The organism is Bradyrhizobium jicamae, from assembly GCF_018130215.1.
GTDB classification, from domain to species: Bacteria; Pseudomonadota; Alphaproteobacteria; order Rhizobiales; family Xanthobacteraceae; genus Bradyrhizobium; species Bradyrhizobium jicamae_A.
Genome location: NZ_JAFCKQ010000020.1, coordinates 54,760 through 109,393, shown reverse-complemented (window position 1 = coordinate 109,393; position 54,634 = coordinate 54,760). Strand labels below are relative to the sequence as shown.

At 64.4% G+C, this 54,634-nt stretch carries 61 protein-coding genes, 1 pseudogene and 1 riboswitch (2 of these 63 running past the window's edge); of the genes and pseudogenes, 39 read left to right on the top strand and 23 right to left on the bottom strand.

The features are described from left to right. Positions 1-1,163, top strand: partial view of an ABC transporter permease gene (locus JQ586_RS21910; protein WP_212396683.1) — the 3' portion only. The gene continues 25 nt to the left of window position 1, outside the view; only the last 1,163 of its 1,188 coding nucleotides appear in the window; its start codon lies beyond the left edge, outside the window; its stop codon occupies positions 1,161-1,163. A gap of 3 nt (positions 1,164-1,166) precedes the next feature. Then, complete coding sequence (locus JQ586_RS21905; protein ID WP_212396682.1) at positions 1,167-2,792, top strand: ABC transporter ATP-binding protein; 1,626 nt, start codon at positions 1,167-1,169, stop codon at positions 2,790-2,792. Between the two features lie 49 nt (positions 2,793-2,841). Here JQ586_RS21905 and JQ586_RS21900 read toward each other — a convergent pair whose 3' ends face one another. Both JQ586_RS21900 and JQ586_RS21895 read right to left on the bottom strand, forming a co-directional pair. Then, on the bottom strand, positions 2,842-3,684 hold the full coding sequence (locus JQ586_RS21900; protein WP_212396681.1) for an NlpC/P60 family protein: 843 nt from the start codon (positions 3,682-3,684) through the stop codon (positions 2,842-2,844). Further along, positions 3,677-5,056, bottom strand: coding sequence for a M17 family metallopeptidase (locus JQ586_RS21895; protein ID WP_212396680.1), 1,380 nt, complete (start codon positions 5,054-5,056; stop codon positions 3,677-3,679). Before JQ586_RS21895 ends, JQ586_RS21900 begins: the two co-directional genes overlap by 8 nt. A gap of 197 nt (positions 5,057-5,253) precedes the next feature. On the opposite strand from JQ586_RS21895, the gene JQ586_RS21890 reads away from it, so the two are divergent. Beyond that, positions 5,254-6,063 carry a tetratricopeptide repeat protein gene (locus JQ586_RS21890; protein WP_212396679.1) on the top strand — a complete coding sequence of 270 codons (810 nt, stop codon included), beginning with the start codon at positions 5,254-5,256 and terminating at the stop codon, positions 6,061-6,063. Between the two features lie 96 nt (positions 6,064-6,159). On the opposite strand, the gene JQ586_RS21885 is transcribed toward JQ586_RS21890, so the two are convergent. The 10 genes from JQ586_RS21885 to JQ586_RS21840 all read right to left on the bottom strand — a co-directional run bounded on the left by JQ586_RS21885 (position 6,160) and on the right by JQ586_RS21840 (position 15,380). Further along, positions 6,160-7,134, bottom strand: coding sequence for a type II secretion system F family protein (locus tag JQ586_RS21885; protein WP_212396678.1), 975 nt, complete (start codon positions 7,132-7,134; stop codon positions 6,160-6,162). Between the two features lie 9 nt (positions 7,135-7,143). Further along, positions 7,144-8,121: a type II secretion system F family protein gene (locus tag JQ586_RS21880; protein ID WP_212396677.1), complete on the bottom strand. Its 978-nt coding sequence runs from the start codon at positions 8,119-8,121 to the stop codon at positions 7,144-7,146. Positions 8,122-8,133: 12 nt separating this feature from the next. After that, the gene (locus JQ586_RS21875) at positions 8,134-9,597 is read right to left on the bottom strand and encodes a CpaF family protein (RefSeq protein ID WP_212396676.1); all 1,464 of its coding nucleotides are present in this window, start codon (positions 9,595-9,597) and stop codon (positions 8,134-8,136) included. 24 nt (positions 9,598-9,621) lie between these two features. Beyond that, entirely contained in the window at positions 9,622-10,890 is a 1,269-nt protein-coding gene (locus tag JQ586_RS21870) for an AAA family ATPase (protein ID WP_212396675.1), read from the bottom strand. After that, complete coding sequence (locus tag JQ586_RS21865) at positions 10,887-11,636, bottom strand: CpaD family pilus assembly protein (protein WP_212396674.1); 750 nt, start codon at positions 11,634-11,636, stop codon at positions 10,887-10,889. Before JQ586_RS21865 ends, JQ586_RS21870 begins: the two co-directional genes overlap by 4 nt. Before the next feature lie 10 nt (positions 11,637-11,646). Further along, a complete protein-coding gene (locus JQ586_RS21860) occupies positions 11,647-13,119 on the bottom strand; it encodes a type II and III secretion system protein family protein (protein ID WP_212396673.1) in 1,473 nt (490 codons plus the stop codon). 17 nt (positions 13,120-13,136) lie between these two features. Beyond that, positions 13,137-13,931 carry a Flp pilus assembly protein CpaB gene (gene cpaB / locus JQ586_RS21855; RefSeq protein ID WP_212396672.1) on the bottom strand — a complete coding sequence of 265 codons (795 nt, stop codon included), beginning with the start codon at positions 13,929-13,931 and terminating at the stop codon, positions 13,137-13,139. 142 nt (positions 13,932-14,073) lie between these two features. Then, positions 14,074-14,598 carry a prepilin peptidase gene (locus JQ586_RS21850; protein WP_212396671.1) on the bottom strand — a complete coding sequence of 175 codons (525 nt, stop codon included), beginning with the start codon at positions 14,596-14,598 and terminating at the stop codon, positions 14,074-14,076. A 169-nt stretch (positions 14,599-14,767) separates the two neighbouring features. Beyond that, positions 14,768-15,040, bottom strand: a complete 273-nt coding sequence (locus JQ586_RS40570) for a Flp family type IVb pilin (RefSeq protein WP_249147887.1) — start codon at positions 15,038-15,040, stop codon at positions 14,768-14,770. A gap of 175 nt (positions 15,041-15,215) precedes the next feature. Beyond that, on the bottom strand, positions 15,216-15,380 hold the full coding sequence (locus tag JQ586_RS21840) for a Flp family type IVb pilin (protein ID WP_212396670.1): 165 nt from the start codon (positions 15,378-15,380) through the stop codon (positions 15,216-15,218). 284 nt (positions 15,381-15,664) lie between these two features. On the opposite strand from JQ586_RS21840, the gene JQ586_RS21835 reads away from it, so the two are divergent. From JQ586_RS21835 to JQ586_RS21825, 3 genes are read left to right on the top strand one after another with little or no spacing between them, the layout of a single operon-like run. Continuing rightward, complete coding sequence (locus tag JQ586_RS21835; protein WP_212396669.1) at positions 15,665-16,492, top strand: sterol desaturase family protein; 828 nt, start codon at positions 15,665-15,667, stop codon at positions 16,490-16,492. A 24-nt stretch (positions 16,493-16,516) separates the two neighbouring features. After that, complete coding sequence (locus JQ586_RS21830) at positions 16,517-17,965, top strand: hypothetical protein (protein WP_212396668.1); 1,449 nt, start codon at positions 16,517-16,519, stop codon at positions 17,963-17,965. A gap of 10 nt (positions 17,966-17,975) precedes the next feature. Then, positions 17,976-19,202, top strand: a complete 1,227-nt coding sequence (locus tag JQ586_RS21825) for a glycosyltransferase family 87 protein (RefSeq protein WP_212396667.1) — start codon at positions 17,976-17,978, stop codon at positions 19,200-19,202. A gap of 6 nt (positions 19,203-19,208) precedes the next feature. Here JQ586_RS21825 and JQ586_RS21820 read toward each other — a convergent pair whose 3' ends face one another. Then, a complete protein-coding gene (locus JQ586_RS21820) occupies positions 19,209-20,270 on the bottom strand; it encodes a phosphatase PAP2 family protein (protein ID WP_212396666.1) in 1,062 nt (353 codons plus the stop codon). A gap of 168 nt (positions 20,271-20,438) precedes the next feature. On the opposite strand from JQ586_RS21820, the gene JQ586_RS21815 reads away from it, so the two are divergent. The 4 genes from JQ586_RS21815 to JQ586_RS21800 all read left to right on the top strand — a co-directional run bounded on the left by JQ586_RS21815 (position 20,439) and on the right by JQ586_RS21800 (position 23,189). After that, entirely contained in the window at positions 20,439-21,239 is an 801-nt protein-coding gene (locus JQ586_RS21815) for a sterol desaturase family protein (RefSeq protein ID WP_249147902.1), read from the top strand. Positions 21,240-21,362: 123 nt separating this feature from the next. Continuing rightward, positions 21,363-21,875 (top strand): pilus assembly protein N-terminal domain-containing protein, encoded by a 513-nt coding sequence (locus JQ586_RS21810; protein ID WP_212396664.1) that lies wholly within the window; start codon positions 21,363-21,365, stop codon positions 21,873-21,875. Between the two features lie 160 nt (positions 21,876-22,035). Continuing rightward, on the top strand, positions 22,036-22,596 hold the full coding sequence (locus tag JQ586_RS21805) for a TadE/TadG family type IV pilus assembly protein (protein WP_212396663.1): 561 nt from the start codon (positions 22,036-22,038) through the stop codon (positions 22,594-22,596). Then, entirely contained in the window at positions 22,596-23,189 is a 594-nt protein-coding gene (locus JQ586_RS21800; protein WP_212396662.1) for a TadE/TadG family type IV pilus assembly protein, read from the top strand. Before JQ586_RS21805 ends, JQ586_RS21800 begins: the two co-directional genes overlap by 1 nt. Positions 23,190-23,434: 245 nt before the next feature. Here the strand turns inward: JQ586_RS21800 and JQ586_RS21795 are convergent, their stop codons facing one another. The 3 genes from JQ586_RS21795 to JQ586_RS21785 form a co-directional block, all read right to left on the bottom strand. Then, positions 23,435-23,647, bottom strand: a complete 213-nt coding sequence (locus tag JQ586_RS21795) for a cold-shock protein (RefSeq protein WP_016842648.1) — start codon at positions 23,645-23,647, stop codon at positions 23,435-23,437. A 269-nt stretch (positions 23,648-23,916) separates the two neighbouring features. Beyond that, a complete protein-coding gene (infA, locus tag JQ586_RS21790) occupies positions 23,917-24,207 on the bottom strand; it encodes a translation initiation factor IF-1 (protein WP_066515688.1) in 291 nt (96 codons plus the stop codon). A 24-nt stretch (positions 24,208-24,231) separates the two neighbouring features. Then, the gene (locus JQ586_RS21785; protein WP_212396661.1) at positions 24,232-25,650 is read right to left on the bottom strand and encodes a DEAD/DEAH box helicase; all 1,419 of its coding nucleotides are present in this window, start codon (positions 25,648-25,650) and stop codon (positions 24,232-24,234) included. A 527-nt stretch (positions 25,651-26,177) separates the two neighbouring features. Between JQ586_RS21785 and urtA the strand changes: the two genes are divergently transcribed. The 18 genes from urtA (at position 26,178) to JQ586_RS21695 (ending at position 42,416) form a co-directional block, all read left to right on the top strand. After that, the gene (urtA, locus tag JQ586_RS21780; RefSeq protein WP_212396660.1) at positions 26,178-27,506 is read left to right on the top strand and encodes an urea ABC transporter substrate-binding protein; all 1,329 of its coding nucleotides are present in this window, start codon (positions 26,178-26,180) and stop codon (positions 27,504-27,506) included. 133 nt (positions 27,507-27,639) lie between these two features. Further along, the gene (gene urtB / locus JQ586_RS21775; RefSeq protein WP_249147900.1) at positions 27,640-29,220 is read left to right on the top strand and encodes an urea ABC transporter permease subunit UrtB; all 1,581 of its coding nucleotides are present in this window, start codon (positions 27,640-27,642) and stop codon (positions 29,218-29,220) included. Continuing rightward, entirely contained in the window at positions 29,217-30,386 is a 1,170-nt protein-coding gene (urtC, locus tag JQ586_RS21770) for an urea ABC transporter permease subunit UrtC (protein ID WP_212396658.1), read from the top strand. Before urtB ends, urtC begins: the two co-directional genes overlap by 4 nt. 4 nt (positions 30,387-30,390) lie before the next feature. Then, a complete protein-coding gene (gene urtD / locus JQ586_RS21765; protein WP_212396657.1) occupies positions 30,391-31,152 on the top strand; it encodes an urea ABC transporter ATP-binding protein UrtD in 762 nt (253 codons plus the stop codon). 4 nt (positions 31,153-31,156) lie between these two features. Further along, positions 31,157-31,852, top strand: a complete 696-nt coding sequence (urtE, locus tag JQ586_RS21760; RefSeq protein WP_212396656.1) for an urea ABC transporter ATP-binding subunit UrtE — start codon at positions 31,157-31,159, stop codon at positions 31,850-31,852. Positions 31,853-31,903: 51 nt separating this feature from the next. Beyond that, positions 31,904-32,839 carry an urease accessory protein UreD gene (locus JQ586_RS21755; protein WP_212396655.1) on the top strand — a complete coding sequence of 312 codons (936 nt, stop codon included), beginning with the start codon at positions 31,904-31,906 and terminating at the stop codon, positions 32,837-32,839. A gap of 46 nt (positions 32,840-32,885) precedes the next feature. Beyond that, the gene (locus JQ586_RS21750; RefSeq protein WP_212396654.1) at positions 32,886-33,188 is read left to right on the top strand and encodes an urease subunit gamma; all 303 of its coding nucleotides are present in this window, start codon (positions 32,886-32,888) and stop codon (positions 33,186-33,188) included. Continuing rightward, positions 33,188-33,757, top strand: a complete 570-nt coding sequence (locus JQ586_RS21745) for an HD domain-containing protein (protein ID WP_212396699.1) — start codon at positions 33,188-33,190, stop codon at positions 33,755-33,757. Before JQ586_RS21750 ends, JQ586_RS21745 begins: the two co-directional genes overlap by 1 nt. Next, complete coding sequence (locus tag JQ586_RS21740) at positions 33,754-34,059, top strand: urease subunit beta (RefSeq protein ID WP_212396653.1); 306 nt, start codon at positions 33,754-33,756, stop codon at positions 34,057-34,059. Before JQ586_RS21745 ends, JQ586_RS21740 begins: the two co-directional genes overlap by 4 nt. 4 nt (positions 34,060-34,063) lie before the next feature. After that, a complete protein-coding gene (locus JQ586_RS21735) occupies positions 34,064-34,618 on the top strand; it encodes an HD domain-containing protein (RefSeq protein WP_212396652.1) in 555 nt (184 codons plus the stop codon). Position 34,619: 1 nt separating this feature from the next. Continuing rightward, on the top strand, positions 34,620-36,335 hold the full coding sequence (ureC, locus tag JQ586_RS21730; RefSeq protein WP_212396651.1) for an urease subunit alpha: 1,716 nt from the start codon (positions 34,620-34,622) through the stop codon (positions 36,333-36,335). Between the two features lie 49 nt (positions 36,336-36,384). Next, positions 36,385-36,684 carry a putative quinol monooxygenase gene (locus tag JQ586_RS21725; protein ID WP_212396650.1) on the top strand — a complete coding sequence of 100 codons (300 nt, stop codon included), beginning with the start codon at positions 36,385-36,387 and terminating at the stop codon, positions 36,682-36,684. Between the two features lie 21 nt (positions 36,685-36,705). Beyond that, positions 36,706-37,005: a putative quinol monooxygenase gene (locus JQ586_RS21720; protein ID WP_212396649.1), complete on the top strand. Its 300-nt coding sequence runs from the start codon at positions 36,706-36,708 to the stop codon at positions 37,003-37,005. Positions 37,006-37,023: 18 nt separating this feature from the next. After that, positions 37,024-37,665 (top strand): urease accessory protein UreE, encoded by a 642-nt coding sequence (locus JQ586_RS21715; RefSeq protein WP_212396648.1) that lies wholly within the window; start codon positions 37,024-37,026, stop codon positions 37,663-37,665. Next, positions 37,646-38,383 carry an urease accessory protein UreF gene (locus tag JQ586_RS21710; RefSeq protein ID WP_212396698.1) on the top strand — a complete coding sequence of 246 codons (738 nt, stop codon included), beginning with the start codon at positions 37,646-37,648 and terminating at the stop codon, positions 38,381-38,383. Before JQ586_RS21715 ends, JQ586_RS21710 begins: the two co-directional genes overlap by 20 nt. A 162-nt stretch (positions 38,384-38,545) precedes the next feature. After that, positions 38,546-39,193, top strand: a complete 648-nt coding sequence (gene ureG / locus JQ586_RS21705; RefSeq protein WP_212396647.1) for an urease accessory protein UreG — start codon at positions 38,546-38,548, stop codon at positions 39,191-39,193. A gap of 299 nt (positions 39,194-39,492) precedes the next feature. Continuing rightward, positions 39,493-41,154, top strand: a complete 1,662-nt coding sequence (locus JQ586_RS21700) for an HWE histidine kinase domain-containing protein (protein WP_212396646.1) — start codon at positions 39,493-39,495, stop codon at positions 41,152-41,154. A 236-nt stretch (positions 41,155-41,390) separates the two neighbouring features. Then, a complete protein-coding gene (locus tag JQ586_RS21695; protein WP_212396697.1) occupies positions 41,391-42,416 on the top strand; it encodes a cytochrome-c peroxidase in 1,026 nt (341 codons plus the stop codon). Positions 42,417-42,452: 36 nt separating this feature from the next. On the opposite strand, the gene JQ586_RS21690 is transcribed toward JQ586_RS21695, so the two are convergent. Further along, on the bottom strand, positions 42,453-42,614 hold the full coding sequence (locus JQ586_RS21690) for a hypothetical protein (protein ID WP_212396645.1): 162 nt from the start codon (positions 42,612-42,614) through the stop codon (positions 42,453-42,455). A gap of 304 nt (positions 42,615-42,918) precedes the next feature. Between JQ586_RS21690 and JQ586_RS21685 the strand changes: the two genes are divergently transcribed. After that, the gene (locus JQ586_RS21685) at positions 42,919-43,902 is read left to right on the top strand and encodes a hypothetical protein (RefSeq protein WP_249147898.1); all 984 of its coding nucleotides are present in this window, start codon (positions 42,919-42,921) and stop codon (positions 43,900-43,902) included. A 43-nt stretch (positions 43,903-43,945) separates the two neighbouring features. On the opposite strand, the gene JQ586_RS21680 is transcribed toward JQ586_RS21685, so the two are convergent. Next, the gene (locus JQ586_RS21680; protein WP_212396643.1) at positions 43,946-44,311 is read right to left on the bottom strand and encodes a methylamine utilization protein; all 366 of its coding nucleotides are present in this window, start codon (positions 44,309-44,311) and stop codon (positions 43,946-43,948) included. A gap of 207 nt (positions 44,312-44,518) precedes the next feature. Between JQ586_RS21680 and JQ586_RS21675 the strand changes: the two genes are divergently transcribed. Then, entirely contained in the window at positions 44,519-47,434 is a 2,916-nt protein-coding gene (locus JQ586_RS21675; protein WP_212396642.1) for an EAL domain-containing protein, read from the top strand. Between the two features lie 78 nt (positions 47,435-47,512). Here the strand turns inward: JQ586_RS21675 and JQ586_RS21670 are convergent, their stop codons facing one another. Then, positions 47,513-48,061: a sigma-70 family RNA polymerase sigma factor gene (locus JQ586_RS21670; RefSeq protein WP_212396641.1), complete on the bottom strand. Its 549-nt coding sequence runs from the start codon at positions 48,059-48,061 to the stop codon at positions 47,513-47,515. Beyond that, positions 48,061-48,264: a NepR family anti-sigma factor gene (locus tag JQ586_RS21665; protein WP_212396640.1), complete on the bottom strand. Its 204-nt coding sequence runs from the start codon at positions 48,262-48,264 to the stop codon at positions 48,061-48,063. Before JQ586_RS21665 ends, JQ586_RS21670 begins: the two co-directional genes overlap by 1 nt. Positions 48,265-48,534: 270 nt before the next feature. Here JQ586_RS21665 and JQ586_RS21660 point away from each other — a divergent pair, with 270 nt between their 5' ends. Then, entirely contained in the window at positions 48,535-49,344 is an 810-nt protein-coding gene (locus JQ586_RS21660) for a response regulator (protein WP_212396639.1), read from the top strand. A 141-nt stretch (positions 49,345-49,485) separates the two neighbouring features. Here the strand turns inward: JQ586_RS21660 and JQ586_RS21655 are convergent. Further along, positions 49,486-50,684: pseudogene (locus tag JQ586_RS21655) on the bottom strand (cytochrome P450). A 120-nt stretch (positions 50,685-50,804) separates the two neighbouring features. Between JQ586_RS21655 and JQ586_RS21650 the strand changes: the two are divergent. Together JQ586_RS21650 and JQ586_RS21645 are read left to right on the top strand one after the other, a co-directional pair. Next, on the top strand, positions 50,805-51,530 hold the full coding sequence (locus JQ586_RS21650; protein WP_212396638.1) for a TetR/AcrR family transcriptional regulator: 726 nt from the start codon (positions 50,805-50,807) through the stop codon (positions 51,528-51,530). Positions 51,531-51,613: 83 nt separating this feature from the next. Then, entirely contained in the window at positions 51,614-51,751 is a 138-nt protein-coding gene (locus JQ586_RS21645; RefSeq protein WP_212396637.1) for a hypothetical protein, read from the top strand. Between the two features lie 42 nt (positions 51,752-51,793). On the opposite strand, the gene JQ586_RS21640 is transcribed toward JQ586_RS21645, so the two are convergent. Next, a complete protein-coding gene (locus JQ586_RS21640; RefSeq protein ID WP_212396636.1) occupies positions 51,794-52,054 on the bottom strand; it encodes a hypothetical protein in 261 nt (86 codons plus the stop codon). Between the two features lie 168 nt (positions 52,055-52,222). Between JQ586_RS21640 and JQ586_RS21635 the strand changes: the two genes are divergently transcribed. The 4 genes from JQ586_RS21635 to crcB all read left to right on the top strand — a co-directional run bounded on the left by JQ586_RS21635 (position 52,223) and on the right by crcB (position 53,319). Further along, the gene (locus JQ586_RS21635; RefSeq protein ID WP_212396635.1) at positions 52,223-52,399 is read left to right on the top strand and encodes a hypothetical protein; all 177 of its coding nucleotides are present in this window, start codon (positions 52,223-52,225) and stop codon (positions 52,397-52,399) included. Between the two features lie 37 nt (positions 52,400-52,436). Next, positions 52,437-52,559, top strand: a complete 123-nt coding sequence (locus JQ586_RS41155) for a hypothetical protein (protein WP_283815468.1) — start codon at positions 52,437-52,439, stop codon at positions 52,557-52,559. Positions 52,560-52,632: 73 nt separating this feature from the next. After that, positions 52,633-52,693, top strand: a riboswitch (Fluoride riboswitch). 69 nt (positions 52,694-52,762) lie between these two features. Beyond that, positions 52,763-52,936: a hypothetical protein gene (locus JQ586_RS21625; RefSeq protein WP_212396703.1), complete on the top strand. Its 174-nt coding sequence runs from the start codon at positions 52,763-52,765 to the stop codon at positions 52,934-52,936. Further along, on the top strand, positions 52,933-53,319 hold the full coding sequence (crcB, locus tag JQ586_RS21620; RefSeq protein ID WP_212396633.1) for a fluoride efflux transporter CrcB: 387 nt from the start codon (positions 52,933-52,935) through the stop codon (positions 53,317-53,319). Before JQ586_RS21625 ends, crcB begins: the two co-directional genes overlap by 4 nt. A 9-nt stretch (positions 53,320-53,328) precedes the next feature. Here crcB and JQ586_RS21615 read toward each other — a convergent pair whose 3' ends face one another. Beyond that, positions 53,329-53,583: a hypothetical protein gene (locus tag JQ586_RS21615; RefSeq protein ID WP_212396632.1), complete on the bottom strand. Its 255-nt coding sequence runs from the start codon at positions 53,581-53,583 to the stop codon at positions 53,329-53,331. Between the two features lie 177 nt (positions 53,584-53,760). Between JQ586_RS21615 and JQ586_RS21610 the strand changes: the two genes are divergently transcribed. Together JQ586_RS21610 and JQ586_RS21605 are read left to right on the top strand one after the other, a co-directional pair. After that, positions 53,761-53,982, top strand: coding sequence for a hypothetical protein (locus JQ586_RS21610; protein WP_212396631.1), 222 nt, complete (start codon positions 53,761-53,763; stop codon positions 53,980-53,982). 61 nt (positions 53,983-54,043) lie between these two features. Further along, positions 54,044-54,634: the 5' portion of a transglutaminase family protein gene (locus tag JQ586_RS21605; RefSeq protein WP_212396630.1), read on the top strand. Its footprint extends 90 nt past the window's final position; the window shows 591 of its 681 coding nt (coding positions 1-591); it begins with the start codon at positions 54,044-54,046; its stop codon lies off the right edge, out of view.

The following is a 54,634-nucleotide window of genomic DNA, read 5'->3' as shown; positions in this document are numbered from 1 at the left end:
CGGTCGAAACCTCGACGCAATCGCCGCTCGGCGAGGCCGTGCCCGCCACGCGCCACGGCTTCTCGCCGTCGCCGCTCAACAGGCGGCGCTGGCAGAACTTCAAGGCGAATCGCCGCGGCTATTGGTCGTTCTGGATCTTCATCGTGCTGTTCGTGGTGTCGCTGTTTGCCAACGTCATCGCCAACGACAAGCCGCTGGTCGTCAAATATGACGGCCATCTCTACTGGCCGGTGCTGTTCAGCTATGCCGAGACCACCTTCGGCGGCGACTTCGAGACCGCGGCCGATTATCGCGATCCCTATTTGCAGAAGCAGATCGCCGCCAAGGGCGGCAGCATGATCTGGCCGCCGATCCGCTATTCCTACAACAGCCGCAACCTCGATCCGCCGACGCCGGTGCCTTCGAAGCCGACCTGGCTTCTGACCGAGGCCGAGTGCAAGGACGTGGTGCAGCGGAAGGGCCTGAAGGGCTGCCGCGACCTCGAATACAACTGGCTCGGCACCGACGACCAGGGCCGCGACGTCGTCGCGCGGCTGATCTACGGCTTTCGCATCTCGGTGCTGTTCGGCCTGACCCTGACCATCTTCTCCTCGATCATCGGCGTCGCCGCCGGCGGCGTGCAGGGCTATTTCGGCGGCTGGATCGATCTTGGCTTCCAGCGCTTCATCGAGATCTGGACCGCGATCCCCTCGCTCTACCTGCTCCTGATCATCTCCGCGGTGCTGCCGCCGGGCTTCTTCATCCTGCTCGGCATCCTCCTGCTGTTCTCCTGGGTCTCGCTGGTCGGACTGGTGCGGGCCGAGTTCCTGCGCGGGCGCAATTTCGAGTACATCCAGGCAGCCCGCGCGCTCGGCGTCTCCAACGCCGTGATCATGTGGCGGCATCTGCTGCCGAACGCGATGGTTGCGACCATGACGTTCCTGCCCTTCATCGTGTCGTCATCGGTGATGACCTTGACGGCGCTGGATTTCCTCGGCTTCGGCCTGCCGCCCGGCTCACCGTCGCTCGGCGAATTGCTGTCGCAGGGCAAGGCCAACGTGCAGGCGCCCTGGCTCGGCCTCACCGGCTTCTTCTCGGTCGCGATCATGCTGTCGCTCCTGATCTTCATCGGCGAAGCCGCGCGCGATGCCTTCGATCCGCGCAAGACGTTCTCGAAGGGTTGACGCATGGACGCCATCAACCAGCCGCTACTCGATGTCCGCGATCTCTCGGTCGCGTTCGGCCGGTCGGTCGCGGTCGACCGTATCTCGTTCTCGATCAAGCGCGGCGAGTGCGTCGCCCTCGTCGGCGAATCCGGCTCGGGCAAATCCGTCAGCGCGCTCTCGATCCTGAAGCTGTTGCCCTATCCCGCAGCGTCGCACCCGTCAGGCGCGATCCGCTTTCGCGGCCGCGATCTGCTCACCGCGTCGGACCGGGAGATGCGCGAGGTCAGGGGCAACGACATCTCGATCATCTTCCAGGAGCCGATGACCTCGCTCAATCCGCTCCACACCATCGAATCCCAGATCGGCGAGATCCTTTCGCTGCACCAGGGCATCGGCGGATCGGCGGCGCGGGAGCGCACGCTCGAACTGCTACGCCAGGTCGGCATCCCTGAGCCGGAAACGCGGCTCAAAAGCTACCCGCATCAATTGTCCGGTGGCCAGCGCCAGCGCGTCATGATCGCGATGGCGCTTGCCAACGAGCCCGATCTGCTGATCGCGGACGAGCCGACCACTGCGCTCGACGTCACCGTGCAGGCCCAGATCCTGGCGCTGCTTGCCGAGATCCGCACCCGGCTCGGCATGAGCCTTCTGTTCATCACCCATGATCTCGGCATCGTCCGCCGCATCGCCGACACCGTCTGCGTCATGAACGGCGGCAAGATCGTCGAGCAGGGGCCGGTCGAGCAGGTCTTCAACGCACCAAAGCACGACTATACCAAGGCGCTGCTCGCGGCCGAGCCAAAGCCTGATCCGGCACCGCCGCAGCCCGCCGCGCCCGTCGTGATGAAGGCGGACAATCTCAAGGTCTGGTTTCCGATCAAGCGCGGCTTGCTGCGCTCGACCGTCGGCCACATCAAGGCGGTTGACGGCGTCAGCCTTGCGGTTCGCAAGGGCGAGACGCTCGGCGTCGTCGGCGAATCCGGATCCGGCAAGACCACGCTCGGGCTGGCGCTGCTGCGCCTGATCTCGTCGAACGGCCCGATCGTGTTCCTGGGCAAGGACATCCAGGGCCTGCGCTTCAAGCAGATGCGGCCGTTCCGCCGCGACATGCAGATCGTGTTCCAGGATCCGTTCGGTTCGCTCAGCCCCCGCATGTCGGTGGCCGATATCATCGACGAAGGGCTCGAAGTTCATCAGCCGCAGCTGTCGCGCGAGGAGCGCGAGGCGCGGGTGGTGAAGGCGCTCACCGATGTCGGCCTCGATCCCGGCTGGCGCTTTCGTTATCCGCACGAATTCTCCGGCGGCCAGCGCCAGCGCATCTCGATCGCGCGTGCGGTCGTGCTGGAGCCGAACTTCATCGTGCTGGACGAGCCGACCTCCGCGCTCGACATGCTGTTCCAGGCGCAGATGGTCGACTTGTTGCGCGATCTGCAGCGCAAACGCGATCTCACCTACATGTTCATCTCGCACGATCTGCGCGTGGTGGCCTCGCTCTCCAGCCATCTGATCGTGATGAAATCCGGCAAGGTCGAGGAGGAGGGACCGGCCTCGGTGCTGTTCAAGGACCCGAAGAGCGACTACACCCGTGCCTTGTTCGCAGCCGCCTTCCGGCTGGAGACGGATGGCGAGGGCGCGGTGGCGACATGACGTCCGCAAGACGGGTTTCGCTGCGCTCTACCCATCCTGAAGCATCAGGCTAAAGCCGCTTGATCGCCGCGACGGCGCTGCCGGCGGCCTTGATCCTGTCGATCGCGGCTTGCGTGGGCTCGATCACGGTCGCCATGTGATGGGCGTTGGCGTGCACGATTGTGGATGCGTCACGCACGATCGCGACGTGGCCCTTCCAGAAGATCAGGTCGCCGCGCTCGGGGTGCCTGGCCTCTGTCGGCGTCAACTCCCGGCCGAGCCCGGCCTGCTGCATGTCGCTGTCGCGCGGGCAGCCGGTCCCGGCTGCCGTCAGCGCGATCTGCACCAGGCCGGAGCAATCGATGCCGAGGCTCGATTTGCCGCCCCAGAGATAGGGCGTGCCGACGAACCGCTCGGCGACCGCGACGAAATCCTTCTCCGTCGCGTCGCATCGGGCGAGATGCGGGCGCGGCAGGTACCAGCCTTCGCTCGTCACCGCGAAGGCGCCGTCCTCGCGGACGACGGCGAGTTGCGTGCCCATCGCCAGCGCATCGACCGGCGGCAGCTTGATCGACGGTCCGGGGAAGGCGAACGTGCGCAGGGCCGTTACCTTGTGGGTCGGTGTGGCGCCGGCCCTCATCAAGGCGGCATCGGGCATCCAGCCGACATAGCCGTCGGAGGCGAGCTGGCCCCAGGCCCAACCCTCGCCGTTGCGGTCGTAGATCGTGACACGCTCGCCCTTCAGCGCCTGCGTCAACAGTTCGGCATCGGCGGCGGGCGCCGAGCGGAGCGGCGCGATGGCCTCGCAAATCTCGAACTCGACGCCGTCGACGAAGCGAGCGGCCGTCACCTTGCCCTCGAGATACCGCGCGGCGAGGTCAGCGCGGGCCGGTGTCAGGCGCGGGTCATGCATAGCGCTGGCTCAACAATCGGTAGATCGCGCGTGCCGCCTGGCACTCGCCGCCTTCGGGCCGGCCGGGCCGTGCGGTGGGCGTCCAGCCATAGATGTCGACATGCAGCCAGCTTCCGGCATGCTCGACGAAGCGTTGCAGGAACAGCGCGCAGGTGATCGAGCCCGCGAACCCGCCCGACGGCGCGTTGGTGATGTCGGCCGTCTTGGAGTCGAGCCAGGCATCATAGGCCGGCCATAGCGGCATCCGCCACAACGGATCGTTCTCCCCCTTGGCATGGGCGGCGACGTCGGCGGCAAGCGTCTCATCATTGGTGTAAAAGGGCGGTAAATCCGGCCCCAGCGCCACGCGCGCCGCGCCGGTCAGGGTGCCGAGATCGACCAGCAGGTCCGGCTTCTCCTCGTCGGCCAGCGCCAGCGCATCCGCCAGCACGAGCCGTCCCTCGGCGTCGGTGTTGCCGATCTCGACGGTGATGCCCTTGCGCGATCTGAAGATATCGAGCGGGCGGAACGCATTGCCGGCCACCGCATTCTCGACCGCGGGGATCAGCACGCGCAGCCGCACTTTCAGCCTGGCGTCCATCACCATCTGTGCCAGCGCCAGCACGTTGGCGGCGCCCCCCATGTCTTTCTTCATGATCAGCATGCCGCTCGACGGCTTGAGATCGAGCCCGCCGGTGTCGAAGCAGACGCCCTTGCCGACCAGCGTCACCTTCGGATGGGTCGGATCGCCCCAGGTCAGATCGATCAGCCGCGGCGGTCGCGTCGACGCCATGCCGACGGCGTGGATCAGCGGAAAATTCTGTTCGAGGTCGGCGCCGGTGATGCAGCCGAAGGTCGCACCGAATCGTACCGCGAGTTGGCGCGCGGCATCGGCAAGCTCGGCCGGGCCCATGTCGTTGGAAGGCGCATTGATGAGGTCGCGCGCGAGCGCCGCCGCATCTGCCATTCGCATGATGTCGGCGGCATCGATGCCGTCAGGCGGCACGAGGCGGACGTCGGGCGTCTCGTTCTTGCGGTAGCGGCCGTAGCGGTAGCAGCCCAGCGCGAAGGCCAGCGCGGCAAGCCTCGTGTCATGCGGTGCGTTGGCAAAGCGGTAGACGCCTGGTGGCAGCAGGCCGGGCAGGGCACCCGGCCGGAACGGATCGCGCGCCTTGTGGCCAGGATCGTCGAGGCCGAACAGCACCTCGGCGATGCTGCCGTCCGCGGCCGGCAATGTCAGGAATTTGCCGGGCTTGGCCGCAAATCCGTTGGCTGCGGCGAACTGGCGCGCCGGCGCCGGCAGCGCGTCCCTGATCGCATCCCATGTCACCCTGGTGACGAAGGTGATGGGGATCGCGGTGGCGGCGGGTGCGGTCTCGAACACGGATGACATGCGGCTCTCGGCTGTTCTGGCGTCGTTGGTGGCTACTACACGCCTTTCGCCGCGGTTGGTAGCCGCGTTGACGGCTCCCGGCGGAGGCCGGTCCGGCCGATCGTATCGCACCTGATTAACCGGACGTTAGGGTTAACAGTCTATTGATCGCACGTTCGGCTCGATCCATTCGCCCCGATATCGTGAGTCAAAGTGCCATGCGTCGACAGTCCAATCCGGCCCGGCATGTTGCCCGGCATCTCGCTTCCGCGGCCCTCGTGGCGGTCCTGGCCGCAGGTCTCGGCGGGTGCCAGACCATGTCTGATGTGACGGGATCACTGGCCTCCCGGAACGACCCCGTGCCCGACGATCCGCGCCGTGCCGTCGAACTCTACGGCGAGCGGTATCGCAAGAATCCCAAGGACGCCGAAGCCGCGATCGCCTACGGCCAGGCGTTGCGCGCCAGCGGCCAGCGATCGCAGGCCTGCGCCGTGCTGGAACAGGCCACGATCGCCAATCCGGGCAACCGGCCGTTGCTTGCGGCCTACGGCCGGGCGCTTGCCGACAACGGCAATTCGCAGGCCGCGTTCGACGTGCTGAGCCGCGCACACAGTCCGGACAATCCGGACTGGCGCATCCTCTCGGTGCAGGGAACCACGCTCGACAAACTGGGCCGGCACGAGGAGGCCCGCAGCTACTATGCGAGCGCGCTGCGCATCATGCCGGACGAACCGTCGGTGCTGTCCAATCTCGGCCTCTCCTACATGCTGACCAAGGAACTGCCCAAGGCGGAGGAGACGCTGCGTCGCGCCTATGCCAGCGCCCGCGCCGATACGAGGATCCGGCAGAACCTCGCGCTGGTGGTCGGGCTGCAGGGCCGGTTCGCGGAAGCCGAAAGCATCGTCAAGGCCGACCTTCCGGCGGACGAGGCGGCCGCCAACGTCGCCTATCTCAGGGACATGCTGAGCCGCAAGAACGGCCCTCCGGTCGCCTCGCGCGGTGCGCCGGTGGTCGCGAAGGACGATTAGAACAGAAGCTGATATGCGGCTCCTTGTCGGAGCCGCGCCAAAGGAAAAACGCCCGGCTGAGCCGGGCGTTTTCATGTTCGCTCTTGTCGTTGCAGATCAGTGCATCGTCGTGAACTTGATGTAGGACGGCCCCAGAATGACGATGAACAGGCAAGGCAGGAAGAACAGGATCATCGGCACGGTCAGCTTGGGTGGCAGCGCCGCCGCCTTCTTCTCGGCCTCGTTCATGCGCATGTCGCGGTTTTCCTGCGCCATCACGCGCAGGCTCTGGCCGAGCGGCGTGCCGTAACGTTCGGATTGCTGCAAGGCCAGGCAGACCGATTTCACGCCCTCGATCCCGGTACGGCGCGCCAGATTCTCATAAGCCGTCTTGCGATCCTGCAGGTAGGACAGTTCCGCCGTGGTCAGCGCGAACTCTTCCGACAGCGCCACCGACTGGCCGGCGATCTCGGTGGCCACCTTGCGGAAGGCAACCTCGACCGACATGCCGGACTCGATGCAGATCAGCAGCAGGTCGAGCGAATCCGGAAAGGCGCGCTTGATCGAGAGCTGGCGCTTGCCGATGGCGTTCTTCAGGAACAGCATCGGCGCCTGCAGGCCGGCATAGGTGGAGACGACGCAGATGCCGATCTTGAGCAGGAGCGACCACTCCATTCCGGCAATGAAGAACGTATACACGATGGCCGCGATCAGCATCACGATCGGCGCGACCGCCCGCGCGAACAGGAAGGTGACGTAGGGGGCGTGGCCGCGATACCCGGCCATCACCAGCTTCTCGAGCGCAGACTCCTGGGCGAGCCACTTGGTGAGGTTGAGGTCGTCCACCACCTTGGAGACGACCTGTTTCGGCGTCTGGCGCAGCGTCACCTTCTCGCTCTTGGCGAGACGGTCGCGTTCGCGCTGGCGGATGCGCTCGCGTTCGCTGGCGACGGCCTTCATGCGCTTGTTGAGGTCGCCGCCGGCGAGCAGCGGCATCACCAGCGTATAGACCGTCGCGCTTGCCGCGAAGAACGCAAGCAGCATGGTCATGAACCTGACGTCGTGGAGCTTTGCGACCAGAAAATCAATCATGCTGCACCGTCAGAAATCGAAGTTGATCATCTTCTTCATCACGAGAACGCCCATGGTCATCCAGACCGCGCAGCCCACCAGCATCAGCTGGCCGGTCGGGTTGGTCCACAGCACCGCGATGTATTCGGGTGTCGTGATGAACACCAGCAGCATCACGACGGGCGGCAGCGAGCCGATGATGCCGGCGGAGGCCTTTGCCTCCATCGACATCGCCTGGATCTTCTCGGACATCTTCTTGCGGTCGCGCAGCACCTTGGACAGGTTGCCGAGCGCTTCCGACAGGTTGCCGCCGGATTTCTGCTGGATCGCGATCACAATGCCGAAGAAATTGGCTTCCGGCAGCGGCATGCGTTCGTAGAGACGGGAGCAGGCCTCGCCGAGCGGCATGCCGATCGCCTGGGTCTCGATGATCTGCAGGAACTCGCTGCGCAGCGGCTGCGGCGAATCCTGGGCGACCACCTTGATGGATTCGTACAGCGGCAGGCCGGCCTTGATGCCGCGCACGATGACGTCGACGGCGTCGGGCAGCGCCTTCAGAAAGGCCTTCTCCCGGCGCTTCTTCAGGAATCCGAGCAGCCAGCGCGGCAGCCCGAAGCCCATCGCGAAGCCGATGCCGAGCGCACCCAGCATGCCGCCGCCGCCGAGGAACGCGGCGCCAAAGCCGGCCAGGCCAAGCACGCCCGAGATGATCCAGAATTTCTGGTCGGACCATTCCAGTCCGGCCTGCGCGATGCGCATCGAGAGCGGAACCTTCTTGTCCCTCTTGGCCCGTGCCTCGAGTTCCTTCAGTGATCCTTCGACCTGCTCGCGGCGGGAGCGTTGCGAGCGCTCGGTATGCCGCGCGGCCGCAGGTTCCGAGCGCGCCACCGAGGCGCGGCGGGACTCCGCCTTCTTCTCTCCGGACAAATAGGGATACAGGAAGACCCAGGCGAGGCCGCCCACGGTGGTGGCGGCAAGGAAGGCCAGTGCAAGGGTTTGCATTTGCATGGTGCGATTCCGTCAGGTCGGCGCCGGAGCTTCGGAGGCGTCGAGCGCCGCCGCAAGCCGCTTCTCTTCGTTGTAGTACCGGGCGCGGTCCCAGAATTTCGGCCGGCCGATGCCGGTCGAGCGGTGCCGGCCGATGATCTTGCCGTTCGCGTCCTCGCCGACCATGTCGTAGAGGAAGATGTCCTGGGTGATGATGGTGTCGCCTTCCATGCCCATCACCTCGGTGATGTGCGTGATTCGGCGCGAGCCGTCGCGCAGACGCGCGGCCTGGATGATCACGTCGATCGAGGCGCAGATCATCTCGCGAATCGTCCGGGAGGGCAGGGAAAATCCGCCCATCGTGATCATGGATTCGCAGCGCGACAGCGCCTCGCGCGGGTTGTTGGCGTGCAGCGTGCCCATCGAGCCGTCGTGACCCGTGTTCATCGCCTGCAGCAGGTCGAACGCCTCGGGTCCGCGGACTTCGCCGACGATGATGCGCTCCGGACGCATGCGCAGGCAGTTGCGCACCAGCTCGCGCATCGTGACCTGGCCTTCGCCCTCGATGTTCGGCGGCCGGGTTTCCAGCCGCACCACATGCGGCTGCTGCAGCTGGAGCTCGGCGGCGTCTTCGCAGGTGATCACGCGCTCGTCGTGCTCGATGTAGTTGGTGAGGCAGTTCAGCAGCGTGGTTTTTCCGGAGCCGGTGCCGCCGGAGATCAGCACGTTGCAGCGGACGCGGCCGATGATCTGCAGGATGGTCGCCCCGTCCGGCGTGATCGCGCCGAACTTGACGAGCTGCTCCAGCGTCAGCTTGTCCTTCTTGAATTTGCGGATGGTGAGCGCAGGGCCGTCGATCGCCAGCGGCGGGACGATGGCGTTGACGCGTGAGCCGTCGGCGAGGCGGGCGTCGCAGATCGGCGAGGATTCGTCGACGCGCCGGCCGACCTGGCTGACGATGCGCTGGCAGATGTTCAGGAGCTGCTGGTTGTCGCGGAAGCGGATGCCGGTACGCTGGATCTTGCCGCCGACTTCGATGAACACCGTGCCCGCGCCGTTCACCATGATGTCGGCGATGTCGTCGCGCGACAGCAGCGGCTCCAGCGGACCGTAGCCGAGCACGTCGTTGCAGATGTCGTCGAGCAGTTCCTCCTGCTCGGCGATCGACATCACGATGTTCTTGATCGCGATGATCTCGTTGACGATGTCGCGGATTTCCTCGCGCGCGGACTCGCTGTCCAGCTTGGCGAGCTGTGCGAGGTCGATCGCCTCGATCAGCGCGCCGAAGATCGTCGCCTTGACCTGGTAGTAGTTGTCGGAGCGGCGGGTCTCGATGACGGGAGCGGGCGGCGGCTTCGCCGGCGCCAGCGGCGGCGAGGGCATCGCCGGTGCGGCGGACTCGCGCGACATTGCCGGCTGGCCGGCCGGTTCCGGCGCCTGAAACGCGGGCTTTGGCGCCCGCACGTCTGCATCGTTTCCGCTACGCTTACCAAACACGACGTCTTCACTCCAAGCGGGCCGTTATTTGGACCGCAGCTTCTCGAGCAGGGGTGACAGGAACGATCCCCTCGGCTTCTTGGTCTCGCCGCGGCCTGTCAGCCGCTGCGCCATTTGCAGGAACATCTCCACCGCGCGATGATTGGCGGAGATTTCCGCGATCATCTGGCCGTTGTTGGCCGCCGACCCGAAGATCTGCGGATCGAACGGGATGGTGGCGATCGGCTGGCTTTCGATCGCCTTGGCGAACTCGCTGGCGGCGATCTCCGGACGCTTCGGCACGCCGACCTGGTTCAGGCAGTACAGCGGTGCGCGGTCGTTCGGCCGCGCCGCCTTCAACAGATCGAACATGTTCTTGGCGTTGCGCAGATTGGCGAGATCGGGCGCTGCAACGATCAGGATGTCGTCGGCCGCGATCAGCGCACGCTTGGTCCAGCCCGACCACTGGTGCGGGACGTCGAGCACGATGCAGGGCATCGTGGTGCGTAGCGTGTCGAAGATCGCGTCGAACGCCTCGGCGCCGAAATCGTAGACCTTGTCGAGTGTCGCCGGCGCCGCCAGCAGGCTGAGATGGTCGGTGCATTTCGACAGCAGGCGGTCGACGAAGGCGGTATCGACGCGGTCGGGCGAGAACACCGCGTCCGCGACCCCCTGCGCCGGATCCTGGTTGTAGTTGAGGCCGGCGGTGCCGAACGCCAGATCAAGGTCGGCGACGACCGAATCGAGCGTCAGGTCCCGGGCGATCGCCCAGGCCACGTTGTGGGCGATGGTCGAGGCGCCGACGCCGCCCTTGGCGCCGACGACGGCGATGATGCGGCCGACCGCCTTGGCTTCCGGAGCCGAGAACAGGTTGCAGACCGCGCGCACCACGTCGATGGTGTGGGCGGGCGCGATCACATAGTCGCTGACGCCGCGGCGGACCAGCTCGCGATACAGCGTGACGTCGTTGATCCGGCCGATCACGATGACCCGGGTGCCGGCGTCGCAGACCGAGGCGAGCTGGTCGAGGCCGGTCAGCACGTCGTTATGGCCCTCGGTCTCGAGGATGATGACATTGGGCGTCGGCGCCGAGCGATAGGCCTCGACGGCGGCCGCCATGCCGCCCATCTGGATCTTGAGATGCGCCTTGGCGAGCCGCCGGTCCTCGCCGGCCGACTGCACGGCAGCAGCGGTCTCGACCGTCTCGCAGAACGCCTGGACCGAAACCCGTGGCGCCGGAGCAATGTGCTCCTCCGCGGGCGAGGCCGGGCCGTCCGCTTGCTCGTCGGAGTTCTGTCGCGCGTAGCTGATCATTTGCCTGTGTCGCTGAGTTTGGCCTTGTCGGCCTCGGGATAGATTGTCGTTGTGCTGATACCCTTCCGATACTTGTCGAAGGCGATGTTGCGACGTGGCGTATAGGCGGGGGTTTCTGCGCGCGGTTGCACGATGTCGGCCGGATCCTCGACCATGGCCGCGAGGTTGCGCTGGGTGGCGCAGCCGAAATTGTAGTACTGCTGGTTCTCGCTGTACGACCTGTTGTGGATCGTCGGGCCAAGGTCTTCCGGCCACAGACCGCAAGGCCCGGCGACCGCCGTGATCTTCGGGTAGTTCACCCGGATCGCCGGCAGCAGGCGCGGATCCTGCGGATGATATTTGCGAACCTGCACCCCGCGCGGCGGGACGCCGGCGGCGGCGAAGGTGGCCTGGATCTCGCGCAACGATTCCTGTGCGGCGTGCGCGTTCGGCGTGTCGACGGGCACGTCGATGGTTACGGCGCCGGTGCCCTCGCGCATCCAGTCCGTGGCCATCCCCATCACCTCGGCGCGCTGGTCGGCGGTCAGGCCGCCGCGGGTGCGCCCGACAAAGACCACGATCGAGCGGTCGGCCTCGGTGACTGCAATCGGATGGCGCTGGCGATAGTCGTCCGGCGCTCTCACGTATGCGAGGCTGTCCTCGGTGTGCTGGCAGGCGCCGAGCGTCACGGCAAGACCAATCAGCGCTCCGGCAAGGCCAAGGCCCTTCCTGCGATCGACTGAAGTCGTGGATGTCGTCTGTGTCATCGTCCCCGCCTCAATCGGTAATAAAGCCGTAAGTGCCGCGGTAGCTCCGCGCCGGCTCGGTGCGGCCCGGCACGCCGTAGACGCGATTGATGCTGCCCATCAGATCGGCCTGCGGGTCGGACGCGTTGGAGAAGCCGTCATCCGGACGCGAGAGGTCCTTCTGCGCCACCGCGCGGACCACGTAAGGCGTCACCAGCACCATCAGCTCGGTCTGGCTGTTGACGTAGTCGCGGCTGCGGAACAGCGTGCCGAGTACCGGGAGCTGCATCAGCCCGGGGAAGCCGTTAACCGCCTGCTTGGTCTGATCCTGGATCAGGCCGGCCATGGCCATCGAGCCGCCCGAGGGAATCTCCAGCGTGGTCTCGGCGCGGCGGGTCTTGATCGAGGGCACCGTCAGCGAGTTGACCGTGGTCGATGTCACGGCCTGCGACAGCGTGATCGAATTGTCGTTGGAAATTTCGGAGACTTCGGTCATCACCCGCAGGCTGATCCGGCCCTCCGTCAGCACGACGGGCGTGAAGTTGAGCGAGATGCCGAACTTCTTGAAGTTGATCTGCGTGGTGCAGACATGCGTGGTCGGGTCGCAGGAATAGCCACCGGGGACCGGAAATTCGCCGCCCGCGACGAAGGTCGCGGACTCGCCCGAGATCGCCGTCAGATTCGGCTCGGCCAGCGTCCGTATCACGTTGGCGCTTTCCATCGCGCGCAGGGTTGCCGACACCGACGGGGTCGCGCCGAACGAAGTCGTCAGCGCGTTGTTGGTCAGGGTATGGTTGAGCGCCGTGAACGGGTTGGAGTTGGTGAAGTTCACCACCGCGGTGCCGTAGTTGAGGTTGGCGGTGAGGTCGATGCCGAGCTGCTTGACCAGGCTGCGCGCGACTTCGGCGACCGTGACCTTCAGCATCACCTGGTCGCGGCCGCGCACTGCGATGGAATTGACGACCTTGTCCGGCGAGCCGGCGAGCCGGCCGGCAAGTTCGCCGGCCTGCTGGGCCTCGATCGGGCTCGCGCAGGTGCCGGTCAGCACCACACCGTCGCCGACGCCCTCGATCTGGATATCGGCATTGGGCAAGGCCTGCTTGAGTGCGGCGCGCACGCCGTTGAGGTCGCGCTTCACCGCGATGTCGTAGGCTGCGATCTGCTGGCCGGCGGCGTCGAAGAACACGATGTTGGTCTGGCCGACAGTTGCGCCGATGATATAGGCGCGCTGCGCCGAACGCACCACGGCGTTGGCGATCTTGGGGTCGGCAACGAGCACATCCTTGATCTCCCGCGGCAGGTCGATCACGATCGACTTGCCGATGCCGAGCGACAGGAAGCGGGCGTTCATCTGGCCGTCGGAGGTAGCGGGTGGTGCGGCACGATAGTCGCCCGCCACCACCGGCGTCAGCGCCGGGTTGAGCGAGAGCGCCGCGACCGCCGAAAACGACAGGGCGCGGACCAGGAACGTCCGCATCGTCTGCTGCCTTACCCTGCACTTCATCTCGTGTGTCCTCATCGTCACTTCTGCATCGTCGCCTGGCTGGCAATGCCGTAGCGGATGACGTTCACCGTCTCGCCGTGCCTGTTGTTGCTGTCGTCGGGCTTGACGTCGACCGCGTTGATGTCGGCGATGCTGCGCAGCGCGAGCGACAGGGTGCCGCTCTGGCGCGCACGCGCCAGCGTTTCGGTCTGTTCGGGCTTCAGCTCCAGCGTCACCGTCTTGCCGACGAGGGCGTTGGCGCCGTCCTTCTCCTTCGGAGCCTGATCGATCGCGAGCACCCGGACGTTGGTCAGGATGACCTCGGAATTGACGATGTCCGGCCCGTTGCGGTCGGGATTCTTGTCACGCTTGGAGAGCAGGACGTCGACCCGGTCGTTCGGCAGGATGAAGCCGCCGGCGCCCGTTTCGGGCGAAATTTCGGTCGAAACGGCGCGCATGCCGCTCGGCAGGATCGCCGCCATGAAGCCGCTGCCGTCGGCCTTGACCAGCTTCTGCTCACGGATCGGCTCGCCCTGGATGAACGGTGCGCGGGCGATCGAGCCGGTGACGTCCTGGATGGCGTTGGCGTGGGCGTCCTTGCGCATGAAGCTGTTGCTGGCGGTCGCGGCCGGCCAGGTTTGCCACTGCAGATCCTCCGGCTTCACGGTCTGGCCGAGACCGATGTCGGAGCGTGCGACCAGGATGTCGACCGTCGGCAGCTGCGCGACCGGCGGGGGCGGCGCCGGTCTGTCACCGGTGCCGCTCGCCAGATAGAGCGCCGCGAGGCCGGCGCAGCCTGCGATAGCGAGGACCAGAATGCGGGCCGTATTCATTACGCTTCACTTTCCACATGACGCCGCGACGCTGCCGCCGCCGTGATGGGAGTTGACCAGCTATTCGTCAAAGCATGGTTAATGAGGCGTATCTAAATCGCCTTAACGGGTGGTTACCCTTAGCTTCCGGGGGATCCGAGCCTCAGCGCAGCCCAAGGTGCACGAGATCGATCGTCTTGATCCAGTCCGTTTCCGGATAGACCATCAGCGCGCCCAGGGCGAGCGCGATGCCGTAGGGGATGCCGGTCTGCTTGTCGTGCAGGCGGGTCAGCCAGGCCTGGGACGTCAACGCAACGGGCAGCGGCCATTGCCTGAGCTGAAGCAGCAGCACGGTCAGCGCGCCGCCGAACAGCGAGGCGATGACCAGGAAATCAAGCAGATGGTCGAAGCCGAACCACAGGCCGATCGCTGCCGCGACCTTGGCGTCGCCGCCGCCGACCCACCCCATGGCAAACATGCTGAACGCCACGGCCAGCACGAGAGCGCCGGCGCCGGCATGGTTCAGCATGTCGTGCATGGTCATGCCGGTCAGCGGCGCCATCACGAGGAAGCCGGCCAGCAGCGCCAGCGAAACCCGGTTCGGGATCGTCATGGTCAGGAGGTCGCTCGCCGCCGCGAATGCCATCAGGGCGGGAAACAGCATCAAGCGCGCGATGTCGAGGATCATGGATGAAACGCCGTCAAGCTGGTGCCGAGGTCGAGAGGGGACGCTAGCGGCCAATCGTGAACAATCGGGAAAGGACCGTCGCATCTTCAAGGGAGCGACCGGCCGCCTGGATAAATGGCAAAGGTCCCGGGGATACCGGGACCTTTGAGCCGAATTCGCAGCCACCTGCCTATTTGAGTGAGGTCGAGATCGTGTTGAAGGTGCCGGACAGTTGGTTGCCGACGCCGTTGACCGCAGCGATGATCGCAATCGCGATGCCGGTTGCAATCAGACCGCCTTCGAACAGTTTGACGCTATTGACGTCTTCATCCTTCACAAAACGCGAAACGAGGTTCTTCACGAATTTCTTCATAATTACCTCCCTTTGTATGCGTGATGGGGTGAGCAGGCGCGGCTGATCAATCAGATCTGGTCGGGCCGGCGTTCTCGACACCGCGACCATGACGGCACGTTAAGGTTGCGCGATTGCGGCGCAGTTAACCTGTTCGCTAAAAATCGATGGGAATCAGCAACAGCGGAGCTGGCAGGGCCACTGCAAGCGCGCGGCCGGCCTTATGGACAAATAGCAAAGGTCCCGGGGATACCGGGACCTTTGGACTGAACTCGCAGAGACCTGCTTACTTGAGCGAGGTCGAGATCGTGCTGAAGGTGCCGGACAGGGCCTTGCCGACGCCGTTGACCGCAGCGATGATCGCAATCGCGATACCGGTTGCAATCAGACCGTATTCGATGGCGGTCGCGCCGGACTCATCCTTCATGAAGCGCGAAACGAGGTTCTTCATAAATAACTCCTGTGTACACGTGGCTGGTCGAACTAGATGTGGTCTGGCCGGCGTTCTCAGCACCGTGACCATTGACGCACCCTAAGGTTCGACGATTGCGGCGCAGTTAATTTGATCGCGTAAAATCGGGGGGAACCCGCAGATGTTCCGCACAGTAAATTTGGCATTAAGCCGTCCGTGAAAATTGCAGGTTGTTGCTGCGTTCGGAAATCGCGCTGGCGAGGATTTACAGCTCCTTAAGCGCAACTCGATACCCATGGGGCCTGCGATTGAATGAGGCTCTCATGTCCACACTGCCCCTCGAAGTCCTCGAGATGATCGGCCAGACCATGATGAAGGTGGTGCCGATCACCGTGATGCTGGCAGTCGTCTTCACAGTGCTGACGCATTTCTGGGCCTGCAACCCGGGCAGACCGTGGTGGCAGAAACGCGAGCTCATCACCGATATCTGCTACTGGTTCTTCGTGCCGGTGTTCGCCCGCGTGCTGCGCATCGGCCTGCTCGTGGTGGGTGCGGCCGCGATCTTCAACGTGCACGGTGCCGACGAGCTCGTCGCGTTCTACGATAACGGGCACGGCCCGCTGTCGAAGCTTCCACTCTGGCTGCAGGCAGGCATCTTCCTGGTCGCTTCCGACTTCATGCTCTACTGGCTGCACCGGATGTTTCATGGCGGCGGGTGGTGGAAGTACCATGCCATCCATCATTCATCCGAAGATCTCGAATGGATCTCGGCGGCCCGCTTCCATCCGGTCAATCTCCTGGTCGGAACCATCTCGGTCGACGTGATCCTGTTGATGGCGGGCATCTCGCCCAACACCATGCTGTGGGTCGGCCCGTTCACCACCTTCCACTCCGCCTTCGTTCACGCCAATCTGAACTGGACGCTCGGTCCCTTCAAATACCTGATCGCAACACCGGTCTTCCATCGCTGGCATCACACCGGCCTCGAGGAGGGCGGCGACACCAACTTTGCCGGCACCTTTCCGATCTGGGATGTGCTGTTCGGCACGTTCCGCATGCCCGAAAACGTGCTGCCTGAAGACTACGGCGCCGACGACAAGGCGATTCCGACCGAGATCGCAGGGCAGCTGGCGTATCCGTTCCGTCAATGAGTTGATTGACCGGCCAGTGCCGCCATGAGGTCAGAGACCGCAACCATTCCCCGGGACAGAGCCTCCGTTCTCGGCGAGGTGCCGGCCTGGCTGTGGGTCGGATGCGGTGTCTATCTGCTGCTGCTCGTCACCGGCGACAGGCTGCTCGCCGATTCCGATACTTACTGGCAGGTTGCCGTGGGCCGTTGGATCCTCGATCACGGCGCGGTGCCGTCGGCCGATATCTACTCGTTCACCAGGGCGGGCGAGCCGTGGACGTCGTCGTCCTGGCTGGCGCAGGTTCTTTACGCGAAGGCTTATGAGCTGGCCGGCTGGACCGGGCCCGTGGCGCTGGCCGCGATCTGCATCGCCGCGGCGTTCGCGCAGCTCACGTCGATTCTCGGCCGCAAATTGCCGGCGACGTATGCGATCGTCGTCGCGCTGGCGTCGCTGGTGGTCTCGACCGGGCATCTGCTGGTGCGGCCGCACGTGCTGGTGATGCCGGTCATGATCGCCTGGGCGGTCAGCCTGATGGACGCCAGCGAGCGCCGGACGGCGCCGTCGTTCCGGCTGCTGCCAATGATCGCGCTGTGGGCCAATCTGCATGGTGGATTCCTGTTCGGGCTCGTGCTGGTGGGCGCGTTCGCGCTCGATGCGATGTGGAATGCCGCGCCTGCGCAAAGAGCCGGTCTGGCGCTGCGCTGGGCGGCCTTCGGGATCGGCGCGCTCGCCGCCTGCTGCATGACGCCCTATGGCTGGGGCTCGATCCTGGCGTCGCTGAAGATCCTCAATCTCGGCGAGTTGCTGCATTTGATCGGGGAGTGGATGCCGGCCGATTTCGGCCACATCGGCTTCTTCGAGGGTACGGTGCTCGCCCTGATCGGTCTCGCGCTCCTTGGCGGCGTCCGGTTGCCGGCGCCGCGAATCGCACTGGTGCTGGGCCTGCTGTACATGGCGCTGTCCCACATCCGGAACGTCGAGATCTTCGCCCTGCTGCTGCCGCTCGTCGTGCTCACGCCGGTGACCTCCCAGTTCGGTCTGCAGGCCGCGGGCAGCGTAGCCCGTACCAGGGCTGCGCCGGTGGCGGCGCTGCTTGTCGTGCTCTGCGCTGCGACCTGGGCCGTTGCCAGGAGCGGGAGCCTCGCGCCGCCGTCCGCCCAGGCGCCTGCCGCCGCCGTCGACGTGCTGAAGGCGCGAGGTGCCAGGCGCGTGCTCAACGATCTGCCGTTCGGCGGCTATCTGATCTGGCGCCAGGTGCCGGTGTTCGTCGACGGACGCGCCGAGCTCTACGGCGAGGCGTTCGATGTCGCCTTCTATCGCGCGCTCCAGCTCAAGGACATCGACGGCCTCCTCGGCCTGCTCCGGACCTACGACATCGACGCCGTGATGCTCGAGCCGACGACGCCTGCCGCCAGGCTGCTCGACACCATCGGTGGCTGGCAGCGCGTCTATGCCGATGATCGCGCGGTAGTGCACATGCGCCTCGCCAATTGAGGGATGCGGCATGAGTTCGGCAGATCTTGCCATCAATGAGACGCAGGGCACGCCGCGGCCGCCGATCGGCCTGCTCATCCTCGGCCTTGCGATCTCGTTCTATCTGTGGGTGCTCCTGGTCACCACGATACCCTATCCCGGCCGGATCGGGCTCAACTACAACACGCTCGGCACCGACTGGATGGTGTTCTACGGTGCGATCCGCTCGGTGCTCGACGGCAACGCATCGCTGATCTTCGACGGCGATCGCTTCACCGCGTTCCTCAATTCGTCCTTTGCGGGCTGGCTGTCCAGTCCGCTCGAGTTCAGGCCGTGGGCCTATCCGCCGAGCTTCCTGCTGATGCTGCTGCCGTTCGCCCCGCTGGGCTTCTTCGGCTCCTATCTGGCGTTCCAGGCGGTGAGCGGCGGCCTGATGATAACTGCGCTCCGCGCAAGCGCGGACGGCTCGGCGTCTTCAAGGCTTCTGCTTGCGATGGCGCTGCTGTGCCCGGCCTCCGCGATCAATGTGATCGATGGCCAGGCCGTGTTCCTGGTCGCTGCGCTGATCGTCGGTGGACTTCGCTTTCTCGAGTCCCGTCCCATCCTGAGCGGATTGATTCTGGGAGTGCTGACGTTCAAGCCACAGTTCTGCGTGCTCGTGCCGCTGGCCTTGATCGCAGCCGGGCAGTGGCGTGCGCTCTGGGCGGCCGGTCTGTCGGCGCTGGCGCTGGCGGTCGCAAGCGGCCTGGTGTTCGGCTGGGAGCTGTGGCTGCGCTGGTTTCCGCTGATGGTCGAGAACCTGGTCAACCCCGATGCGAAGTGGATCGAGTTTGGCCGGATGTGGGGCAACAGCGTCTATACCTGTGCGGTGCTGCTGGGCGCTCCGCAGCGGCTGGCGTCGCTGATCCAGCTGCTCGCAACGCTGTTTGCCGCGGCCGCCGTGGGGCTCGCATTCCGCACGCGGCTGAGCATCCGGGAGAAGACGGCCGTGTTCCTGGCGGCCACCGTGCTTGCCGCCCCGCATTCCGGCCCCTATGACGCGATGCTGCTCGTGGTCGCCGCGGCGTGCTGGTTGATGGCCGAAGGCCGGTCGCTGCCGGCCTGGTGCTGGAGTTTCGTATTCCTGATCTGGCTGGTCCCCGCGATCAGCCCGCCCGTGCTGTTTGCCGCAAGCCGGCTCGCGCCGGCCTTGACCGTGGCGCTCATCGTCCTCGTGCTGCGGCGTGGGCCGCCGGTGACGCAGACGTCACCGCGGTAAGGATCCTCACGCCGGCAGGCTTGAGCGACGGACCAGGAAGATTGCACCTATGGTCAGGCCGGCGCCGGCCAGCACGTCGGCGAGGTGATGGCCGCCGACCGGCATCGTCGCCACGATCATCGTCGCGTTCACGACCAGCACCGGAAGCGCGACCCAGCGCGTATCGCGGGCGGCGTAGATCGTCATGACGCCGAGCATGGTGTGAAACGAGGGAAAGCTGACGACGCCGTCGATGTTCGACAAGTCGAAGACAGACAGCGCACCGTCGCGCAGTGCGGCGAAGGTTCGCGAAAACGACCACATCTCGCCGAATGCCGCGAAGTTGCCGTAGATCTGCGGCGCCGGCTTGAAATACGCGAATGCGCCGGCGGCCGGAACCAGCCACATCGTGATGCAAAGCGCCACGGTGCTCAGGCTGAGCACGGCCATGAATTCCACCAGCCGGTCGCCGCGTCGCCGGAGCACGAGCCAGAGCAGCACCAGCTGGGTGATCAATCCTGTGGCCAGGTAGGCCTTGGTCAGCAGCATGGCGACGAGCGGGCTCGCATTGGCGGCGCGGAGGAAGTCCGGCCAGTCGAAGCCCAGCAGGTGATCAACGTCGGCGAGGGCGCTGTCGCGCAAGGGCAGGTCGGCTGCGGTGATCAGGTAGCTCAGCGTGCTTCCCGCGATCAGGAGCGCGCCGATCGGCAGCACGGCGCGCCACAGCAATTCGGTCACGAGCAGGACCGATCGCAGTATCATTGCCGGACGTCTCTGGTCCGCAGCAAGGCGGCTGGATGCGACGGTGACAAACGCACCGGCGAAGGCGCAATAGGCGAGGCATTGGACCAGCGTCGTCCAGTTCGAGGACGCGAACGACAGTCGCGACCCGGGCAGCCAGATCGTGTCGGCAAGGATGCAGGCGAGGACGCAGGACCAGACCATTGCCATCTGCCGCTGCGCGGCGGGGCCATAGTCGCTGAACATGAACCAGCGCCCGAGGGCGGCGCGAATCCGGTCCAGATCGACCGTCAGGCCGCGAGCGCCGGTGCTGGCCGTCCGCTTCTCGATCCCGGATATCGACGACACGTCACGCCCCTCGCATCTGCGGTTGCGGCCGAAGCTGCGGGGAGAGTCTTAAGATTGCTCTAACCCTTGTCCGTCCGGATGGCGACGCAGCCGGACGGACGATGTAGGATCGGGCCGCTTCGGCCGACGGGGACGAAACGCGTGAGCCTGCCGATCCAGATCGTCGGGATGCTCGGCCAGACCATGGCCCAGATGGTGCCGGTCACGGTCGTGCTGGCGCTGGTGTTCTCCGTGCTCACGCATCTCGCGGCCTGCAACCCCGGCAGGCCCTGGTGGCGCAAGCGCGAGCTCGTCACCGACCTATGCTACTGGTTCCTGGTGCCGCTGTTTACCCGCGTGTGTCGCATCGGGTTGCTGGTGGTCGCAGCAAGCATCATCTTCGGCATCGGCGATTCGGCCGGGCTGATCGCCTTCTATCGCAATGGCCACGGGCCGCTGTCGACGCTGCCGGTCTGGCTGCAGGCCGTGCTGTTCCTTTTGATCTCCGACTTCGTGATGTACTGGCTGCACCGCATGTTTCATCGCGGCGGCTTCTGGAAATATCACGCCGTCCATCATTCCTCCGAAGACGTCGACTGGATTTCCGCGGCGCGCTTCCACCCGGTGAACCTCCTGCTCGGCACGGTCGGCGTCGATGTCGCGATGCTGCTGGGCGGGATTTCGCCAAACGCGATGCTGTGGGTCGGTCCGTTCAATCTGTTCCTCTCCGCGTTCGTGCACGCCAATCTGAACTGGGATTTCGGGCCGTTGAAATACGTGCTGGCGACGCCGGTCTTTCACCGCTGGCATCACACCTCGATTCGAGAAGGCGGCAACACCAATTTCGCCGGTACCTTTCCGGTCTGGGACGTGCTGTTCGGTACTTTCCGGATGCCGGAGGGGCGGCTACCGGACAATTACGGTATCGACGACCGGGGATTCCCGAGCGGGATCGCGGGGCAATTGGCCTACCCGTTCCGAAAGTCGTGACATGCGTTCAATTGGTCGCGCCATTTTTGCTCTTCTTAAATAATTTACCGTCAGATTCTGTCCATCGGGCGCCGGTCCGCTGCGTATCGCTTTTGCCGGCATCACAACGTCCCGGGGTAGAGTATGTCGTTCAAGTCCCAGCGTATTCGCGTCATCGCGCGTTTTGGATTCGTTTCCGTTGCCGCAGCCATGCTGTTCTGGCCGGTCGCCTCCATGGCGGCGCCGGATCCCGATCGGATCGCGGTCAGTGTCGATCAGGCCAAGCTCGTCAAGCTGCCCTCCGGCATCGCGACGATCGTCGTCGGCAATCCCTTGATCGCGGATGTGACCCTGCAGAATGGCGGCGTCGTCGTCGTCACCGGCAAGGGCTACGGCGCAACCAATTTCATCGCCCTCGACCGCACCGGCCAGGTGCTGGTGGACCGTCAGATCCAGGTCGAAGGCCCGACCGACCAGCTCGTCACGGTCTATCGCGGCGTCGACCGCGAGACCTACAGCTGCATGCCGGTCTGCCAGCGCCGCATCACCCTCGGCGACGGCGATAGCTACTTCAAGACGACGATCGATCAGGCCGGCTCGCTGAGCAGCCAGGCCACCGGCTCCGGCCAGGCCGCCGCGGCCAAGCCGACGAACTGACCGCTTCCGCTCCCGGCGCATTCATGCGCCGGAGCCGCGGCGGGTGCCGACATGGTTAGGATCGGGTTAACGGAGCGTGGCATTCTGTCGCGACCCGGCGAAACATTTCAACAATGAGTTTCCGGTACGCGTTGGCGGCCATGCTCATGCGGAGTCATTGATGCCGCCGCCCGCCTGTTCTTCCGGAAACCTGCTGCACCGTTTCCGCCGTAATCGTCGCGGCTCGGCGGCTGTCGAGTTCGCGCTGGTCGCGCCGCTGTTCTTCGGGCTGCTGTTCGCGATCATCGAGACGTCAATGATCTTCTTCGCCGGCCAGGTGCTGGAGACGGTGACGCAGGATTCCGCGCGTGCGATCATGACCGGCCAGGCGCAGAGCGGCGCGGTCACGGGCTGCTCGACGCCCTGCACCCAGGCGCAGTTCAAGACCTATGTCTGCAGCCAGATCAGCGCTCTGTTCGATTGCGCCAATGGCATCTATATCGACGTGCGCAGCTACTCGCAGTTCGCCTCCGTCAATCTCGCCACGCCGATCGATGCGAGCGGAAACTTCCTCGCGGCCAACATGCAGTACAGCCTCGGCAATGCCGGCGACATCGTCGTCGTGCGCCTGTTCTACCAGTGGCCGCTGTTCGTCACCGGCCTCGGTTTCAACGCCGCAAATCTGAACAACAGCAAGCGCCTGCTGACCGCGACTGCGGCCTTCAAGAACGAGCCCTTCTGATGACGCGGAATTTGCGCCCGACATCGCGCATCTGGCTTCGCCTGCAGCGCTTCGCGCGCGACACGCGCGGCCTCGCCGCCGTCGAGTTCGCGTTTGTGCTGCCGGTGATGATGGTGCTGTTCTTCGGCACCATCGAGTTCTGTTCCGGCATCGCGGTCAGCCGCAAGGTGACGCTGATGGCGCGCACGCTGTCCGACCTGACGTCGCAATCGACCGCGGTGGCGAACAGCGATCTGACCAACTTCTTCAATGCCAGCATCGGCATCATGACGCCCTATTCGGCGACCCCGGCGAACATGACGATCTCCGAGCTTTTCGTCGATCCCACCACGCTGGTTGCGCGCGTGCAGTGGAGCCAGGGTTCGGCGCCGCGAGCCACCAGCAGCACGGTGCAGATTCCGGGCGCATTGCAGGTCGGCGGCACCTACCTGATCTTCAGCGAGGTCAACTACAAATACGTCCCGACGGTCGGCTGGGTGATGGCGAAGGCCGGGATCACCCTCAGCGACGTCGGTTATACCCGCCCGCGGCAATCGGTCTGCGTGTACTACACCGGCAACGCGGCGACGGCGTCGAGCTGTACGAAGCTGTAGGTCACCGAAGCTGGTTCCGTTCCGATGGAATCCGAACGCAGCTCCGGATTTCCGTTCTGAACGGCATTCTTCTCGCCGAGCGGTTTCGCCTCGCCCGCGTCTCAAAACGTTCGTATACAAACAAAAAGGCCGCACCTAACGATGCGGCCTTCATTGCCTCAAAGTCATTGCCCTAACGTCAAACTCTTGACGGCAATTTCCCGAAAGCCAGGGTTCCTGAAGGTCGAGGCTTGCGGGAAATCGGCTTATCCAGCGGCGCGCAGATTGTCGGCCGAGGATTTGCCGGAACGGCGGTCAGCCACGATCTCGTAGGAGATCTTCTGGCCTTCACGCAAAGTACCAAGGCCGGCACGCTCGACTGCACTGATGTGCACGAACACGTCGTTCCCGCCTTCATCCGGCTGGATGAAGCCGTAGCCCTTGGTCGCGTTAAACCACTTCACGGTTCCCATGCTCACGTGGGTAGTCCCTTCTCAGATATACAAGTTCAAGACCCGCTGATCGGCGGGGTGGTGAGATCGAATTTTTGGAAGGGTCGTCAGCGTCTGAACCGGCTGTACCGGTGGATAGCTAATGTCGTCCGGCCGAAAATCGATGCTAGATATTATTCGATAGAAAGGTTCAAAACAATCCTGACGTGCGCGATTTTTTGGCCCAGCGCAGCCGCCGGCCATTTGTCGCGCATGACGAGGGCATGTCATGCGCGCAGCGGTTGCAAGGCCCAGCCCTACCGGCGGCGGAACTGGCCGCCGCGTTGCTGGCCACCCCGCGGTGGACCGCCCGGCGAACTCGGACGTTCGTCCTTGTGACGGAATATCAGGCGGCCCTTTTCGAGATCGTAGGGCGACATTTCGATCGTGACCCGGTCGCCGGCCAGCGTCTTGATGCGGTTCTTCTTCATCTTGCCGGCTGTGTAGGCGACGATCTCGTGCCCGGCGTCGAGTTGAACCCGGTAGCGAGCGTCGGGGAGGATTTCGGTCACCAGTCCTTCGAACTGGATCAGCTCTTCCTTGGCCATATGTTTCTCCAGACCGAGCGACGGCTAGTGCTTCGGTCGGTTGTTGCGGTTGGATTGCGGATTCGGCCGGCTTTCGCGATGCAAGAAGGCGACGCCCTGGATGCCTTCGCTGCTGCCGGCCTGCGACGGACGCGGCGACTCGCCCCGGCTCGTCTGCGGCGCCCCATTGTTACCACCTCGACGGCGGCGGCGGCGAGGCCCTTTTGCACTTGGAGCGGCCTCGTTCCCACGGACATTGTGGGCTCGCGGGGCAGAACGCCCGCCGCGGTGCGGATGGGCCGCCTGCGCCGGCGCCGCGGCCTCGCGGTTGCCAGGAGTGCGGCGGTCTTCCCGCGGCACCGTGATGCGGATCAGCCGCTCGATGTCGCGCAGGTAGCCCATCTCCTCGGCGCCGGCGACCAGCGAGATCGCGACGCCGTCGGCACCGGCGCGCGCGGTGCGGCCGATGCGGTGAACATAGGTTTCAGGCACGTTCGGCAGGTCGAAATTCACCACATGGCTTATGCCGTCGACGTCGATGCCGCGGGCGGCGATGTCGGTCGCGACCAGCGTGCGGATCTCGCCGGAGCGGAACGCCGCCAGCGTGCGCTCGCGGTGGTTCTGCGACTTGTTGCCGTGGATCGCGTTGGCCTCGATGCCGGCCTTGGCGAGGCTCTTCACGACCTTGTCGGCGCCATGCTTGGTGCGGGTGAAGACGAGGGCGCGGTTGACCGGTTCATGCTTCAGGAGCTGCGCCAGCAACGCCGGTTTGGCCGCGAAATCGACCTGGATCGCGCGCTGGGCGATGCGGTCCACGGTCGAGGACACCGGCGTCACCGCGACGCGGGCGGGGTCGCGCAGCATCGCCTCGGCGAGCTCGGCGATGTCCTTGGGCATGGTTGCCGAGAAGAACAGCGTCTGCCGCCGGATCGGCAGCTTGGCGACGATTTTCCTGATGTCGTTGATGAAGCCCATGTCGAGCATGCGGTCGGCTTCATCGAGCACCAGGAACTCGACCTGGTTGAGCTTCAGCCCGTTGCTCTGCACGAGGTCGAGCAGGCGGCCGGGGGTGGCCACCATCACCTCGACGCCCTGCATCACGGCGCGAACCTGGCGGCCCATCGGCACGCCGCCGATCGCCAGTGCCGAGGAGAGGCGGATGTGGCGGCCATAGGCGTTGAAGCTGTCGAGGATCTGCCCCGAAAGCTCGCGCGTAGGCGAGAGCACCAGCACCCGGCAGCTCTTGGGCTGCGGGCGGACGCGGTTCTCGAGCAGGCGGTGCAGGATCGGCAGCGCGAACGAGGCGGTCTTGCCGGTGCCGGTCTGGGCGATGCCGACGACGTCACGTCCGGTGAGCGCGAGCGGGATGGTCTGGGCCTGGATGGGTGTGGGCGTGAGATAATTTTCTTCTCGAAGCGCACGGGCGATGGGATCGGCAAGGCCGAAATCCTGAAAGGAGGTCAAAAGATCATTCTTTCCATAAAGGCAGTCGTCGTCCCGGCCGATATTGCCAGGATCGCACGAGGGCTCAGGACACCCGCGTGTCTGGGGCATCTAGCTTGGTTAGCTGATAAGGCGAGCCAGAAGCCGTTGGGACGGCTTGGAACACGCAGCTCGCAAGGCACCGCGATTCGCGGCACCGCACGCATATGGACCAGGAACACGGCGTTTTCAAGGGTTTGCGAAACCGCGCGACAGATGCTCGCGAGGCCAGTCGTTGCGCAGCGTGTCACAAATCCATGCCGGAAATTTAGCCAAAGTCCCGATTTTGCCTATGAAATAGGCCGTCTGCTCTTCCGGCATACATTTTTTTAGCCCAAGAAATAGGCGCGCATATTCCGTATTTTCACGGAACTGGCAAAATTATCCAGTTGGTCCATTGGCTTAGTCGGCATGTGGTGCGTGGCACAGTTCTTGCGATTCCCTTAACCGCAGGCGGCCATGTGGGCCGTTCGCAAGCGTTCACGCCTGCGTCAGGGAGATGACATTTCATGCTTACTCAGCTTACTCACGCTATAACGACGATGACTCGTCGTCGCGCTCTCGCGGCGACCGCCGGCCTGGTTCTGGGCCTGGCTGCGTCCTCGCCGTTCTCGCCCGCGCTAGCGGCCGACGACACCATCAAGGTCGGTATTCTCCACTCGCTCTCCGGCACCATGGCCATCAGCGAAACCACGCTGAAGGACACTATTCTTTTCCTGATCGACGAGCAGAACAAGAAGGGCGGCGTGCTCGGCAAGAAGCTCGAGGCCGTCGTGGTCGATCCCGCGTCGAACTGGCCGCTGTTTGCGGAGAAGGCGCGCGAACTGATCACCAAGGACAAGGTCGCGGTCGTGTTCGGCTGCTGGACCTCGGTGTCGCGCAAGTCCGTGCTTCCGGTGTTCAAGGAGCTGAACAACATCCTGTTCTACCCCGTGCAGTATGAGGGCGAAGAGTCCGAGCGCAACGTGTTCTACACCGGCGCTGCGCCGAACCAGCAGGCGATCCCCGCCGTCGACTACCTGATGAAGGAAGAGAAGGTGAAGCGCTGGGTGCTGGCCGGCACCGACTACGTCTATCCGCGCACCACCAACAAGATCCTGGAAGCGTACCTGAAGTCGAAGGGCGTCGCCCAGGATGACATCATGATCAACTACACGCCGTTCGGTCACTCCGACTGGCAGACGATCGTGGCCGACATCAAGAAGTTCGGCTCGGCCGGCAAGAAGACCGCCGTGGTCTCCACCATCAACGGCGACGCCAACGTTCCCTTCTACAAGGAGCTCGGCAACCAGGGCATCAAGGCGACCGACATTCCGGTGGTCGCGTTCTCGGTCGGCGAGGAAGAGCTCGCAGGTCTCGATACCAAGCCGCTGGTCGGCCATCTCGCCGCCTGGAACTACTTCGAGTCGATCAAGACTCCGGCGAACGAGAAGTTCATCAAGGAGTGGCAGGCCTACACCAAGAATCCGAAGCGCACGACCAACGACCCGATGGAAGCACACTACATCGGCTTCAACATGTGGGTGAAGGCGGTCGAGAAGGTGAAGTCGACCGATCCGGACAAGGTGATCGACGCGCTCCCGGGCATCGAGGCGCCGAACCTGACCGGTGGCGTGTCGAAGATGCTGCCGAACCACCACATCACCAAGCCGGTGTTCATCGGCGAGATCAAGGCCGACGGCCAGTTCGACGTGGTCTGGAAGACTCCGGGCCTGGTCCCCGGCGACGCCTGGTCGAAGGAGCTTGAAGGTTCCAAGGACCTGATCGGCGACTGGGTCGGCAAGAAGTGCGGCAACTGGAACACCAAGACCAACAAGTGCGGCGGCCAGGGCTCTTAAAAAGACGCTCCTGATCCGATCCACGACACAACCTTCCAAGACGCTGGAGAAGGCGGCGCCGTCTGCCGCCTTCTCCTCACACTCCTGCCGGGGTACTCACGTGTTCGCCAACTGCCTTGATCGCCTTCGCGCGCTGTTGCTTTCCGTCCTGCTGCTCAGCTGCTTCGCCCTGCCGGCGCTGGCCGGTCCATTCGAGGACTCGGTCGCCAAATTCGCCAATGACGAATTTTCCGACACCGAGGCGGCGATCGGCGAGGTCGCTTCCTCGGGCAATCCACTTGCCTCCCCCATCATCAGTGCGCTGCAGGATGGCCGCCTGTCGGCCGATCCCGACAGCAAGAAGGTCTTCATCACCAAGACCGACGGCTCGATCATCGATGCCGCCACGGGCGCTGCCGTGGACAAGTTGCCAGACAATGCCGCGGCGGTCCGGCTCAACAACCGCCTGCGCCGCACCGTGGAGGCCGCGCTCGGCGGCCTGACGCTGCTGTCACCGGATCCGGCCAAGCGCCTGGCAGCCGCGCAATCCGTGTTCAAGAGCCACGAGGAGAGCCTGCTGCCGACGGTAGACAATGCGCTCGCCAAGGAGACCGTAAAGTCGATCAAGCAGGCCTTCGCCGAGGCGCGCGCGGCCATCATCCTGTTCAAGTCCGACGCGACCGACAGCGACAAGCTCGACGCCATCGCCGTGGTCAAGTCGCGTGGCGACCAGGAGGCGCTGGCGCTGCTCTCCGATCTCGGCACCGACCAGCCGCCGTTGGTCGCCAAGGCCGCGGCAAGCGCGATTTCCTCGATCCAGAGCAATCTCGCGATGTGGTCGATGGTGCAGAACGCCTGGTACGGCCTGTCGCTCGGCTCGGTGCTCCTGCTCGCGGCGATCGGCCTTGCCATCACCTTCGGCGTGATGGGCGTCATCAACATGGCGCATGGCGAGATGGTGATGCTCGGGGCCTACACCACCTTCGTGGTGCAGGAGGTGATCCGCGCCCGCTACCCCGGCCTGTTCGACTATTCGCTGCTGATCGCGGTGCCGCTCGCCTTCGTCGTCGCCGGCGCCGTCGGTGTCGTGATCGAGCGAACCATCATCCGTTTCCTCTACGGCCGTCCGCTGGAAACCCTGCTTGCGACCTGGGGCCTGTCGCTGGTGCTGCAACAGGCCGTGCGCACCCTGTTCGGCCCGACCAATCGCGAGGTCGGCAACCCGTCCTGGATGAGCGGCGCGTTCGACCTCGGCCAGATCACCATCACCTACAACCGGCTCTGGATCCTCTGCTTCACGCTCGCGGTATTCGCCATCCTGCTTGCGATGCTGCGCTACACCGCGCTGGGACTCGAGATGCGCGCGGTGACGCAGAACCGGCGCATGGCGGCCTCGATGGGCATCGCCACCTCGCGCGTCGACGCGCTGACCTTCGGCCTCGGCTCCGGCATCGCCGGGATTGCCGGCGTGGCGCTCTCCCAGATCGACAATGTCAGCCCGAACCTCGGCCAGAGCTATATCATCGACAGCTTCATGGTCGTGGTGTTCGGCGGCGTCGGCAATCTCTGGGGCACGCTGGTCGGCGCCTTCACGCTCGGCATCGCCAACAAGTTCCTCGAACCGGTGGCGGGCGCGGTGCTCGGCAAGATCGCGATCCTGGTGCTGATCATCCTGTTCATCCAGAAGCGGCCCCGCGGCCTGTTCGCGCTCAAGGGACGGGCGGTGGAAGCATGACCCCGCACATCCTCACCCGCTCGCTCGATCGTGCTGCGGCGACCTTCATCCTGGTCGTCGCAACCCTCGGCGTGCTGATCCCGCTATCGAACCTGCTGCTGCCGCAGGGCTCGGCACTCCACGTCCCGACCTACCTGGTGGCGCTTTGGGGCAAGTATGTCTGTTATGCCATCCTGGCGCTCTCGATCGACCTGATCTGGGGTTATTGCGGCATCCTCTCGCTTGGCCATGGCGCGTTCTTCGCCCTCGGCGGCTACGCCATGGGCATGTACCTGATGCGCCAGATCGGCAGCCGCGGCGTCTACGGCAATCCTGTCCTGCCGGACTTCATGGTGTTCCTGAACTGGAGCAAGCTGCCCTGGTATTGGTACGGCTTCGATCACTTTGCCTTCGCCGCGCTGATGGTGCTGCTGGTACCGGGCCTCCTGGCATTCTGCTTCGGCTGGCTTGCCTTCAGATCCCGCGTTACCGGTGTCTATCTCTCGATCATCACCCAGGCGATGACCTATGCGCTGCTGCTCGCGTTCTTCCGCAACGATTTCGGCTTCGGTGGAAACAACGGCCTGACCGATTTCAAGGACATCCTCGGCTTCAACGTGCAGGCGGAAGGCACGCGCTGCGCGCTGTTCCTGCTGAGCTGCCTGGCGCTCATCATCGCATTCATGATGTGCCGCGCGGTGGTGTCCTCGAAGCTCGGCAAGGTCCTGATCGCGGTGCGCGACGCCGAAAGCCGCACCCGCTTCCTCGGCTACCGGGTCGAATCCTACAAGCTGTTCGTGTTCACCCTGTCGGCCTGCATGGCCGGCGTCGCGGGCGCGCTTTACGTACCGCAGGTCGGCATCATCAACCCGAGCGAGTTCGCGCCCGGCAACTCCATTGAAGCGGTGATCTGGGTCGCCGTCGGTGGCCGCGGAACGCTGGTCGGCGCTGCGCTCGGCGCCGTCGTGGTCAACTATGCCAAGACCTTCTTCACCTCGGGGCCGCTGGCGCCGTACTGGCTGTTCATGCTGGGCGCGCTGTTCATCCTGGTCACGCTGCTGCTGCCCAAGGGCATCGTCGGCACCTTCAACAGCTGGCGCGAGAACCAGCGCAGCACCGGCATAGCGGCTGACGAAGCCAGCGCGGCGCGCGAAGACGGCGTCCGCGCGCCGAAGATGGCGGAGTAGGCCGATGAACGTGATGGATACCCGCGCGACCTCGGCCATGCTCTATCTCGACGGCGTGCACGTCTCGTTCGACGGCTTCCACGCCATCAACAACCTGTCGCTGACGCTCGCGCCCGGCGAGATGCGCGCCATCATCGGCCCCAACGGTGCCGGCAAGACCACGATGATGGACATCATCACGGGCAAGACCAGGCCGGACCAGGGCACGGTGCTGTTCGACGGCACCGTCGACCTGACGCGGCTCGACGAGACCCGCATCGCCGAGCTCGGCATCGGACGCAAGTTCCAGAAGCCGACCGTGTTCGAGAGCCAGACCGTGCAGGACAATCTGCTGCTCGCGCTCAATGTCGATCACTCCGTGCGCGGCACGCTGTTCTGGCGCGGCAGCAAGGCGGAATCAGAGCGTATCGACAAGGTGCTCGAGACCATCCGCCTCACCGATGCGCGCAACCGCCTCGCCGGCAGCCTGTCGCACGGCCAGAAGCAATGGCTCGAGATCGGCATGCTGCTGGCGCAGGACCCGAAGGTACTGCTGGTCGACGAGCCGGTCGCGGGCATGACCGATGTCGAGACCCATCTGACCGCCGAGCTCCTCAAGCAGATCAACAAGAACCACACCATCATGGTGGTCGAGCACGACATGACGTTCGTCCGCGAGCTCGGCGTCAAGGTGACGTGCCTGCACGAAGGTTCGGTGCTGGCGGAAGGCAGCATCGATCAGGTGTCGTCGAACGAGCGCGTCGTCGAAGTGTATCTGGGACGTTAGAGCGATGCTGAAGGTCGAAAACATCAACCTGTTCTACGGTGCGGCGCAGGCGCTGCGCGGCGTGTCGCTGAGCGCCGAGCCCGGCAAGGTCACCTGCGTGCTCGGGCGCAACGGCGTCGGCAAGACCTCGCTGCTGCGCGCCATGGTCGGGCAATATCCGATCGCCTCGGGCACGATCAACTTCGACGGCAAGGACATCACGACGCTGAAGCCATACGAGCGGGCGCGCCGCGGCATCGGCTTCGTGCCGCAGGGCCGCGAGATCTTCCCGCTGCTGACGGTGGAGGAGAACCTCAAGACCGGCTTCGGTCCGCTGAAGCGCGAGGACCGCAACATCCCCGACGACGTGTTCTCGCTGTTTCCGGTGCTGGAGACCATGCTCGGCCGCCGCGGCGGCGACCTCTCGGGCGGCCAGCAGCAGCAGCTCGCGATCGGCCGCGCTTTGGTGATGCGGCCAAAGCTCCTGCTGCTGGACGAGCCGACCGAAGGCATCCAGCCGTCGATCATCAAGGATATCGGCCGCGCCATCTCCTACCTGCGCAACCTCGGCAACATCGCGATCGTGCTGGTCGAACAATATCTCGACTTTGCCTGCGAACTCGGCGACAGTTTCGCCGTGATGGACCGGGGCGCGGTGAAATATGCCTGCGACCGCGCGAACCTCGATCCGACCGAGATCAGCCGCCAGATGGCGCTGTGACAAGATGACGTCGCTTGCTGCGGCGCGTACCTGTGGGAGTGTCGGGCGGATATGCGGAGCGAGATCGCGGGCGCGGCTTCAGCGACGTTTGCGGCGAACCGCGCCCAGGGCGCGGTCAGGTTCGGCGTCCATCTCAGGGATGGCGTGACCCGCCGCGGTGACCTTCATGAATCAGGCTCGTTGCGGGTGCGATTTCCGTCGCCGGAAGGCGAAGGGTTGTCGGCCATGTTCGTCAACACCGCCGGGGGGATCGCCGGCGGCGATCGTTTCGACGTCGGCATCGCTGCCGGCGAGGGCGCCCGCCTGACGCTGACCACGGCGGCCGCCGAGAAAGTCTATCGCGCGCCGGCAGCATTTTCGAGCGAAGTGGTTACCAGTTCGCGTGAAGAAAATGCGTCCGAGGATGGCGAGAGTTTGGTGCGATCCAGACGGATCGCGCCAAACCCGGGGACGGCGGCGCAGCTTGCGATATCGCTGAAGGTTGCGGCCGGCGCGCATCTCGCCTGGCTGCCGCAGGAGACCATCCTGTTCGATCGCGCCCGCATCCATCGCCGTTTCGACATCGACCTCGCCGAGGGCGCGTCCCTCCTGCTCTGCGAGATCGTGGTATTCGGCCGCACTGCCATGGGCGAAACGATGCGGCACGGCGAATTCGTCGATCGCTGGCGGATGCGCCGTGGCGGCCGGCTGGCATTCGCGGAGACGATCCGCCTCGACGGCGCGATCGGCGACAAGCTTGCGCGGCCCGCGATCGCCAAGGGTTGCGCGGCGATCGGCACCGCGCTGATCGTGCCTGGTGACGAGGCGCTGGTCGAGCGCATCCGCGAGGCGTCCGAAAGCTTCGGTGGCGAGGTCGGCATCTCAGCCTGGAATGGATTTGCAATGGCGCGCTTCTGTGCCCAAGATGCGGGGAGGCTGCGCGCCGACATGATGGCGGTGCTCGGCCGTGCCTCCGCCGCCCCGCTGCCAAGACTCTGGCTCAACTAGAAGCCTGTGGCTCAACCAAACCTTTCAACGCTTTCAGAGTGCTCGCATGAATTTGTCTCCCCGCGAAAAGGACAAGCTCCTGGTCTCGATGGCGGCCATGGTGGCGCGCCGCAGGCTCGAGCGCGGCGTCAAGCTGAACCATCCCGAGGCCGTGGCGCTGATCACCGATTTCATCGTCGAGGGCGCGCGCGACGGTCGCACGGTTGCCGAGCTGATGCAGGCCGGCGCCAAGGTCCTGACCCGCGACCAGGTGATGGCCGGGATCCCGGAGATGATCCACGATATCCAGGTCGAGGCGACGTTTCCCGACGGGACCAAGCTGGTCACCGTGCACGAGCCGATCCGATGATGCCGGAGGGCACACGCCTCGTCACGCGTGCCGTCCGTTTCGCCGCGGAGCGGCACGCCGACCAGCGCCGCAAGGGGCTGCGGCAGCGACCCTATTTCAATCATCTTGCGGAGGTTGCCGATCTCCTGTCGGAGGCAACCGGAGGCGACGACACAGCGCTGATCGCTGCCGCATACCTGCATGATACGATTGAGGATACCCAGACCGGCCCCGACGAGTTGCGCGAGCAGTTCGGGGCGGACATTACCTCCCTCGTGATGGAGGTTACCGATGACAAGAGCTTGCCCAAGATGGAGCGCAAGCGGCTCCAGATCGCAACTGCGCCGAAGAAGAGCCCGCGCGCAAAGCTGCTCAAGATTGCCGACGCGACCAGCAACGTCAGGACTTTGGCGCTCGATCCACCAACCGATTGGGGTGCCGATCGCATGCAGGACTACGTCGATTGGGCCGGGCAGGTCATCAGTCATTGCCGTGGATTGAATCCAATCCTCGACACTGCATTCGACACCGCAACGGCGGAGGCGCGCGCCGCAATCAGCGCTCGCATGGCAGAAGGAGCCAAGGCATGATCCCCGGAGAACTCTTCATCAAGGATGGCGAGATCGAGCTCAATGCGGGCCGCAAGACGGTGACGGTGTCGGTTGCCAACAGCGGCGACCGCCCGATCCAGGTCGGCTCGCACTATCATTTCTTCGAAACCAACCCGGCGCTGAAGTTCGACCGCAAGAAAGCCCGCGGCATGCGCCTCGACATCGCCGCCGGCACCGCCGTGCGTTTCGAGCCGGGCCAGACTCGTGATGTCCAGCTGGTCGCGCTGGCCGGCAAGCGCGTCATCTACGGCTTTCGGGCCGAGGTGAAGGGCAAGCTGTAAACCCATGCTCTCCGCGATCCGCCTCATTTCCGAAGCAGCTGAGCTTGCCGCGCGCCGCCACAACGGAATGGCGCGCAAGGGGCGTGGCAATGAGCCCTATATCAATCATCTGGCCGAGGTCGCCAACCTGCTCGCAGTCGTCACCGATGGGGTTGATGCCGAGTTGGTCGCGGCCGGCTGGCTGCACGACACGATCGAGGATACCGAGACGACGCGCGAGGAACTCGCCCGGAGATTCGGCACGCGCGTCGCCTCGCTGGTCGTCGAATGCACTGACGACATGAGCCTGCCGCAACCGGTGCGCCGGCAGAAGCAGATCGAGGACGCTCCGCATAAATCTACCGATGCAAAGCTGATCAAGACCGCCGACAAGATCAGCAATATCGGTGCCCGGATCGTGCCGCATCCAAGTGCGGATGAGCGCGGCGATCTCGCCGATTATGCGGCCTGGGCCGATCGGGTGGTTGCCGGTTGCCGGGGAATCAATCCGCGGCTCGACCGCATTTTCGATGACACCGTTGCGCGCGCGAAGGCCGCGCTGGCTGACACAGGGGGCTGAGATGTCCGTCAAGATCAAACGTTCCGTTTATGCCGACATGTTCGGCCCCACCACCGGCGACAAGGTGCGGCTCGCCGACACCGACCTGATCATCGAGGTCGAGAAGGACCTAACCACCTATGGCGAGGAGGTGAAATTCGGCGGCGGCAAGGTGATCCGCGACGGCATGGGCCAATCGCAGGTGACGAACGCGCAGGGCGCCGCCGACACCGTGATCACCAACGCGCTGATCGTCGACCACTGGGGTATCGTGAAGGCCGACGTCGCGATCAAGGAGGGCATGATCGCAGCCATAGGCAAGGCCGGCAATCCGGATATCCAGCCCAACGTCACCATCGTGATCGGGCCCGGCACCGACGTGATCGCGGGCGAGGGCAAGATCCTCACCGCGGGCGGATTCGACAGCCACATCCATTTCATCTGCCCGCAGCAGATCGAGCACGCGCTGATGAGTGGCGTCACCTCGATGCTGGGCGGCGGCACCGGGCCGTCGCATGGCACCTTCGCCACCACCTGCACGCCGGGTCCGTGGCACATGGGGCGGATGATCCAGTCGTTCGATGCTTTCCCGGTCAATCTCGGCATCTCCGGCAAGGGCAACGCGTCCCGCCCCGCTGCGCTGGTCGAGATGGTCAAGGCCGGTGCCTGTGCGCTGAAGCTGCACGAGGACTGGGGCACCACGCCGTCGGCGATCGACACCTGCCTCTCGGTCGCCGACGACTACGACGTCCAGGTGATGCTGCACTCGGACACGCTGAACGAGTCGGGCTTCGTCGAGGACACCGTGAAGGCGTTCAAGGGCCGCACGATCCACGCCTTCCATACCGAGGGCGCCGGTGGCGGCCATGCACCTGACATCATCAAGATTGCAGGGCTGAAGAACGTGCTGCCGTCCTCGACCAATCCGACGCGGCCGTTCACCCGCAACACCATCGACGAGCATCTGGACATGCTGATGGTGTGTCACCATCTCGATCCCTCGATCGCCGAAGACCTCGCCTTTGCCGAAAGCCGCATCCGCAAGGAGACCATCGCAGCGGAGGACATCCTGCACGATCTCGGCGCGCTCTCGATGATGTCGTCGGATTCGCAGGCGATGGGCCGGCTGGGGGAGGTCATCATCCGCACCTGGCAGACCGCCGACAAGATGAAGAAGCAGCGCGGCGCGCTGCCGCAGGACCGGGGCAACGACAACGACAATTTCCGCGTCAAGCGCTACATCGCCAAATACACCGTCAATCCCGCGATCGCGCATGGCGTCTCGAAGCTGATCGGCTCGGTCGAGAAGGGGAAGCTCGCCGATCTCGTGCTGTGGTCGCCGGCATTCTTCGGCGTCAAGCCTGATTGCATCATCAAGGGCGGCTCCATCGTGGCGGCTCCGATGGGCGATCCCAACGCCTCGATCCCGACGCCGCAGCCCGTGCACTATCAGCCGATGTTCGCAGCGTTCGGCAAGTCGCTGACGGCATCATCGGTGGTATTCACCTCGAAGGCGGCGGTGACCGGCGGCCTCGCCCGCAAGCTTGGCATATCCAAGAAGCTCTACGCCGTGCAGAACACCCGCGGAAAGATCTCAAAGAAGAGCATGATTCACAATGACGCCACCCCCGACATCGAAGTCGATCCGGAGACCTATGAGGTACGCGCAGACGGCGAGCTCCTGACCTGCGCGCCGGCGGAGGTGCTGCCCATGGCACAGCGTTACTTTATGTTCTAAAACCGCTCCCGGTATCTGTAATCAAAAGAGAAAACCGGGAGGAATTTCAATGATTTACGTCGTCGCCACGCTGACCATCAAGCCCGAGACCCGTGCCGAGTTCATCGCCGCGGCGACGGCCTGCATCAAGGAGACCCGGAAGGAGCCGGGCAACATCGCCTACGATCTGCACGAGAGCGTCACCGACCACAGCAAGATGGTGTTCGTCGAGCAGTGGGACAACGCCGAGGCGCTGGTGCCGCATCGCGCCGCCGAGCACATGAAGACGTTTGGCCGGGTCGCAGTGAAATGCATGGCCGCGCCGCCGAAGATCGAGGTGATCACGCCGGAGAAGGTCGACGTGCGCTAAGCAAGAAGACGGAGAATATCTATGATCTACGTGATTGCCACCACGCCGATGAAGCCGGAGAACCGCGACGACTTCATCAGGGGGCACAAGGCCTGCACCGTCGAGACCCGCAAGGAGAAGGGCTGCCTCTCCTATGACGGCCATGTCAGCGTCAACGACCCCAATCTCTATGTCGTGGTCGAGCGCTGGGAGACCCGCGACGACCTCAACGCGCACGCCAGGGCTCCGCACATGAGGGTGTGGCGGGATTATTCCGCGCAGATGAAGACCGCGCCGACGGTGATCGAGATCATCAGCGACGGCAAGGTCGAAAAGATCTAACGCATTGGGCAGGTTTCGATGATCCGCGCGACCAAGGTTTTCGGACAGCATCGCTGGAAGGAGGCGCCGGCAGACACCGTCGTGCTCGATTTCGACGACCGTCATCGGCGACGGATGGTGATGTCAGGCACGCGCGGGCTCGAGTTCCTGCTCGATCTCGAGACCGCGGTCGCCTTGCGGGGCGGCGATGCGCTGGTGCTGGAGGACGGCCGCCTGGTCGAGGTGGTCGCGGCGCCGGAGCCGCTGCTCGAAATCCGCGGCAGCGATCCTCATCATCTGATCCGGGTCGCCTGGCATCTCGGCAACCGCCATCTGCCGACGCAGATCATGCCGAAGGGTCTGCGCATCCGCCGCGATCACGTGATCGAGGCGATGGTGCAGGGGTTGGGTGCCCGCGTCATCGAGATCGAAGCGCCGTTCGATCCCGAGGGCGGCGCCTATGCCGGCCACGCCGATGCCGAGGCGCACGCGGATGCTCATGGCGGGCACGACCATGCGCATAGCCACGCGCATGCCCATGGCCATCACCATCACCATGATCACGGGCATGATCACCATCATCGCGGTGATCACCATCACGATGATGGCCATGTCCATGACGAGCATTGCGGCCACGAGCATCACGATCACGACCACTCCCATGCTCATGACCACAAATGAGCACAATCCCGCCGCTGGCAGCGGCGGGATGACGGAAGAGGAGGCGCGGGCGCTGTACCGCCTGATGACATGGCTGTCGCCGTCCTTTCCGGTCGGCGCGTTCTCCTATTCCTCAGGCATCGAATGGGCGGTGGAGGCGGGCGACATCACGGACGCCGCATCGCTGCGCGACTGGCTTGCAGCGATGCTCGCCGACGGCAGCGGATTTTGCGACAGCGTTTTCCTGGCGCAGAGCCACCGCGCGGCATCGGGGCACGACGATGCCACCCTCAAGGAGATCGCCGAACTCGCCGCCGCCTTCGTGCCTTCGCGCGAGCGGCAGCTCGAGACCACGACGCAAGGCCGCGCCTTCATCGATATCGCGCGCGCAGCGTGGAATTCCGCAGGCCTCGACGCCATGGTTGCGACGTGCGACGGCTCGGTCGTCTATCCGGTCGCGGTCGGCCTCGTCAGCGCTGCGCATGGCATTCCGCTGGCGCCGGCACTGCACGCTTTCCTGCACGCCGTGGTCTCCAACTGGATCTCTGCAGGGAGCCGGCTGATCCCGCTGGGGCAAACCGACAGCCAGCGCGTGCTGGCCGCTCTCGAACCTGATGTCGCCGAGACCGCCCGGCGCGCCGGCGCTGCATCGCTCGACGATCTCGGCAGCGCAACGTTCCGCGCCGATCTCGCCAGCCTCCGCCATGAGGCGCAATATACGAGGCTGTTCCGGTCATGATGCACGAGACTGTCCGCGCGGCGGCCCGGCGCAGGCCCGGACCCATGACCACCGATGTTCGGGTTATGAAGGGCTGCGGCTCCGGCTTCGCGAAACGATTCACTTCTGGGGTAATGGATCCCGGCTTGTGCACCAGGCCGGGACGACAATGGATGGATTGACATGCCCACTTCTCACGGCCCATTGCGTGTCGGCGTTGGCGGTCCGGTCGGTTCCGGCAAGACCGCGCTGATGGACCTGCTCTGCAAGGCGATGCGCGAACGCTACGACATCGCGGCGATCACCAACGACATCTACACCAAATGGGATGCCGAGTTCCTGGTACGTTCGGGGTCGCTGACGGCAGATCGCATCGCCGGTGTCGAGACAGGCGGCTGCCCGCACACCGCGATCCGCGAGGACGCCTCGATGAATCTCGCCGCGGTCGCCGACATGCGCGCCAAGTTTCCGAACCTCGACCTGGTGCTGATCGAGTCCGGCGGCGACAACCTCGCTGCGACCTTCTCGCCCGAGCTGGCGGACCTGACCATCTACGTGATCGACGTTGCCGCCGGCGACAAGATCCCGTCCAAGGGCGGTCCCGGGATCACGCGATCCGACCTGCTCGTGATCAACAAGATCGACCTCGCCCCCCATGTCGGTGCGTCGCTGGAAAAGATGGACACCGACGCGAAGCGGATGCGCGGCGAGCGGCCATTCGTGATGACCAACCTGAAGAAGAGCGACGGTCTCGACAGCATCGTCAGCTTCATCGAGACCAAGGGCGGCCTTCGGTCGCAGGCCAAGGGCAAGGTCGCCAAGGCGGGCTAGGCGTTAACGATTGTGGCGACGCTAGCTACGGCAGCCGCCAATCGCAGGTCCGCCGCAAAAAAGTTGCGCAATCGTCGGAACAATTCCCAACTTTGCCGATTAGCAACCTCTGGCGCCGCCAAAGATCGGCCGGGCGGCGCCAGCGTTAATGTTGCCGTTCGGCTCTTGTTGCGTACCGATGATCGCCATTCCATATTCCGCCGCGGCAGGCGCGCATCGTTTGTTGATCCGTCGCCGCTCCCGCAGACGTCAGATGCCTTCCATCCCTTTTCGCCACCCCCTGATTGCCGAGTAAGCGAGTGGTTCGGCTGGGCTTTATCGTCGGCTTGATTGCGTTGATCGGAGTCCTGCTCTCCGGTCTGGCCGCCTATCGGGTGCACGATCAGGAGCTGGCGCTCGACGGCATCGCGCTGGCACGGGCGATCGATGTCCACGCCAGCCTGGTGCAGGACCGTCTGACCGAGCGCGAGCTCCTGGCGCGGGTGGCCTCGGGGCTATTCAAGGCACCGTCGACGGTAAAGGCCAACATGCTGCAGCCGCTTCGCTCGGCGATCTACGCCTTCAAGACCGATTTCGTCGTCGCGGCCTGGATCGCGCGGCTGCGGCCGAACGAACTGACGGCGGCAGAGGCCGAACTGAAGGCCGCCGGCTTCACCAACCCACAGATCCGCGATTTCGACGATCAGCCGCTCGACATCAAGGCGCTCGACAAGCCGATCAACGTCCTGATGGACGTCGAGCCGCGCAACCCGGAGACCCTGAACATCCCGGGCCGTGCGTTCGACCGTCATTCGGTGGTCGGCCCGATGTTGGCGCAGGCGATGGCGGAGGCCAAGCCGGTGGCGTCGGATCCGATCCCGCTGTTGCGGATCAACGGTCCGGTCGGCGTCGTCCTGGCCGCGCCGGTGTTCCCGGAGGGCGCGTCGGAGCCGGCCGGCTTCGTCACCTTTTCCTACGAGCTGTCGTCCCTGATGCTGACCAATGACGATAGCTCGCTGTTCGCGGTGGCGCTGAAGGACCCACGCGATTCCAACGACGAGTTCACCGCCAACGAGCAGGGCGTGGTCACCTCGCGCGCGGTGCGCCAAAACGGACCGGCGCCGTCGATGGTACGCACCGTGACATTCGGCGGTCGCGACTGGTCGCTCGACTATTATGCCAAGAGCAACGCCACGGTGCGCGCGCAGCAGACCGCGACCATCGTCGCGGCGATTGGCCTCGCGCTGACCGGCATCGTCTGCGGCCTGTTCGGCTATGTCGCCTACAACAACCTGCGCCTCAGCCGCGAGATCGAGGTCCGGATCGGCTTCGAGCGGCGGCTGACGGCCGTCATCGACGAGCTCAATCATCGCGTCAAGAACATCCTTGCGGTGATCCAGTCGATCGTGACCCGCACACTGCGCCACGGTGCGGACATCGACGTGGCGCGCGAGCTGCTGATCGGGCGCATCCATGCGATGTCGAACGTGGTGACGCTGCTCAGCGAGAGCCAGTGGCAGGGCGTCAAGCTGAAGGGGCTGTTCGAATCGCGCTCGATCCCGCATGCCGATCGCATCGCGGTGAACGGCCCCGACATCACCGTCAGCGCCCGCGCGGCGCAGTCGCTGTCACTGCTGTTCTTCGAGCTCGCCTCGCATTCCGACGAAGGCCTGTCGCTTGTCGGCAAGCATCCGCACATCGTCGCCAATTGGGAGGTCACCGGCGAGGACCAGGATACGGTCTTCCATTTCCGCTGGGAGGAGTTCAACACCAGCGAGGCGACGCGGCGGGTGGATAGCGATTTCGGCCTGATCCTGCTCGATCGCGTCGCGCCGGAAGCGCTCGGCGGCACCGCGAAGCGCTATTTCACCGACGTCTCCTACGTCTACGAGCTCACCGCGCCGATGGACACCGTCGTCGACATGACCGAGCGCGACCGCACCGAGCAGTTCTCCGCCCCGGTGCGTCCGGCGAAGAAATAGGGGCGGGCTCCCCTGAGGGCCACGCAAGCACGAGCCGGCACGAAAGCCAACCCGACCGGTCGAACTGAGCTCGCACGGCCCGGTCCGGGAACCCGTGCGGGCGGGTAAAAATCTCCCCTGGAACTCATCCAACGAGGGGGGATGCCACCGATATCCGTATTTGCCCGCAACCCTTTGTTAAACCTTCATTGAACATGCTCGGGCATATACGGGCAGGACAACGTTTGAGAACCCCGATGAGGTCTTGGGTCAGCCTGACCGTGCTCGCGGCACTTTTGCTGGCAGGGCTACCGCTTGCCTTGACTGCGGCCATAGTGCCTGACGGTCTTGAAACGACGCGCGCCAGCTACCGGCGGCCGGACGTCATTCCGTTCCCAAGCGACAATCCCTATTCCGAAGCGAAATCCGCGCTGGGCGAGAGGCTGTTCTTCGATCCGCTGCTTTCGCGATCCAAGACCCGCTCATGTGCGACTTGCCACAATCCGTCGCTGTCCTGGGCGGACGGGCTTCCGCGCGCGATCGGTGAGGACCCGAAGGGCCTGCCGATCCGTGCGCCGACGCTGATCGACGTGGCCTTCACCCAGCCACTCGGATGGGACGGCAAGTTCCACGACCTCGAGTCCGTAGCATTCGGACCGATCAAGAATCCGGCGAACATGAACCTCTCCGAGCCGGAATTGATCGCACGTCTCTCGGCGATCCCGGCCTACGGCGAAGCGTTCAGCCACGCATTTGGGGACAGCGCCATAACGCGCCCGAGAATCGAAGCGGCGTTGGCGACCTTCGAGCGCTCCATCGTTGCGGGCGAGGCACCGTTCGACCGGTGGATCAAGGGGGATAATTCGGCGATCAGCGCGGCGGCCAAGCGGGGCTTCCAGCTCTTCAACGGCAAGGCGCATTGCTCGTCCTGCCACAGCGGACCTTCCTTCTCGGACGGGTCTTTTCAGGATATTGGAACCGCCAAGGACAACGACATCGGGCGAGGTCGCCTGTTTCCGACGTCGACGAAGCTGCGCTATGCCTTCAAGACACCGACACTGCGGGACGTCGCGCGTCGCGGGCCCTATATGCACGACGGATCGGTCGCGACCCTGGAGGATGTCATAGACCTCTACGACAAGGGTGGGATCGACCGTCCGAGCCGGTCGCCGCAGATCCATCCTCTGTCATTGACGGAGAGTGAGAAGAAGGAACTGATTGCCTTCCTTCACACCCTTACGGCATCTTCGCGGACTTCCGAGGTGCCAAGGCTGCCGCGGTAACCGGGCGAGCCCGATCGGCCAGCAGCTGGAAGCCGGTCAGGTCAGGTGCGGCAGCACCGATCCCAACAGGCCAAGACCGACGATCAGAAGGGCGCCCGCGCAGCTCTCGAGGGCCTCGGCCCGTGACGGGAACCGCTTTGCCGCGAAGGCAATCGCCGAGCCCACCCCGACACTCACGACGCTCAGCGCCCCAAACATGTTCCCGGCTCCAGATCAGACCTCGTCCGGGATTCCACTACGACAGGTGGAATTGAGCCTCCGTGCCGGAATTAGTTAAAATCTGAAACAATCGGCAAAAAAGCGGGCGCCGGGTCCCCCCGCCCGCCGACGTTAACCACGGCAGCAACCAGGGGATGTTTGCTGGCGAAAAACACTAAAATTTAAGGTAAGGTGAACAGATCGTTAAGTGTGGGCGGTTTGTGCGATGTTCAGTGGACGGGGCCGGGAAGCCATCCCGGCACCCCTTGGAGGCTCCTTATTCGCCAAGTGCATCGTGGGAATCCTGTTTTACGTCGTGTCGGCACGGGACGCCGAGGCGCACGTCAAATGGTTCTGTGCCTACGATGTCGCCGGGCAGCCTCGGGGACTTGAGAATGTCCTGTGCCTGGATTTCGAGCTGCTTCTCGGAACTGCTGTCTTTTGGCTTTTTGCAGGCTGCCTGATCGAGCCCACCGCCCTGGGTGAAGCGACGATCCGGGCCCTCGACCGCGTCACCGCGGGATTGCGGCTGCGCACGGAGGAGATGATCCGTGCCGTCTGCGCCTTCTTTTTCATCTCGATCTGGGCCGTGGGCGGGATCCTGCTGACCCCTGAGCTGAAGACGACGTCGACCATGGTGGGCGTGCTGCAGCTCGCGATTGCCGCCGGCATGCTGTGGCGACGGACGTTGCCGCTATCGGCGGCTGGGATGGCCGTGTTGTTCGGGATTGCCGTGTACTACTACGGCGCCTTTCATCTGGCCGACTACCCGATCTTTCTCGGCGTAGCCGCCTACCTTGCGCTGGTGGGTTTGCAGAAGGATCTTTTCGGAATTCGGCCGCTCGACGTGGTCCGGTATGCAGCCGCGGTGACCTTGATGTGGGCCTCGATCGAGAAATGGGCCTACCCTGAATGGAGTTTCCCGCTGCTCATCGAGCATGCCGCCATCACTCTCGGCTTCGACAACGAGTTTTACATGCGCGCCGCGGGCATGGTGGAGTTCACGCTCGCCTTCGCCCTGCTCTGGACGCCGCTGATCCGGCGCTGCGCGTCCGCTGTGCTTGCAGGGATGTTCATCAGCGCCTGCTTCGAGTTCGGAAAGATCGACACCATCGGACATTCGGCGATCATCGCGGTCCTGTTCGCCATCATCTGCGACAACAAGGCCTATGAGCGCGATCGTCGTGCAGCCTGGCTTGCGCCCGTCGGGCTCTGCGGCGCGCTGACCGTGACGCTGTTTGCCTACTATGTCGGCCACGCCGCGATCTTCAAGACGTCGATATTGTAGAGCGCCGCATGAACGCGCAGCCCGAGGTGCCGCTTTTGAGGCGTCACTTCGCAACGTGGACCGTGAGCTTCATCTTCGGGTGAATGCCGCACAACACCGTGTAGTCGCCGGGCACGGAAAAGACGACGTCGAACTTGCTGCCCGGCTGCTGATCCCCGGAATCGAAATTGAACGTGTCCGAGCTCAGGTAAGCGTGATGGAGAAGTTCGCCGTCATCGTTAATGAACCGTAAAGACTCGCCGCGCTTGATCGAAATATCCGCGGGCCTGAACGCCTGATCCTTCTGGGAAATGGAATAGGGAGCTGAGCCGAGGGCGGCCCCTGTAAGCGCGCCTGCGGCCATCACAGCCGCGATCTGCACGCGGCCGAACTTGCCCAGGTGCTTTGTGCTCAAGAGGCCTGACTGCATCTTAACCCCGCTTGAAGCCGGACATAGGGCGTTCCGTAGCCGGAATGGTGCCTTCCGGACTACCCGCCACCACGATTATGGCCGGGTCACCTTAACGATTTCAGCATCAGTTCCAGTCACTACTAAAGCAATTTAAGCAGATGGCATTTCGCTGCGTCAGGCGTTCTGACGCGGCTCGCGTATCGTGTACCACGGCGAAACGAGGACATGGGTCTTATCTTGAACCCGAGGATGGGAAGTGTCTCCGCGTTTCGGTTTGTTTCCGGACGTCTGTCGCGCTTTGCCCTGACGATGGGGTCAATTCGGACCCAGATTCTCATCTTCTGCCTCGCGATGAGCGCCGTTGCGGTGGCCCTCGGGGGCTACTCCATTCTCGGAATCCGTCACGCCGGTGATCTGGTCGCCAAGACCTTCGATGAATCGTTGATGTCGATCAACTACGCGCGCGCGGCCGGCGCCGACTTCGCCACAATGCGGGTCGCGTCGTCGCAACGCCTGATGAACACCGATCCGGCGATCCGCGCCAACCTCGATAGCCAGATTGAATCGCTGGCGAAGGCGCTCTCGGAAGACCTGACGATCGCGGCCCAGCGATCGCAATCCTCTCGAGCGGCAAAGGCGGCCGCCAAGGTTCAGGAAGCCGCCGACGCCTGGATGGAGCTTCATCATCGCGCCGTCGAATCGTCCGGTGACAGCGCGGTGTCCCAACCGCGGGTGCCGGGCTTCTCGGTTGGCGACGTCGATCGGTATGCCAAGATCGTCAGTCAGCAAGTTGAGCTGCTCGTCAACTATACGGCGGGCGACGGCTTTCTGTTCCGGCAGCGTGCGCTCGCAACAATCAAGAGGGACCTGCAGCTCAACATAGCCGGGCTGAGTGTTGCTCTGGTTCTATCCGCACTCTTCTCGTGGTTGCTGGCGCGCCGGATCATCGGTCCCGTCGCCATCGCCTCCAAGGCTGCGAGGAGGATCGCCGACGGCGACTTGAACGCGAACATTCCCGAGGGCGGCGGCGACGAGCTCGGAACGCTTCTGACCGCAATGGAAACCATGCGGGACAATATCAGGACGATGGTCAATCGGGAGGTCTCGCAACGGCAGTCGGCACAAGCGAGGCTTTCCGACGCGCTCGAGAACTCACGTGAAGGCGTCGTGCTGCTGGACGCGGACGGTCAGATTGCCCTCGCCAACTCGCGAGCAAGCGAATTCATGCGCCATGCCCCGCAGCTCGTGTACTCGGATTCCCGGATCGATGCCGAGGACACGGCAGTGGAGGACGCTCCCGGTGACATGGATGGATCTGCGAGCGAGGCTCGGCTTTCCGACGGGCGATGGTTGCGCGTCAGCCGCAGCCAGACGCAGGAGGGGGGCGTCATTCTCGTCTACAGCGACATTACCGCCCTGAAGCAGCAGAAGGCGGAGCTGCATGCCACGAATCTGAGGCTTGATGCGGCGCTCACGCACATGTCGCAGGGGCTCTGCCTGTACGACAAGGATGGGCGGCTCCAGGTCGTCAACCGCCGCTTCTGCGAGATATTCGATATCTCGCCCGAACTCGTCGTTCCGGGAATGACGCTGGAAGACATCCTCAAGCTGAGCGTTGCCGCCGGAAATCACGGCGACCGGACGGTGGCCGAGCTGCTGGCGGAGCGGGAACGATCGATGTCCCAGCAGGAGGACGGCACATACCTCCAGCACCTCAACGACGGACGGATCATCTCGATCGCCCAACGAACGACTTCCGACGGCGGTTGGCTGGTCACCTGCGAAGACGTGACCGAACAGCAACGCGCCGAATCTCAAATCGCATTCATGGCCCGGCATGATGCCCTCACCAAACTGTCCAATCGAACCGTGCTGGCAGAACGTATCGAACAGGCAGTCGCCCAGGCCGGTCGGGGCTTTGGCTTTGCGGTGCTCTGTCTCGACCTCGACAACTTCAAGCAGGTGAACGATACGCTGGGTCATCCTGTGGGTGATGAACTGTTGTGCGCAGTCGCCGACCGGCTCAACGCATGCGTTCGGGAGGTTGACACGGTCGCTCGCCTGGGCGGCGATGAATTTGCGGTCGTGCAATGTGGTGTCGAGAATAGCGAGGACAGCGAACGGCTCGCTCGCCGCATCGTGGAGTGCGTCGGAGCCCCCTATGAACTGGGTGGGCATCGCGTCGTCGTTGGATGCAGCGTCGGAATCTCGCTGGCGCCGGCCGACGGCATGACCGGCGAAAAGCTCCTGAAAAATGCCGACGTGGCGTTGTACCGATCCAAGATGGAAGGCAGGGGGACCTGGCGTTTCTTCGAGCCCGCAATGGACGCGAACCTGCAGAAGCGCCGGTCGCTGGAGCTCGACCTTCGCGAGGCAATGAGCCGCGACGAGTTCGCACTGTTCTACCAGCCGCTCTATGACTTGGATCAGGACCGCATCTGCGGCTTCGAAGCCTTGCTGCGCTGGCATCATCCGAAACGCGGGCTGGTTCCACCCGACCAGTTCATTCCGATCACCGAGGAGATCGGTCTCATCACTCCGCTGGGAGAGTGGGTGCTCAATCGCGCCTGCGAGCAAGCCGCCTTGTGGCCGAGCGAGATGAAGATTGCGGTCAACGTCTCCGCAACCCAGTTTCGCGACCAGGGGCTTGTCGAGGTGGTTTCCGGCGCGCTCGCGGCATCAAAATTGTCTCCGCACCGCCTCGAGCTCGAGATCACGGAATCCGTTTTCCTCGAGAACAGCTCGGAAACGATCGCAACGCTCCACAAGCTGAAAGCACAGGGCGTGCGTATCGCGTTGGACGATTTCGGTACCGGATATTCCTCGCTGAGCTACCTGCGCAGCTTCCCGTTTGACAAGCTCAAGATCGACAAGTCGTTCGTGCGGGACGCAACGGCGACCCATGGATCGAAATCAATTGTCCGGGCCGTCATCAATCTCGGAAGGAGCCTCGGCATGACAACGATTGCCGAGGGAGTCGAGACGATCGAGCAGTTGAACCACATGAAGGCCGAGGGCTGCAACGAAGCCCAGGGCTTCCTGTTCAGTCGTCCAGTCCCCGTGACCGAAGTTGCCTCAACGATCCTGGCGCTGAGAAACGGCTTCAAGAAAAAAGGTTTCAAGAACGCGATGGCCAGCTGAGCAGATCGGTCTCGGCCCATCAAAAATCAAAAAGGCGGCCCGGTCGGGCCGCCTTTCCGCATTCGGAATATCTCGCGCCTAGCCGCCATTGCCGCCGATCACGGCACGCACGGTGTTGTCGGGGCCGAAATCCTCGGCGCTGTCGACATAGAGCAGGGCGCTCAGCTTCGACCGTGCGCGGTTGACGCGGCTCTTGATGGTGCCGACCGCGCAGCCGCAGATCGCCGCTGCGTCCTCGTAGGAGAAGCCGGAGGCACCGACCAGGATCAACGCCTCACGCTGGTCCTGCGGCAGCTTGTCGAGCGCGGCGCGGAATTCCTCGAACTCCAGATGCGCGGTCTGCGACGGCTGGCTCTTCAGCGTCTTGGCATAATTGCCCTCGGCATCCTCGACCTCGCGCCGCCGCTTCCGGTAGTCGGAGCGAAACAGGTTACGCAGGATCGTGAACAGCCACGCCGGCAGGTTCGAGCCCGGCTGGAATGAGTCGATATTGGCAATCGCGCGCAGCAGCGTTTCCTGCACCAGATCGTCGGCGCGGTCGCCGTTACCGGAAAGCGAGATCGCGAACGCGCGCAGGCTCGGGACCGACGCCAGGATGTCGTCGCGAAGTTCATTCGTGAGAGGCATTAGTCCCCTCCATTGTTCTTGTCGGTATCGCCCCCCGCCACGGCCGCCGCGGCGGCCTCCGGTCCATCGAGTTTGCGGATCAACTCCGCAAAGCGGTCGGGCACCCCCTGCCGCACCACGTCGTCGTACATGGCGCGAAGCTGGTGGCCGATTCTTGATTGAATCTCGGCGTTGAGACCGCCCTGCTTCTTTGCTTCCTTCATGATCTGATCCACGCTTCCCCGGGAGTTAAGTCTCTGATTTTCCAAGTCATTTCCTCGAAAAGAGAGGCTGGCCGCATTGCCCGTCGGTCACGAGCTAATGCAAAGTTGCGCATAAAGTTCCGACCTGCTGGAACTATTTCACGGAACTTTTTCGTCCCTCGCGCGTAGTCCGCGATGCAGGGGAACCGGGGTTGCCCCATGTCTGGATCGCCGCCCCCAGGACCACGCGTTTCAGGCCGGTTTGGCCTCACGAACAAGGATGGAGTGGGAATGTCCCGATCGCAGGTCGTTGCTGAACATCTGCCGCTGTTGCGCCGCTATGCCCGCGCGCTGACCGGAAACCAGGCGTCGGGGGACGCCTATGTCGGGGCCATGCTCGAGGCCCTGTTGCAGGATCAATCATTGCTGGACCAGACGCACGGCCCGCGTGCCGGTCTGTTCCGGCTGTTCACCCAGATCTGGAATTCGGTGTCGGTCAACAACGACAACGCCGATGTGGCGACGCTGTCGTTGCCGCCGGAGCGCCGGCTGTCCAACATCACGCCGCTGCCTCGCCAGGCCTTCCTGCTGCTCTCGCTCGAAGGCTTCTCGGAGGAGGAGGTGGGCTACATCCTCGGCATCGACATCGCCGAGACCCGCAAGCTCACCGATGCGGCCGGCCGCGAGATGGCGGCCGAGATCGCCACCGACGTTCTGATCATCGAGGACGAGACCTTCATCGCGATGGATCTCGAGAGCCTTGTGAAAAATCTCGGTCACAACGTCATCGGCGTCGCGCGCACCCATTCGGATGCGGTTGCGCTCGCCAAGAACAAGAAGCCCGGTCTGATCCTCGCCGACATCCAGCTCGCCGACGGCTCGTCCGGCCTCGATGCCGTGAACGAGCTGCTGCGGACCTTCGAGGTCCCGGTGGTGTTCATCACCGCCTATCCGGAACGCTTCCTGACCGGTGAGCGGCCGGAGCCCGCGTTCCTGATCTCAAAACCGTTCCAGCCGGCGATGGTGTCGGCGGTAGCGAGCCAGGCGCTGTTCTTCCAGCGCAACTCGCGCAACCGCGCCCCGCGCGCTGCGTCGGCATAAGGCTGAAGTTTCAACCAGGCTGGTCAAACTCAGGCCGGCGCGCCGCGAGGTGCGCTGGCTTTTCCATGTGGCCGCCAATTCACGGCAACGAGCAGCGCTGTAGCCTTCAGGAACAGTCGCTATTGATGCGAGTGCTGAATCTTATTTCGGCGTGACGCGAACGGGCATCGTGCTGAGCGCCCGCAGGCCTGAGCTGTCGCGCAGCGCGATGTCACCCGCGAACTCGATCGTCTTCACGCGTGCGGCGAGCGCTGCGAGCACGGCCTCCGCCTCCAGCCGCGCCACCATCTGCCCGACACAGCCATGGATACCGATGCCGAAGCCCATGTGGCCGGACAGGCGGCGGGTGATGTCGAACTCGTCGGGGCGCTCCCAGCGGGTCTCGTCGCGATTGGCAGAGGCGAGCAGAAGCAGCACCTTCTCATGCTGCCCGATCCTGATGCCGGCGATCTCGGTCTCATGCGGCGTGGTGCGAAACACGAAGGGCGCGGGGGAATCGAATCGCAGCGTCTCGTCGAACGCCGCGCGCGCGAGCGACGGGTCCGCCGCAAGCAGCGACCATTGCAGCGGGTGACGGGCGAGCGTGTACAGCGCCATGCCGATCGCGCTGATCGTGGTGTCGAGCCCGGCCGACAGCAGCGAACGCACCAGGAGAGGCGCTTCCTCAGCGCTGATATCGCCGGCATCGGCCGCCTCGTAGACTTGCGCACCAAAGCTGCCCGGACGCAATGCATCGCGCTGGCAGCGCGCCACGACCCACGGCAGCACACGCGGCGCCTGCTTCATCAACTCGCGAAAGTAATCGTTCTCCGGCCCGAAGCCCGCGAACACCATCGCGCCATAGGTAAGGAAATTCTCGCGGCCTTCCTGATCGATGCCCAGCGCGTCGGGAAACACGCTGACCGGAAACACCTCGGCGATATCCTTGATGGCATCGAACGAGCCGCGCGCGACCAGGCCATCGACCAGCGTTGCGGCCTTTGCCTTGAAGTCATCGGCAAGGCGCCGCATCGCGCCGGGCGAGAGGATCCGTGCCAGCACGGCACGGGTGCGGGTGTGCAGCGGCGGATCGGCCTCGAGCAGATGCTCGGCGGCCGCCAGGGCTTTTCCTTGAAGTGGTTGGCAAGTCCTGCGCCGCCAGCATTGCTGAAATTGGCATGGTCGCCGAAGATCGCCTTGACCTCGGCAAAGCGCGGCACGGCCCAGATGTCGTATCGGGTCAGGCGGATCACTGGCGCGGCAGCCCGAAGCTCCGCATAGGTCCCATAAGGATCGGCGCGCGCGGCACGGCCGAACGGATCGAAATCGCTGCGAGCAACCTCGTTCGTCAGGGAACTCATCGGATCTTTCCACCTTGTCGTCGGCATGTTAATTGACCATAGTCAATTAACATGAAATTAGCAAGAGCCGGGTTGCCAGCCGAACTGGCGCGCGGCATGGAGGCGCGAGGAGCACAGCGCATGTCGGTCGCGGAGCGATCCAGCAGCAGCGGTCGGCGCTTTCAGCGCCGGGCACGGCAGGAAGCCGATAAGGAGGCGCTCAAAGCGCTGATTCTCGACACTGCGCGCAAGGAATTTGCCGCAGGCACGCTTGAGACCGTCTCGATCCAGAGGATCGCCGATGCGATCGGCTACTCCAAGGGTACCGTCCTCAAGTACTTCCCGACCAAGCTGCTGCTCCTGCTTGCCGTCAAACAACAGGACCTGGAGGCCGCTGCGGAGAAGCTGGAGCGCGTCCGGGCCCAGACCGCCGACAGCGACATGCGCCTGCAGCGCGTCATGGAGACCTATCTCGACTATTGGGCCGACAATCCCGATCACTTCCGCTCGCTGTTCTCGATGTCCGGCACGGTCGAGGACCGCCGCTTTCCCGACGGTGCCTACTTCGGCGAAACCGAGATCGCGCGTCGCAGCTCCGACCTCTTTGTCGTCTCGGTGCGGGAATTCCTCGTGGAGCAAGGTGCCGAGCCGGCGCCCGGCCTGCCGCAGCGACTCGCGAACGCGCTGTTGTCGGCGGTGCATGGCGTGGTCGCGCTGCCGCTGGGGACGCCGACGATGAAGCAGCCCGACATGCGCGGGACCGGCCGTCTCGTCATCGCGAGCCTGGTCGAGGCCTGGACGACGCGGCTTGCCGCCGCGCGGAACGGCGATGCCTGGCCGCGCATCACGATCGGCACCTTCACCTGATGCCGCTCCGTTACCCGCATGAGCAACGGTCGGGAAGGAACGGACATCAGCAGCACGCGTTCTCCTGAAAACGGAGGGTGGCTATGCGCAAGGCAATCGAAGCGCTCGATGCGGAGCAAAGGGCCCAGCTGCTTTACATCGCGGATCTCGGTACCGCGATGTCCTCCGCGGCGCTCATGGTCTCTACCCTGAAGTGGATCGTGGACCTCGTCACGGGCTGAGCCCACTGCCGAAACCCGGACCGACGGCTGCGGGACGCGCCGTCAATCCTCGCCGGGCACATCGGGCTCGGCCTCTCCCTCTCCCTGCGTGTGCCCCTCCGGGCCTCGACTGAACACACCATAGTCGCTCGATTTCACGCCGGCCTTGGCATCGAGCCCTGCGCCGGCCAGACCGAGCTTGAGCAACTCGCGGACCGCGGCCGCGCGGGTCGGCATCCTGTGCTTGAAACGGAAATCGTCGAGGGCCGCCAGTTCCTCCGGTGACAGCATGACCTGCAGACGTTCGGCGCGAAGCTCATTCATCGCAAAACACCCAAAGTTAGCCAGATGAGTAATTTGCTAAACGAACAAACTCGCCGCGGGTTCCCCAGCCTTAGATAAAAGAGTTGGTTGAGTAAAATTACCAAGCAAAATCATACATTTAATAGGAACGTCGGGTGCCGAAGGGCGTTTCCTTCCCGGAGAGACGCCATGACTTACCAAGTCAAGCTACCCCGGAAGCTGTCAGAGGAGCCCGCGGCGCCCGAGCCACGTCGGCCGAGCCACCAGCGGGTCATCGATGAACTGGACCGCTGGGCCAACAGCCCCGGCCTTCAACCGCCGAAAGTGGACGATGCAGAAAACGATTCAGAAGCGGAAGCGATCTGAGCCCCACACATTCGAGCAGCGCCTCGAGGAGCACCGCGTGCGGCTCGAAACCGAACTCTCGCGGCTGCCGGACGGCGCAAGCCGCGACTCCCTCGTTGCGCGCATCGAGCAGTTGCGGACGGCGGTCGAACTGAATGCGATGCTGTCGCGCCAGGCGTGAGTGGGCGCGATCCATGCAATGCGCATCTCAGAAAATGGCTTGTCCGCATCCGTGGCGCACCGTAGCATGCGCGCGCACTGATGGGGATGGAGTCCCCCGATAACCGCCGCAAGGCTGATGGCTCCTACCGGGCGCGATAGCGTCGGTAGGAGCGTGCGCCCCCGCCGACCAAGCCGCGCCCCGCGTGTGAGATGGGGCGACGTATGGCGGATCTTCCTCAGTCAATCTCGATCGCGCTGCCGCTGGTGGCGGCGATTTGGCTCGTCGGTGTCGTGGCCTTGCTGGCCGGTGCGCCCGGTGGGTTGGTCGCCGCGACCTTTATCATCGGGACCGTGACGGGCATCGTCGAGTGGCGGGCCAGAAGGGGAAAGCATTGAATTTCCAGTTGTTGGCGGCGGTCGCGATCGGCGGCTCGCTGGGATCGGTTGCGCGCTACCTTGTGGCGATCGGCGCGGGCCGCCTGGTCGGCACCGCATTTCCATGGGGCACGCTGGTGATCAATATCGTCGGCTCCTTCCTGATCGGGGTTTTCGCGGAATCCTTCGCGCTGGCGTGGAGCGTCAGCCAGACAATGCGGGTGTTCCTCACCATAGGCATCTGCGGCGGCTTCACGACTTTTTCGACCTTCTCACTGGACGTGATCGTGCTGATGCAGCGCGGCGAACTGCTGCCGGCCGGCGCCTACATCGCAGCTTCGGTTGCGCTGTCGATCCTGGCACTGTTCGGCGGCCTGCTGGTGGTGCGGGCGTTCACGGCATAAGGCATCGCCTCACTCGGTCGGGTGCCGTCCCGTGCGCGGATTGAGCGGTGCGGTCGGCTCCCGGCGCAGCGCTTCAGGCAGGAAGGCCTCGCCCCTTCGTGGCGAGGGTTCGGCACGCACATCGGCGGCCCATTGCGCCCGTTCGTGCGATGTCTGGTTGTCGTTGAAGGTCCGCTTCACATCGACACCGTCGATGGGATCGTTGACGCCGTTCCGGCTCGCGGGATGGTCGACGCCGTTGTGGATATCACTGGAATTGCCCAATTCGGCCTCCGCGTTGAATTCGAATTAATTTCTTTGGGATCAACATCCCCCGCCGCACCGCCGTTCCAAAAAAGTGAAGTCGTGGATGTGGTCCGACAGTCGCGATCCTTGGCGCGCATCGGCACAGCCGGTAGTATGGAACCTGATGGCCGGCCACGGCCGAAGGGACGAGAAGGAATGAAGCACGTCGACGTCGCGGTGATTGGCGCCACGCTGTGGCTGCTGGCGTCGATGGTGCTGGATATCCTGACGCCGAAATCCATCACCGTCTTCATGATCGGAGCCGCACTGGCGCCGCCGTTCCTGATCGGGATCGGCATCCATTTCGCGCGTGAGTACTTCAAGGCGAAGCGGCGCAGCTACCGGCCGCCGCAATGGGACGAACACTTCAGGAACTGAGCAGGGCAGGCGTGCAGTTGCTGCATTGAATTCCCCGGAAGCGGCTTGCTAATCTTTTGCCATGACCGACACCCTTCCAGACACGATCAGCCGCCTCTACACCGACCCCGGCGAATACATCGACAGCGACCATCCCGCCGTTGTGGAATTCGCTCGCGCTGCTGCGCCCGCCGAGGATTCCGCGCGCGACAAGGCGAGCCGGCTCTACACCGCGGTGCGCGACGGCATCCGCTACAACCCCTATGTCAGCATGCGCAACGCCGAGAGTTTTCGGGCCTCCAGCGTGCTCGCCGCCGGCAACGGCTATTGCGTCGGCAAGGCCGCGCTTTATGCGGCTGCCTGCCGGGTTCACGGCATCCCGGCACGGGTGGGCTTTGCCGATGTGCGCAACCACCTCTCGACCGAGAAGCTGCGCCAGAGCATGGGGACCGACCTCTTCACCTGGCACGGCTTCACCGAGGTGTTCGTCGACGGCGCCTGGCGCAAGGCGACTCCCACCTTCAACGACACGCTGTGCGCCAAGCTCGGCGTCGCGCCGCTCGATTTCGACGGCCACGGCGACGCGCTGCTGCACGCCTTCGACGGCGCCGGACGCACCTACATGCAGTATGTCAACGACCACGGCACCTATCACGACGTCCCCGCCAAATTC

Excerpts from the sequence above, each read along its gene's own strand:
- JQ586_RS21825 (WP_212396667.1), top strand. The coding sequence starts at position 17,976 with ATGAGTTCGGCAGATCTTGCCATCAATGAGACGCAGGGCACGCCGCGG.
- JQ586_RS21865 (WP_212396674.1), bottom strand. The coding sequence starts at position 11,636 with ATGACACAGACGACATCCACGACTTCAGTCGATCGCAGGAAGGGCCTT.
- ureG (WP_212396647.1), top strand. The coding sequence starts at position 38,546 with ATGCCCACTTCTCACGGCCCATTGCGTGTCGGCGTTGGCGGTCCGGTC.
- JQ586_RS21740 (WP_212396653.1), top strand. The coding sequence starts at position 33,754 with ATGATCCCCGGAGAACTCTTCATCAAGGATGGCGAGATCGAGCTCAAT.
- JQ586_RS21645 (WP_212396637.1), top strand. The coding sequence starts at position 51,614 with ATGCGCAAGGCAATCGAAGCGCTCGATGCGGAGCAAAGGGCCCAGCTG.
- JQ586_RS21850 (WP_212396671.1), bottom strand. The coding sequence starts at position 14,598 with ATGATCCTCGACATCGCGCGCTTGATGCTGTTTCCCGCCCTGATGGCA.
- JQ586_RS21745 (WP_212396699.1), top strand. The coding sequence starts at position 33,188 with ATGCCGGAGGGCACACGCCTCGTCACGCGTGCCGTCCGTTTCGCCGCG.
- JQ586_RS21805 (WP_212396663.1), top strand. The coding sequence starts at position 22,036 with ATGCCGCCGCCCGCCTGTTCTTCCGGAAACCTGCTGCACCGTTTCCGC.
- JQ586_RS21900 (WP_212396681.1), bottom strand. The coding sequence starts at position 3,684 with ATGCATGACCCGCGCCTGACACCGGCCCGCGCTGACCTCGCCGCGCGG.
- JQ586_RS21880 (WP_212396677.1), bottom strand. The coding sequence starts at position 8,121 with ATGCAAATGCAAACCCTTGCACTGGCCTTCCTTGCCGCCACCACCGTG.
- JQ586_RS21835 (WP_212396669.1), top strand. The coding sequence starts at position 15,665 with ATGTCCACACTGCCCCTCGAAGTCCTCGAGATGATCGGCCAGACCATG.
- JQ586_RS21715 (WP_212396648.1), top strand. The coding sequence starts at position 37,024 with ATGATCCGCGCGACCAAGGTTTTCGGACAGCATCGCTGGAAGGAGGCG.
- infA (WP_066515688.1), bottom strand. The coding sequence starts at position 24,207 with ATGGCCAAGGAAGAGCTGATCCAGTTCGAAGGACTGGTGACCGAAATC.
- JQ586_RS21625 (WP_212396703.1), top strand. The coding sequence starts at position 52,763 with ATGGCGGATCTTCCTCAGTCAATCTCGATCGCGCTGCCGCTGGTGGCG.
- JQ586_RS21905 (WP_212396682.1), top strand. The coding sequence starts at position 1,167 with ATGGACGCCATCAACCAGCCGCTACTCGATGTCCGCGATCTCTCGGTC.
- JQ586_RS21870 (WP_212396675.1), bottom strand. The coding sequence starts at position 10,890 with ATGATCAGCTACGCGCGACAGAACTCCGACGAGCAAGCGGACGGCCCG.
- JQ586_RS21695 (WP_212396697.1), top strand. The coding sequence starts at position 41,391 with ATGAGGTCTTGGGTCAGCCTGACCGTGCTCGCGGCACTTTTGCTGGCA.
- JQ586_RS21895 (WP_212396680.1), bottom strand. The coding sequence starts at position 5,056 with ATGTCATCCGTGTTCGAGACCGCACCCGCCGCCACCGCGATCCCCATC.
- JQ586_RS21720 (WP_212396649.1), top strand. The coding sequence starts at position 36,706 with ATGATCTACGTGATTGCCACCACGCCGATGAAGCCGGAGAACCGCGAC.
- JQ586_RS21640 (WP_212396636.1), bottom strand. The coding sequence starts at position 52,054 with ATGAATGAGCTTCGCGCCGAACGTCTGCAGGTCATGCTGTCACCGGAG.
- JQ586_RS21755 (WP_212396655.1), top strand. The coding sequence starts at position 31,904 with ATGCGGAGCGAGATCGCGGGCGCGGCTTCAGCGACGTTTGCGGCGAAC.
- JQ586_RS21635 (WP_212396635.1), top strand. The coding sequence starts at position 52,223 with ATGACTTACCAAGTCAAGCTACCCCGGAAGCTGTCAGAGGAGCCCGCG.
- JQ586_RS40570 (WP_249147887.1), bottom strand. The coding sequence starts at position 15,040 with ATGGTCGCGGTGTCGAGAACGCCGGCCCGACCAGATCTGATTGATCAG.
- JQ586_RS21675 (WP_212396642.1), top strand. The coding sequence starts at position 44,519 with ATGGGTCTTATCTTGAACCCGAGGATGGGAAGTGTCTCCGCGTTTCGG.
- urtE (WP_212396656.1), top strand. The coding sequence starts at position 31,157 with ATGCTGAAGGTCGAAAACATCAACCTGTTCTACGGTGCGGCGCAGGCG.
- urtC (WP_212396658.1), top strand. The coding sequence starts at position 29,217 with ATGACCCCGCACATCCTCACCCGCTCGCTCGATCGTGCTGCGGCGACC.
- JQ586_RS21610 (WP_212396631.1), top strand. The coding sequence starts at position 53,761 with ATGAAGCACGTCGACGTCGCGGTGATTGGCGCCACGCTGTGGCTGCTG.
- urtD (WP_212396657.1), top strand. The coding sequence starts at position 30,391 with ATGAACGTGATGGATACCCGCGCGACCTCGGCCATGCTCTATCTCGAC.
- JQ586_RS21750 (WP_212396654.1), top strand. The coding sequence starts at position 32,886 with ATGAATTTGTCTCCCCGCGAAAAGGACAAGCTCCTGGTCTCGATGGCG.
- JQ586_RS21830 (WP_212396668.1), top strand. The coding sequence starts at position 16,517 with ATGAGGTCAGAGACCGCAACCATTCCCCGGGACAGAGCCTCCGTTCTC.
- JQ586_RS21725 (WP_212396650.1), top strand. The coding sequence starts at position 36,385 with ATGATTTACGTCGTCGCCACGCTGACCATCAAGCCCGAGACCCGTGCC.
- JQ586_RS21810 (WP_212396664.1), top strand. The coding sequence starts at position 21,363 with ATGTCGTTCAAGTCCCAGCGTATTCGCGTCATCGCGCGTTTTGGATTC.
- JQ586_RS21680 (WP_212396643.1), bottom strand. The coding sequence starts at position 44,311 with ATGCAGTCAGGCCTCTTGAGCACAAAGCACCTGGGCAAGTTCGGCCGC.
- JQ586_RS21890 (WP_212396679.1), top strand. The coding sequence starts at position 5,254 with ATGCGTCGACAGTCCAATCCGGCCCGGCATGTTGCCCGGCATCTCGCT.
- JQ586_RS21885 (WP_212396678.1), bottom strand. The coding sequence starts at position 7,134 with ATGATTGATTTTCTGGTCGCAAAGCTCCACGACGTCAGGTTCATGACC.
- JQ586_RS21660 (WP_212396639.1), top strand. The coding sequence starts at position 48,535 with ATGTCCCGATCGCAGGTCGTTGCTGAACATCTGCCGCTGTTGCGCCGC.
- JQ586_RS21800 (WP_212396662.1), top strand. The coding sequence starts at position 22,596 with ATGACGCGGAATTTGCGCCCGACATCGCGCATCTGGCTTCGCCTGCAG.
- JQ586_RS21735 (WP_212396652.1), top strand. The coding sequence starts at position 34,064 with ATGCTCTCCGCGATCCGCCTCATTTCCGAAGCAGCTGAGCTTGCCGCG.
- ureC (WP_212396651.1), top strand. The coding sequence starts at position 34,620 with ATGTCCGTCAAGATCAAACGTTCCGTTTATGCCGACATGTTCGGCCCC.
- JQ586_RS21840 (WP_212396670.1), bottom strand. The coding sequence starts at position 15,380 with ATGAAGAACCTCGTTTCGCGCTTCATGAAGGATGAGTCCGGCGCGACC.
- JQ586_RS21710 (WP_212396698.1), top strand. The coding sequence starts at position 37,646 with ATGCTCATGACCACAAATGAGCACAATCCCGCCGCTGGCAGCGGCGGG.
- JQ586_RS21650 (WP_212396638.1), top strand. The coding sequence starts at position 50,805 with ATGTCGGTCGCGGAGCGATCCAGCAGCAGCGGTCGGCGCTTTCAGCGC.
- urtA (WP_212396660.1), top strand. The coding sequence starts at position 26,178 with ATGCTTACTCAGCTTACTCACGCTATAACGACGATGACTCGTCGTCGC.
- JQ586_RS21690 (WP_212396645.1), bottom strand. The coding sequence starts at position 42,614 with ATGTTTGGGGCGCTGAGCGTCGTGAGTGTCGGGGTGGGCTCGGCGATT.
- JQ586_RS21860 (WP_212396673.1), bottom strand. The coding sequence starts at position 13,119 with ATGAAGTGCAGGGTAAGGCAGCAGACGATGCGGACGTTCCTGGTCCGC.
- JQ586_RS21815 (WP_249147902.1), top strand. The coding sequence starts at position 20,439 with ATGCTCGGCCAGACCATGGCCCAGATGGTGCCGGTCACGGTCGTGCTG.
- cpaB (WP_212396672.1), bottom strand. The coding sequence starts at position 13,931 with ATGAATACGGCCCGCATTCTGGTCCTCGCTATCGCAGGCTGCGCCGGC.
- JQ586_RS21665 (WP_212396640.1), bottom strand. The coding sequence starts at position 48,264 with ATGAAGGAAGCAAAGAAGCAGGGCGGTCTCAACGCCGAGATTCAATCA.
- JQ586_RS21670 (WP_212396641.1), bottom strand. The coding sequence starts at position 48,061 with ATGCCTCTCACGAATGAACTTCGCGACGACATCCTGGCGTCGGTCCCG.